Below are 57671 nucleotides of genomic sequence, written 5' to 3' on the forward strand. Positions count from 1 at the left end.
CCCCCCCCCCCCCCCCCCCCCCCCCCCCCCCCCCCCCCCCCCCCCCCCCCCCCCATTTTTTTTTAATGATACGGCGACCACCGAGATCTACACTCGACTAGTCGTCGGCAGCGTCTTTTTTTTATAACACACAGTTAAACAACTCCCACCTCCGCCACCTCGGCGCGCCCGCCCACACGCGGGGCGCTTTTGATTCTGAGGGTTGGTCTGTTAGACTCCTTGGGCGGAAGGAAAGCCCATGCCCGCCGAGAGCGAAGACGGAAGCCGCCATGAAATTCCCGGCCTCGACCGGTTCGAGATGGTGCGGCGTGCGCCCGGCTCTCGGCTCCGCGGCTCCGTCACCGATCTATGCTTCTATCGCGAAACCGCACCGGGCCGCCTCCGCAACGTCGAATACGCATCGCTGACCGTGCCGCTGGTCATCAGCTTTGGCGAGCCCTTCGCCATCGGGCTCGGCAAGGAGCCGGGCGACAATGACCGCTTCGCCAATTTCGCCGCCGGCCTCTATGCCGGTCCGGTGGTGATCGAATCCTTCGGTGGCGCCTGCTGCGTCCAGGTCAATTTCACGCCGCTCGGCGCCCGACGCTTCTTCGGCCTTCCGATGAGCGAACTGACCGACCGCATGGTCGGCCTCGACGATGTGCTTGGCCCCGAAGGGATCGCTCTGCGCGAAAGACTTGGTAATGCGCGCGACTGGACCGCACGCTTTGCCATCGTCGAGGCGTTCGTCGCCGCACGGCTGACCGAGGCCCGGGAAACGCAGGCCGAAATCGCCTGGGCCTATGACCGGATCATAGTCTCGGGCGGCCGCATTCGCGTGTCGTCGCTCGCCGACAGGCTGGGCTGGAGCCGCAAGCATCTCTTGGGAAAATTCTCCAATGCGATCGGCGTCGGCCCCAAGACGCTGTCGCGCATCGTCCGCTTCAACCGGGCGCTCGGCCTGTCAAGGCAGGACAAATCCGATTGGGCTGATATCGCCGCCGATTGCGGCTATGCCGACCAGGCGCATCTGGTGCGCGAATTCCGCGACCTTGCCGGCGAAACGCCGACGACGCTTGCCGCCCGGCCATAGGTTCTGAAACGCCCCTTGCCACGCCCAGTGGGCGCACGGGTAACATTTCTTCAAGACGTGCGAACAGCTTTCGCCCAGACTGGGTTATCGACAATCCAATTGAAGGAGATCGCCATGACCATGTCAGTCGAACCGCCCAGGCTCTATCCCACCTTGCGCTACCGCAATGCCGCGAAAATGATCGACTGGCTGGGTGAAGCCTTCGGCTTTGCCGTTCATGCCCGCTACGGCGAAGGCGACATTGTTCATCACGCCGAACTGACTTTCGGCTCCTCGATGATCATGCTGGGCACTGCACGCGACGACAAGTTTGGCCAGATGATCGGTGCACCGGGCCCGGGTGGCGGCAGGTCGATCTATGTTGCCGTCGACGATGCCGATGCCGCTTATGCCAGAGCCAAAAAGGCCGGCGCCGAAATACTGGAAGAGCTCACCGACCGCGACTATGGCAGCCGCGAGTTCATCTGCCGCGATCCGGAAGGCAATGTCTGGTCGTTCGGCACCTACTGGCCGAAGGCCGGTGAAAAAGACTGAACTGGTAACGCTGCACAGGGAATGTGACGGTTGAGGGCCTGTTGGCGGCCAAGGTTTCATCGTTCGTTTCGGTGGGCTATCACAACATTCGGGGTTGACCGAAGTCTCCCCCAACTTCGTCATCCCTGGGCGAAGCAGGAGCGAAGCTCCGTCGCGGAGACCCTGGGATCCTGCCATGACAACCTCGCAAGGCGCGGTGACCCAGAACCGAGCACCCTCCGTCGAGTTCCTTCGCACCCCCCTCTGTCCCTCCAGCGTTCCGAAAGGTCCCGCACCGCAGGTAACGGCAGGATCCGCCAGGGCATGCGGTTCGTCAACGTAACATCTGACCTGTCAAAACTTCTGCGCCGGGGAGCTAACGCGCCAAACCAAAAATCGCGTCGCAGTCGAGGTGAGTCTCCAGCTCGGCTGCGACCTCGTCCAGTGCCCGTTCGACCTCGGCGCGATAGTCGATGCCGCCGCCCTTAACGCCAAGGTTTTCCAGAAATTTCGCCCGAAAAGCGTCAGCGGAAAACAGCCCGTGCAGATAGGTGCCCGACACCTTGCCGTCGGCCGAGATGGCGCCGTCAGCGGCGCCGTTGATGACGGCGGATGGTCGCAGCGTGTCCGGACCGGTGGTGCGGCCGAGATGAATCTCATAGCCTTCGAGCGGCAGGTCGAACTGGACCGAGCGCGCGCTGACATTGCGCACCGTCTTTTCCGGCTCCATCACCGTTTCGACGTCGAGCAGGCCGAGCCCTGCCGTCTCGGTAACGCTGCCCTCGATGCCGTCGGGATCGCGCACGACACGGCCGAGCATCTGGAAGCCGCCGCAAATGCCGACGACGTGGCCGCCGCGCTTGCGGTGGGCAAGCAGGTCGCGGTCCCAGCCATTCTCGCGGAATCTCAGGAGATCGCCGATCGTCGACTTCGAGCCGGGAATGACCACCAGCCCGGCATCCTCTGGCAAGTGCTGGCCGGGCGGCACGAACACCACCTCGACCTGAGGCTCGGCGTTGAGCGGGTCGAAATCGTCGAAATTGGCGATACGCGAAAGCATCGGCACGGCGACCTTCAGCGCGCGCTTCTCGCCGGACGCCAGGCGTTCGAGCACCACCGAATCTTCCGAGGGCAATCGCGCCGCCGCCTTCAGCCACGGCACGACGCCAAAGCAGCGCCAGCCGGTGAAGCTCTCGATCGCCTTGATGCCGTCATCGAACAGCGAGACATCGCCGCGGAACTTGTTGATGAGATAGCCGACGATCATGCGCCGGTCCTCTTCCGGCAGGATCAGATGCGTGCCGGCGACCGAGGCGATGACGCCACCGCGATCGATGTCGCCGACGAGGATCACCGGCACATTGGCGCGCGTGGCAAAGCCCATATTGGCAATGTCTCGGCTTCTGAGATTGATCTCGGCCGGCGAGCCGGCGCCCTCGACGATGACCAGATCGGCGCCCTCGCCGACCTTGGCCCAGGAGTCCAGCACGGCATCCATCAGCCGGCCCTTCAGCGCCTGGTAGTCGCGCGCCCGCGCCTCGCCGAATACCTTGCCCTGCACCACCACTTGCGCGCCGACATCGGTCTGCGGCTTGAGCAGAACCGGGTTCATGTGGACGGAGGGCACAACGCCACAGGCGATCGCCTGCAGCCATTGGGCGCGGCCAATCTCGCCGCCGGAGCTGTCGCCCGGAATGTCGGCGACGGCGGCGTTGTTCGACATATTCTGCGGCTTGAACGGTCGTACCTTCAGCCCACGGTTCCTCGCCGCGCGGCACAGGCCCGCGACCAGCACTGTCTTGCCGACATCGGAGCCCGTGCCCTGCAGCATGATCGCCTTGGCCATTAATTCCTGCCCTGTGAAATGCTGCCGGTGATAGTGGATTTCGCCGCCAGCGGCCCGCCGCGCCAGATGTAGAGCGCCAGCAGCGGCTCCTTGCCGGTGCGCATGGCGTGACTGATATCAGAGGCATGGTGGATCACCTCACCCGCCTCGCGCCTACGAAATTCGCCTTCGCCCATGCGCCATTCGGTGCCGCCGGTCAACGGAATGTAAATCTCCTCGGCGACGTGGTGGTGGTCGGGATAGACGATATCAGGTCCGAGGATCAGCAGACCGGCCGCGACCTTGTCGTTGACGAAATGGCCACGCGTGCCGAAGACTTCCAGCCAGCCATAGTTGTCGATGAATGTCTTGCCGAAATCCGCCTCGCTGTAGGTCTGCCCCCAGCACAGATCGCGACGCTCCGCAAGCAACTGGACCAGCGACCTGGCGCCTGCCGGAGCAAGCTCGACGATACGGTCGAGCTGGCGCAGGCAAGCAAGCGGATGCGGCTCGAGCGGACGCGCCGGCATGGCCCAGCCGATCCGGGCCACCGCATCGCGCACCAGCGCATCATCGAACCTTTCGAGGTAGGCATGAAAACACTCGAGCAGTTCATCGAAATTTGTGGTCACGCCTTGCTCCGCACACGCATTCGCGCACCGCCGCTCCACAGATGGTTGGATGGAGATGGTCGGCTTGCGCGGCGGCATCATTGGTCTAGATTGGACGGCGCGCAAAGCCAAAAAGCGACAGGCCAGCAAGCCGAAGAACATCAGGGAGCACGCGATGGACGCCGCTGTCGATGCGGGCACCAGCCAGTTCGAACTCAACGAGGACCAGCGCGCCATCCAGGAGATGGCCGAGGCCTTCGCCGCCGACCGCGTCGCGCCGAACGCGCTCGACTGGGACCGCAACAAGCATTTTCCGGCCGACGTGATCCGCGAGACAGGCCCGCTCGGCCTTGGCGGCATCTATGTCCGTGACGATGTCGGCGGCTCGGGGCTCGGCCGGCTGGACGCCGTGCTGATCTTCGAGGCGCTTTCGCGCGCCGATCCGGCCTTTTCATCCTTCATCTCAATCCACAACATGGTGGCTTCGATGATCGACCGCTTCGGCAGCGACGAGCAGCGCCAGCGCTTCCTGCCGAAGCTGACCTCGATGGAATGGCTGGCCAGCTATTGCCTGACCGAGCCGGGTTCGGGATCGGATGCGGCAGCGCTGAAGACGCGCGCGGTGAAGAGCGGCGGTGACTATGTGCTGAACGGCGTCAAACAGTTCATTTCGGGCGCCGGCGACAGCGACATCTACATCGTCATGGCGCGCACCGGCGCCGACGGGCCGAAGGGCATTTCCACCTTCGTCGTGCCGAAGGATGCGCCGGGCCTTTCCTTCGGCGCCAACGAGCACAAGATGGGCTGGCACATGCAGTCAACTCGCCAGGTCGTCTTCGAGGACTGCAAGGTGCCGGCGCAAAACCTGCTCTCGGCCGAAGGCGCCGGCTTCGGCATCGCCATGGCCGGGCTCGACGGCGGCCGGCTCAACATCGCCGCCTGTTCGCTGGGCGGGGCGCAATCGGCGCTCGACAAGGCACTGTCCTACACCGCCGAGCGCAAGGCCTTCGGGTCGAAGATCAACCAGTTCCAGGCGCTGCAGTTCAAGCTCGCCGACATGGAGACGGAGCTGCAAGCAGCACGAATCTTTCTCTACGCCGCCGCCTCGAAGCTCGATCGCAAGGCCGCGGATGCCTCGAAATGGTCGGCGATGGCCAAGCGCTTCGTCACCGACATCGGCTTCAACGTCGCCAACGATGCGCTGCAACTGCATGGCGGCTACGGCTATCTGCACGACTACGGCATCGAGAAGCTGGTCCGGGACCTGCGCGTCCACCAGATCCTCGAAGGCACCAATGAGATCATGCGCGTCATCATCGCACGTGCGCTGCTTGGGCGGCAGTAGGGCAGTAGGGCAGTAGAAATGACCGGCAGGATCAATTCTTACAAGGACCTTACTGTATGGCAGCAGGGGATATATCTGGCGCATGATCAAGCTTATCAGATGCTACCTAGGCATCGGAAAAATGCTTCGCCAACTTATCAGCAACTGGCGCCGAATAGGCTGCCCTACTGCCCTACTGCCCTACTCCCTAACCTAACCACGGAGTGCCATTATGACCACCATCGCCTTCATCGGCCTCGGCAACATGGGCAACCCGATGGCCGCCAATCTCGTCAAGGCGGGATATGCAGTGCACGGCTTCGACCTGATGCCGGAAAATCTCGTCATCGCCAGGGACCATGGCGTCGTCGTCATGGCCAATGCCGTTGCCGCGGTGAAGGAGGCCGATGTGGTCATCACCATGCTGCCGGCCGGCAAACATGTCCTGTCGGTCCACGAGGACATCGCGCCCAAGGCGAAAAAAGGCGCGCTGTTCATCGATTCCTCGACGATCGACGTCGAATCGGCACGAAAAGCCCACGCCATTGCCGCCAAACATAAGCTGCTGTCGATCGACGCGCCGGTTTCCGGCGGCACCGGCGGCGCCGCAGCCGGCACGTTGACCTTCATGGCCGGAGGCTCGAAGGAAGCCTTCGCCAAAGCCGAGCCAATCCTCAAGCCGATGGCCGGCCGTATCGTCCATTGCGGCGACGACGGCGCCGGACAGGCGGCAAAGATCTGCAACAACATGATATTAGGCATTTCGATGATCGGTGTCGCCGAAGCCTTCGTTCTGGCCGAAAAGCTCGGCCTGTCGCATCAGGCGCTGTTCGACGTCGCCTCGACATCCTCCGGCCAATGCTGGTCACTGACCACCTACTGCCCGGTGCCCGGACCGGTGCCGACATCGCCGGCCAACAATGGCTACAGGCCGGGGTTTGCCGCAGCACTGATGCTGAAGGACCTGAAACTGTCGCAGGAAGCCGCGCAAAGCGCCGGTGCGGTGACGCCGCTGGGCGCCGAGGCCGCCCAGCTTTATGCGTTGTTCAATGCCCAGGGCCATGCCGGCGCCGATTTTTCCGGCATCATAAATTTCCTGCGCGGTACCCCGGCCTAATGCATGTCGCTCAAAAGCATGCCCTTGGGCGCGACCCAGGGCTTGACCCGAGGGTGCGCAGCGATTTTGGGACAACGACATGGATAAAAACAAGAACTTAAAGCGCGTCGTATGAGTCCCATCAGACGCGCCGCGCTTTAAGCCTTGAACTCGACTGGGCTTTTCGATTTCCCGGCAAAGAGAAACATCGCAAATTTAGATTTGCTTAAACTCTCGATAACCCCCCGGTAACGATGTGCCTGTAAAACGGAATGCGAGGCGGCATATCGCATCCGCCCGGCGCTCCGGATCAGGTCTCGCGTACCGGAGCCCGTAAGTTTCGCAAGTGTCCTGGTAGCGAAGCGCCATGCGTATCTGGCAAAGCCGCGTTCCCGATGGAGCGCGGTTTTTGCGTTTCGCAATCTTCAAGGACAGTGACGATCGCCCTGGCGCGTCCCCGGATGATCGTCGGCCTCGTGGCGGCGGTCCTGACTTACGACCCACAGGTGGTCGCTCCAATGCTCCCCAGCGCGAGGGTTCGGTGAGCGATCTGAGATTACCTAACTCCCGAAGCTCGTCAGTCCAGTCGACAGGACTATCGACAGCGTCACGAAGTGGCAGCAGATCAAGGAAGACGCCAAGAACGACGCCGACCACATCCGCGCCGACGTAGAGATCAAGCGGCTTGAGCGGACCTCATGAAACCTTCTGATTTCTAAGCCGTTATCGCCGGTATGTCCGGGGCTAAATTCAAGCCGAAATCGGTCTCCAAATCACGCGATGCCGAGAAGTCGCGCCAGGAGAAGCAATCGACTGTCGAAGTCGCGTCTGAGATCGTCGGCGCGGCCCCACCGCCGCTGGACCTGGTCGAACCCGATCCGGAGCTGACCCCTGAGGAGGCCGAGCAGGAGCGCAAGAGATATTTGCTGAGGCGTTTCTGGATCAGCGCGCGCGGTTACTGGGGCCGCGGAGGCGATAGGCTCGCTTGGCCGTACACGATCGGGTTATTGGTCCTGATCGTCATCAATGTCGGCTTCCAGTATGGGATCAATGTCTGGAATCGCGCAATTTTCGACGCCCTTGAGCAACGCAATGCTCGCACCGTCTATGTCCTGAGCGCCGTTTTTGTGCCGCTCGTGCTCGGAAGCGGAAGCCTTGTCGTTGCACAGGTCTTCCTTCGCATGACGATTCAGCGCCGCTGGCGTTCCTGGCTCACCACCGCGGTCATCGCGCGTTGGCTTGCAAGCGGGCGCTACTTTCAGTTGAATCTCGTCGGCGGCGACCACCAGAACCCCGAAGCCCGCATCACGGAGGATTTGCGGATTGCCACCGAATCCCCGGTCGACTTCATCGCCGGTGTCATCAACGCGTTTCTGTCGGCCTCGACCTTCATCGTGGTGCTCTGGACGATCGGCGGGGCCCTGACCCTGACGATCGCGGGTTCGACGGTGACCATTCCCGGCTTTCTCGTCATCACCGCGGTATTGTATGCCGCGATCACATCCACCTCGATGGCGATCATTGGCCGCCATTTCGTCCACCTCTCCGAGGAAAAAAATCAGGCGGAGGCCGAATTCCGCTACACGCTGACGCGCGTGCGGGAAAACGGCGAGAGTATCGCATTGCTCGGCGGCGAGGAGGAGGAGCGTAGCGGCATCGACAAGACGTTCGCCCATGTGCTCAGGCAATGGGCGCTCCTTACAGGTCAGCACATGCGCACAGCGCTGGTATCGCAGGGGGCGAGTCTGTTTGCGCCTGTCGTGCCGGTTTTGCTTTGCGCTCCAAAGTTTCTCGAAGGCAGCATGACACTTGGACAGGTAATGCAGGCTGCCTCTGCCTTTGCCATCGTGCAGGGCGCGTTCGGATGGCTGGTCGACAATTACCCCCGTCTCGCCAATTGGAACGCCTGTGCACGGCGCATCGCCTCGCTGATGACGTCGCTCGACGGGCTCGAGCGCGCGGAACAGAGCAACACTCTGGGACGCATAAAGCGCGACGAAACTGCAGGCGATGCGATGCTCAGCCTGAACAATCTGTCCGTGTCGCTCGACGACGGCACCGCCGTGGTCAAGGAAACCAAGGTCGTAATCGGATTAGGCGAGCGGGTGCTCGTCGCCGGCGAATCCGGCTCAGGCAAGAGTACGCTGGTGCGGGCCGTCGCAGGTCTGTGGCCGTGGGGTGGCGGCAGCGTCAACATCCACGCCGACAGACGGCTGTTCATGTTGCCGCAACGGCCCTATGTCCCCACCGGGACGCTTCGCCGCGCAGTCGCCTATCCAGGCGCCGCCGATCGCTGGGCGCTGGACAAGATCAAGGCTGCCCTCGACAAAGTCGGACTCGATTATCTGAACGACAAGATCGAGGACGACGCGCCATGGGACCAGACCTTGTCGGGTGGCGAAAAGCAGCGGCTCGCCTTCGCGCGTCTTCTGCTGCACAGCCCCGATATCATCGTGCTGGATGAAGCAACGTCAGCACTCGATGAAAAAAGCCAGGACAAGATGATGGAGATGATCGTTCACGAATTGCCGAAGGTCACCATCATGAGCGTGGCGCATCGCGCCGAGTTGGAAGCCTTTCATAGCCGAAAGATCACATTGGAGCGGCGCGAGGGCGGCGCAAAGCTTGTCAGCGATATCGATCTCGTCCAGCGCAAGAGAAGATGGAACTTGCTTGTGCGATTTATGGGGCGCCGGCGCGCCGTACCGAAGCGCAGCACGACCTTGAGCAAAGCGGCACTGCCCGAGACAAAAAAGTAAAGTCCGCCGGTCGGGCCTGGTGACAAAGGCAGCAAGGAAGAGGTCGCGTCGAGCGCACTGTGAACTAAGTGGCCCAAGAAAAAGTTCCTGGGCGTCTCTGCCGGCGCTTAAGCCGATGGCAGTGTCAGCTACGCACGCTCAAATGAAGCATCAGATGATGCTCATAATGGCCGGCGCCATTTCTTACGATGGGGTCCTCTGAGGTTATCGCCTGGATGTTTTGATCATCGGCGATCCTGTAGAGCGACACGCCATAGCCGCCACTCGGATCCATTACGGGGCCGTGTGCGACGATCAGCCCACGATCGAGCAGATCGTCCAAAAAGGCTCCATGCTGCTTCATCCACTCTCGCTCTTCGTCAGTCATGGTCGCGAGAAAGTCGGTGCGCGGCGGAATATACTTGCACAGGTAACACTTCATTTTGAGCTCCGATTTAAATCCATTTGCCTGCTTGCCTTGGCGATCGCGCCGCCGCCGGCCTTCGCATTCATTTTTTTATGGAACGTCGACGAGCGATCAGATACTATCATTTTAGGAGTAAGTAACTATCAAAAAGATATCAACATGAAGGATCTTTCGAACCAACCCTGTCTGATCGCTCGCAGTCTTGCCTTGGTAGGGGATGCATGGAGCATGCTGATCATGCGCGATGCGCATGCCGGGCTCAGTCGTTTCGACGAATTCCGCAAGAGCCTCGGTATAGCCCCGACGATGCTGACCAGCCGGTTGGCAGCCCTGACGGAGGAAGGGCTGCTGGAGAGACGGCGATACTCCGAGCGGCCGCCGCGCGATGAATACGTGTTGACGCAGGCTGGTCAGGATCTGCTTCCAGTGCTGTTCTCACTCGTCGCTTGGGGAGGCAAGCACCGCGGTGGAGGCAATTTCACCCGGTTCTTTGACGCAGAGACAGGATCCGAAATCGACCCGATTAGCATCGACCGTTCGACCGGAGCGCCGATCGGCACCCGTCCCATTCAGATTGTTATGCCCAAGTCCACAACCAACGAGTAAGTAGCGCGGTCTATCGGCCCTTCGGATCACTTGTTGAAGTCGACGAGACACGCCCCGCCGGCACCAGTCGATGTAGACCTTGTCCACGTCCTCGACCATTTGCTCGGCAATCGCTGCCACGATGGCTTCGTAGCGGCCCTTGGTGAGCGGCTCTTCCGGCTGGTACTCGTAGGATAAGGTGTCGACCTGGGGCAGGACCGACACGGCGCGCACCAGATTGATGTGGCCGTCCATGACCATCGAATATTTCAGGGTGCAGGAGACCTGATTGCCGCCCTCACGGCCGATCCTCGCCTGGCGAGCTTCGGCAGAATGCGGCATTCCGGGCGTCCGGTTGCAGGACGCCCCGGCGATCGTTCTATCTTATTGCTTGCGCAAATCCGCTTGCGCCAGATCAAGCGCCTTGGCGATACGGTCGCAGGCCATGTCGATCGTCTCACGCGTCCAGATCAGCGGCGGCGACAGGATCATCGTGTCGCCGGTGGCGCGCAGCATCATGCCTTGGGCAATCGCGTGGTCGCGGACAATCACGGCCGCGCTCCCGGCCGGCAGGAAGCGCTCCTTGGTCGCCTTGTCCCTAACAATCTCGATCGCCCCCATCAGCCCGATCGAGCGCACCTCGCCGACCAGATCGTGACCGCCGATGTGCTCCTGCAGCGCCTTGGCGAAATAGGGTCCGGTGTCGTTCTTGACCCGATCGACCAAAGCTTCCCGCTCGATGATCTCGAGGTTCTTCAGCGCCACGGCGCAGGCCACGGGGTGGCCGGCATAAGTATAGCCGTGATTGAACTCGCCGCCCTTCTCGACCAGCGTCGCGGCGATGCGGTCACCGACCAGCAGCGCCGACAGCGGCTGATAACCGGAGGTCAGCGCCTTGGCGGTTGTGATGGTATCGGGCTCGATGCCGAAGGTCTGAGCCGCGAACCACTCGCCGGTGCGGCCGTAGCCGGTGATGACCTCGTCCAGCATCAGGAGGACATCGTATTTGCGGCAGATGCGCTGCACTTCCGGCCAATAGCTCATCGGCGGTATCTTCACGCCGCCTGCCCCCATCACCGGCTCGCCGATGAAGGCGGCGACCTTGTCGGCGCCGGCTTCGAGGATGGCGTCCTCGACGGCCTTGGCCGCGCGCAGGCCGAAATCATGGTCGCTTTCGCCGGGCAGAGCCAACTCGTAGGCATAAGGCATCATCACATGGACGATGTTGGGAACCGCGCCGTTGAGCTGCTTGTGCATCGGCTCCATGCCGCCCAGCGACGCACCGGCGATGGTCGAGCCGTGATAGGCTGTCTTGCGCGAGATGATGCGGTTCTTCTCCGGCTTGCCTTCCAATGCCCAATAGTGGCGGACAAGGCGCAGCGCCGTGTCGTTGGCCTCCGAACCGGACGAGCCGAAGAACACCTGGTTGACGTGCTTCGGCGCCAGTTCCGCCAGCTTTTTGGCCAGCAGCACCGGCGTCGGGGTCGAGCATTTGAAGAAGGAGTTGTAGTAAGGCAGTTCCTTCATCTGGGCGTAAGCCGCGTCGGCCAGCTCATCGCGGCCGTAACCGATGTTGACGCACCACAGCCCGGCCATACCGTCGAGGATTTCCGTCCCTTCGGAATCGTAGATGAACGGACCGTTGGCGCGGGTGATGATGCGTGAGCCGGCCTCGCGCATCTCCTTGTGGTCGGTAAACGGATGAAGGTGATGCGCAGCATCGATCTGCTGAAGCTGCTTCAGCGAATAATTCTGATAGGTCATGTCTGATCTTTCCTCTTGAACCAATCCGGCAATTGCAGATCAATCCAGCAATTGCAGCGGGGGCGGATTCGTCAGAGGAAGGCGGGCGGCGAATAGCCGATGCGGGCGCAAAGCCGCAAAAGCTCGGCGCGAAGCGTGCGCGGCGACGGCGTCACCGCCACCCCAAATGCGCAACATGTCCTCATCCGAGCCATGGGCTTCACCTTAGGCGGTCTGATGCGATCAGTTCAAGCCGTTCCGTTCAGCGCCCGTTGCAGGAAGACATACTTCATCGCCGCCTGTGCCGCTTGCGGCCGGCGATCGCCGCGCCCGCCATGGCCGCCCTCGGTCTCTTCGAAGAATAGCGTCTTCGTGTGGCCGACAGCCTGCAGCCGCCCGGCCATCTTGCGCGCATGGCCGGGATGGACCCGGTCGTCGGCGGTCGAGGTGGTCAGCAGCACAGGCGGATAGGCAGCATCGGCCTCGACATGCTGATAAGGCGAGTAAGCGGCAAGCCACTCGGCCTCTTCAGGCTTCGCTGGATCGCCATACTCGGCCATCCAGGATGCTCCAGGCGGCAGCTCGGTATAGCGCAGCATGTCGAGCAGCGGCACGTCGATGATCACCGCACCGAAAAGCTCCGGATGCTGGGTCAGCGAAACGCCGGTCAGCAGCCCGCCATTCGAGCCGCCCTGGATGCCGAGCGTGGCCGGCGTGGCGATACCGCGTTTCACCAGGTCTTGCGCGACCGCTATAAAATCGTCGAAGGCATTCTGGCGATTGGACTTGAGCGCGGCCTGGTGCCAGTTCGGGCCGAACTCGCCGCCGCCGCGGATATTGGCCTGCACATAGGCATTGCCTTTTTCCAGCCACAGCCGGCCGCGCACGCCGGCATAGCCGGGCAACAGCGGCACTTCGAAGCCGCCATAGCCGTACAGCAGCGTCGGCACCGGCCCGTTCTGATCGCGCCGTCTGACGACGAAGTAAGGGATCTCTGTGCCGTCTTTCGAGCGTGCCTCGAACTGTTCCGAGACAAGAGACGACGCATCGAAACGCGCCGGCTGCGATTTGACCGTTGTCAGCGTCGCAGCATTGTCATCCGACCAGATGATCGAGCTCGGCGTCAGGAAATCGGTGAAGGAGAAGGAGACGCTGGAGCCGAAACGCTCGGCGTGGCTGATGCCGACATTGCCGTTTTCAGGTAAGGCTACCGGCTCCAGTGACCAGCCGCTGCCGCTGCGGTCGCAGGCGACGACCTTGCCGCGCACATTGTCCATCAGGTTGATGAACAACCGGTCTTGCGTGCGGGCGACGCCGGCGATCGAAACACGATCTGCCGGTTCGAGCACGGTTTCGACAGGTCCCAGCGCATTGGTTTCGATCCAGCGCGCGAAATCCAGCGAATAGAGGCCGTCGGGTCGGCACAGCGTACCATCCGGCGCCGTCCACGAGCTACGCACCACAAAGACAAACTGATCCCTGAACAGCGCCGTGTCGGTGACGTCGTCCGGCAGCGGGATGCGCCTGTTTTCGCCGGAAGGCAGCCGCAGGAAGCTGTGCGAGGCAAAGAAGTCGAGCGTCCGGGTCAGGAACAGATGCCGCTTGTCACCGTCGAATTCGAGGGAACCGCCGGCGGCGAGATCCTGCTTCTGCGCCTCGAAGATCGGCGTCGCATCCTCCAGCCTGGTGCCGCGCTGCCACAGCTTGACCACGCGCGGATAACCGGACTGGGTTTTTTCGTCCTCCTCGAAGGCGGCCGAAACGATAACGGTGTCCTTGTCCAGCCAGCTGAAGCCCGACTTCGAGGCGGGCGCACGAAAGCCGCCCTCGACAAAGGACTTGGTTTCGATGTCGAATTCGCGCACCTCGCTGGCGTCGCCGCCATCCGGCGACAGGCTGAGCAGGCAGCGGCTGAAGTCGGGGTAAAGCCGGCTGGCGCCGCTGAACACCCATTTCACGCCCTCTTTCGCGGACAGACTGTCGAAGTCGATGATCGTCTCCCAATCCGGCTTCTCGGTCTTGTAGGAAGCGACCGTGGTGCGCCGCCAGAGGCCGAGCACATTGGTCTTGTCCTGCCAGAAATTATAGACGTGACCGTTGAGCGCGGACCCGACCGCAATGTTGTCTTCGGCGGTCATCAGGTCGAGTGCGGTTTGGAAGTAGGCCTGGTAGGACGGATCGCCCTGCAATTCACCTGTTGTAGCCTCGTTCTGACGGTGAACCCAGTCGAGCGCTTCCTTGCCTGTCCTGTCCTCCAGCCAGAGAAAGGGATCTTCGGTCTTGCCAACTGGACCCTGCTGCTTCTGTGCGATCGACTTTGTCATGTGGTCTCCGAAAAATTGGTCAAGTTCGGTGCCGCAAACATCGGCATGGCGCTATCAACATTCAATTGGAACACGTAAAAACGACGGATCTCCGCAGTTGCGATAGCCAAGCCTTCAGTGCGGACGGCAAGGGAAACTTCATGCAACGTCTCTACATCGCGAGTGAGAGATTTGGCCCTTCCGATGGTACCGAATGGAGGAACTACATCGAGTGGTCAGGCCTCAGCCAGTTGACCGAGGTCGTCACGCTCGACGGAATGCTGTGCCCGTTCGCGCTCCCAGAGACCAAGGAGAGCCACTGGCCGCATATTGTTCAAGAAGACAATATGCTCAATTTCTTCTTGGACTTGGATTTCCTTCTTTCGGAACTGGCCGATACGGGCGACCTCAACATCCTTGGCGTGATCCGGAGGCCAACGGTCGATGTGCGCTCGCTTGATTGGGACGGGTTTGCCTTCATGGGCTACGAGTTGCTGGACAAGGACGTCAGCATCAGCGCATTGACCAATTGCGGCGGATTCCCCGACGTGTTTGCAAATGCAGAACTTTCCAGTGTCGGGCTGATAGATGACTTTGATCGCGCGGCCGAAATTCGGGATTTGCTGCATGAAATGCACCCCGAAGAACATCATGCCGACTGTGACCTCTGGGCTGTTTTCAGACGGCAAGGCAATTAAGCGACTGCACTGCGCCGATAGATGCCTCACGCCGTCCGCCGACGCAAAACCGTGGCAATCGCCAACGCCAGGCAAATCGCGCCAAGCGTGATCGGCAGGCCGTCCGCACCGAGAATATCCATGGCGCCGCCCGCCAGCGGCGGCACGGCGATGCCGCCGACGCCCCACATCAGCGAGAAGGCGGCGTTGCCGGCGACCAGTGCCGAGCCGGTGAACCGCTCGCCAAGCTCGATGATCGACATCGTGTAGATGCCGTACGAAACCGCACCCCAGATAAAGACGCATGGCCAGATCAGCGGCGTCTCGATGAGAACCGGCAACAGCACGCATCCGAGCAGCGTTAGCGATACACAGGTAAATCGGACCAGACGCGCCGTCAGCCGTTCCGCCAGCAGGCCGAGCGGCACCTGCATGGCGATATTGCCGGCGATCATCATCGACAGCAGCGCCGACATGCGGGTTTCCTCGATGCTGTAATGCGCTCCGAAGACCGGCAGCAGTGCTAGCACCGCCTGTTCGAAACCGGCGGCCACTACAACCGCCGACAACAGCAGCCATGCCATCGGCATGAACCCCATGACCGAAACCCGGTGCCCGGCTTCATCGACCTTCGGCAGCCGTCGCAGCACCAGCGCCAGGCAGGCGCCGCAAAAGACGAATGCGGCGATGCCGACGAGAAACGGCGGCCATCCTTCGGTGCCGACGGCAAGCAGGCACAGCGGGCCGGCGGCGAAACCTGCCGAAATGACTGTGGAATAGATCCCCATCACGCGACCGCGGCGCGCCGGTGGCGCCAGCGCGATCACCCAGATCTCGCTCAGCACGTAGAGCGGATTGGTCACCACGCCGATCAGGAAGCGCAGCGGAAACCATAGATAGACATTTTGCGTCCAGCCGATCAGCGCCAGCATGATAGCGGAAAGTGCCGCGCAGGTGAGTGCCGTGCGCCCTGCCCCGAACCGGCGCGCCAGCGCCGGGATGAGCGGCGACGAGACGATAAAGCCGACCGGCGTCATTGCCGCGGAGAGACCGATCATGGCCGGCGAGACGCCCTGGCGCTGCAGGATGAAGCTCAGCAGCGGATAGCTCAGCCCTTGCGCGATGGCGAACACCGAAACGGTGGCGATCACGCCGGTGATCGCCGCCCACTGCATTGTCTCGTCGCTGTTCTGTTCCGCCAGGTCCATGATCCGCACCAATAAGAACCTGCACGATTAGCGTTTCGGCGGCGTGCCGGGAAGCACCGGCGGCGAAAACCGCTTGCGCCAGCCAGAGCATGACTTGTTCAAGAGTCCCCGGCGCCATTCAGACCACTACGGAAAATACCGGGCAATCGCCCCCTTCCTGCCCTCCGCGTAAGGCTTCAGCCACTTGTCGTCGATGGAGAGCCCATCATTGTCCGACGGTCCTTCTCCAATCGTTCTGCGCCAGGCGCGGAACTTGTAGTGGTCGAACACGTCGAGCATATGCACCGCAAAGGCCGCAGCGAACGTCTTGTCGCCTTCTACAATCACCATGTTCTCGTCGTTTTCATAGGACGCCTTGTAGCCAAGGTTGTGGCTGCCGGCGATGACGGTCGCGTTGTCGGCCATCGGATCGATGATGACGATCTTGTCGTGCACGATCGCATGGCCGACGGTCAGCACTTCCGCCTGGAAATCCCGCGCAACGGAGGCCCCCGTCAGGTTGGCCGCCCTGACGATGGAGACGTTCGGCGCCTCCCAGACCTTCTCAGGAAAGACGAATGGCGATTTGCCGTCCTTGTTCGATTTGTTGGTGACCGGATCCCTGGTCGGGGCAACATAGTTGGGCATGGCGGTGTGATCGCTGATTGCGCCTTGCACGATCAGCTTTGGATTCGCCGTCGCCGCCGCGACCGCCTGATCGACGACCGAATTGTTGCCAAGCCGCGAAGGATTGAACACGAGAAAGAGCACCGCCTCCTTCGCCGCCTTAATCCGTGCGAAAACGTCTTCGAGATCGACAGGCCGCACCGAGATGTCCTTTTTGCTGCGGTCGGGATCGTTTGGCGAGAACCAGATCGTGGTCCTATTGACATGGTTCGGTGTGCGATTCTTCAGGCGAAACGGCTTGCCTTGCTTCTGCGCCACACGTCCGGCGGCGCTATCGCTCGCCGGCGGCGGGAACACGTCGGCCTTCATCCGCTCCCAATAGGCATCGAACACTTTGGCCATGGCAGGGTCGTCGCGGATGAAGGCGTTGTTGGACTGTCCGCAAATGCCCGTCGACGTCCAATTGGTGCTGCCAGTCATCACCGCTTGCGGATTGCCCTGGGCGTCGCGGTAGACGGCAAACTTGTTGTGGCCGATATGGTTGTTGTTGAACAGACGATCGGTCAGCACGACGCCGGCGTCCCGCAGCCGCTTTCTGAAGGGCGCGTTGCCCGCGTCCCACGCCTTCGTTTGTTCATCCCTGCCCGAATTCGAAAGAATGACGTCGACGAGATCCTTGGCGTCGATGATAGTGTCGCACAACTCGTCATCGCCAAGTTCATAGAGGGCAAGCCTGACAGTGCCGCCCTCGGCCTTGGCCCGTTTCATCAGGCTGGTGAGCACATCCGGAACCTCGCCGTGAAGATAGGCGCGTATCTTGCTGCCGGGACGCTGAAGCTCGGCCCTGATCTTATCGCGCTGCCCGACCTTGATGCCGGCATCTTCCAGGGCGCGCGACAACCATTGCGTCGAGAGTACGCCGTTGGTGAAGGCGAGCCTCGCCTTGCCGAACATCGATCCCAGGAAGATGGTCGGGCTGACGGCACCTTGTCCGAGATAGCCGAGCGGCCGAGCCGCTCCGGTATAGGCTTTCTCGGGGCGCACCGGCACCGGATCGAGGCCGGGGCGCATGTCGCCGACCGGACGCACCCGGTAGGCGACCATTTCGCCATCCGGCCTGATTTCAAGGCTGTCACGGCGCCGCCGCACCGTAAGATCGCGCCAGAATGTCTTCTGCACCGGCCAGACGCCGGTATCCTGCGGAATCCAGTCCTTGTTGCGTTGCCCATTGAAAGGCACCCAGGACGCCAGACAGCGTTCCTCGCCGGTGCCGGGATAGATGCGGACGATTTCGAAGCCGAGACAGCCGTCGATCATTCCGTCAATATCCCAGGCAATGAAGGCGACTTCATTGTTGGTCGCAGCACGCACGCTGACAACATCCGACATGGAGACAGTCTCCCTCAGGACCGGTTTCATTCAATGTACTTATTTCATATGACGTGATCGCAACGTGACACGTTTCACAGTTCGGGCCAGACCTGGTTTCGCCTGGTCGTCCGGCTGGCGAACGTCCATGTCGCTTCCCTCGTCCTAGTGGTCGCCGCCTCCGCAATGGCGGGGCGGCCGGCGGTCCATTATGCCGCCGCACTGTCGCAGCGTACGAGGACTATCATGACCGCCGCCCTTCATCCCGCCGAGCCGGCATTGGCAAACGACCGCGCCCGTCGCGGCGGTCGCGCGGGAAAGCGCGCCGGCGGATCGGCGGCGTTCGAGCAGCCGCCTTTCCGTCAGCTGAAAATCCCGCTGACGCCGACCAAGCTGGTCTCCGACGACGAGCTGGAATCGATCCATCTCGCCTCGCTGCGTGTTCTCAGGGAAATCGGCGTCGACGTGTTGCACGACGAGGCAAGGCGCATCATGAAGGCGCATGGCGCGGATGTCCGCGAAGGCAGCGAGCGGGTGCGCTTCGACAGCGACATGATCCTCGAGCTGGTTTCCCGCTGCCCGTCGGAATTCACCATCCATGCTCGTAATCCGGCGCACAATGTCCGCTTCGGCGGCGACAACCTGATCATCTCGATGATGGCGTCGGCGCCCAATTGTTCCGACATCGATCGCGGCCGCCGGCCGGGCAACCAGCAGGACTACCGCAACTTCCTCAAGCTTGCGCAGATGCACAACATCCTCAATTGCACGGGCGGTTATCCGGTCGAGCCGATCGATATCCATCCGTCCGTCCGCCACCTCGAATGCATCCGCGATCTGAGCGTGCTCACCGACAAGGTGTTCCACATCTATTCGCTCGGCAAGGAGCGCAATGTCGACGGCATCGAGATCACCAGGATCGCGCGCGGCATCAGCGACGAACAGCTTCTTGAAGAGCCGTCGGTGTTCACCATCATCAACACCAATTCGCCGCTCAAGCTCGACGTGCCGATGATGGAAGGTATCATCCAGATGTCGAGCAAGGGCCAGGTCGTCATCGTGACGCCGTTCACCCTGTCGGGCGCCATGGCGCCGGTGACCATCGCCGGCGCGCTGGTGCAGCAGAATGCCGAAGCGCTGTCCGGCATTGCCTTCGCCCAGATGGTGCGCAAGGGTGCGCCCGTCGGCTATGGCGGCTTCACTTCCAACGTCGACATGAAGTCCGGCGCGCCGGCCTTCGGCACGCCGGAATACATGAAGGCGCAATTGGTCGGCGGCCAGCTCGCCCGCCGCTACAACATCCCCTACCGCACCTCCAACACCTGCGCCGCCAACACGGTCGACGCGCAGGCGGCCTATGAAAGCGTGTTCTCGCTGTGGGGCGCCATCCAGGGCGGCGGCAATCTGATGATGCATGCGGCCGGCTGGCTGGAAGGCGGCCTGCGCTGCTCCTACGAGAAGACCATCCTGGACATCGATCTGCTGCAGATGGTGGCCGAGTTCCTGACCCCGCTCGACCTCTCCGAGGAGGCCCTCGGCTTCGACGCCATCCAGTCCGTCGGTCCGGGCGGCCACTTCTTCGGCACCCAGCATACCCAGGACCGCTACAAGCACGCTTTCTATTCGCCTATCATCTCCGACTGGCGCAATTTCGAGACCTGGGCGGAAGCCGGATCGCCGACGGCTATCGAAAAAGCCAACCGGGTGTGGAAGGAGCGGCTGGCTACTTATGAAGAGCCCTACATGGACCCGGCTATCCGCGAGGAGATCAACGCCTTCGTCGACAAACGCCGGTCCGAAGGCGGCGCGCCGACCGATTTTTGACCATCTGTATTGGTTTGATGAACAGTCGACCCCCACTCCGTCGAGCTTCGCTCGACACCTTTCCTCCGTTCGACGGGGTAGAGGAAGGGCGTGAGATTATTCCAGCCGGCGCCCTTCTCCGCTTTGTTTTCAGGCCCCGCTCACTCGATTCAATCTCTTCAAAAACGGAACTATCTTCATGAAATCTCATGCAAAAGCGGTTGTCATCGGCGGCGGCGTCGTCGGCTGCTCGGTGCTCTACCATCTGGCCAAGGCCGGCTGGACCGACATCATGCTGATCGAGCGCTCGGAGCTCACCTCCGGCTCGTCCTGGCATGCGGCGGGCGGCTTCCACACGCTCAACGGCGATCCCAACGTCGCCAAGCTGCAGGCCTACACGGTGCAGCTCTATAAGGAGATCGAGGAGCTTTCCGGCCAGTCCTGTTCGCTGCACCTGACCGGCGGCGTGATGATGGCCGACACGCCCGAGCGCATGGACTTCCTGCGCCTTGCCCACGCCAAGGGCCGCTATCTCGGCATGGACACCGAGCTGATCACGCCGTCCGAGGCCAAGGCGATGTTCCCGCTGATGGACGAGACGAATTTCGTCGGCGCCATGTGGGATCCGGTCGAAGGTCATCTCGACCCTTCCGGAACCACCCACGCCTATGCCAAGGCCGCCAGGAAGCTCGGCGCCGAGATCGTGCTGCGCAACCGCGTCGTAGAGCTGACGCAGGAGGTCGACGGCACCTGGAACGTCGTTACCGAGCAGGGCACGGTCAAGGCTGATCACGTCGTCAACTGCGGCGGCCTGTGGGCGCGCGAGATCGGCCGCATGGTCGGGGTCGAGCTGCCGCTGCTTGCCATGGAGCATATGTACCTTTTGACCGAGCCGATGCCGGAGGTCGAGGAATTCAACAAGTCGACCGGCTGCGAAATGATCGGCGTTATGGACTTCAAGGGCGAGATCTACACCCGCCAGGAACGCAACGGCATCCTGCTCGGCACCTATGAAAAAGCCTGCAAGCCGTGGTCTCCGGTCGACACGCCGTGGGATTTCGGCCACGAATTGCTGCAGCCCGACATCGACCGCATCGCGCCGTCGCTGGAGATCGGCTTCAAGCATTTCCCCGGCATCGAGAAGGCCGGCATCAAGCAGATCATCAACGGCCCCTTCACCTTCGCGCTCGACGGCAATCCGCTGGTTGGCCCGGTGCAGGGCCTGACCAATTTCTGGTGCGCCTGCGCCGTCATGGCCGGTTTCTCGCAGGGCGGCGGCGTCGGGCTGGCATTGTCGAACTGGATGGTCCATGGCGATCCCGGCTTCGACGTTTGGGGCATGGACGTCGCCCGCTTCGGCGAATGGGCGACGCTGCGCTACACCAATGCCAAGGTGCGCGAAAACTATTCGCGCCGCTTTTCCATCCGCTTTCCCAACGAGGAATTGCCGGCCGCGCGCCCGGCGCAAACGACGCCACTCTATGACACGATGCTGGCCAACAACGCCGTCATGGGCGATAGCTGGGGCCTCGAAACCCCGCTCTGGTTCGCGCCGAAAGGCGCCGAGCCGAAGGACATCGTTTCCTTCCATCGCTCCAACGATTTCGGGCCGATCGGCGAGGAAGTGCGTGCGACACGCGAGAAGGTCGGCGTCACCGAGATCGCCAACTTCGCCAAATACGAAGTCTCCGGGCCGGGATCGGAAAATTTCCTCAACCGGCTGATGACCAACCGCATGCCGAGGACCGGCCGCATCGTGCTGACCCCGATGCTGAACGAGTTCGGCAGGCTGATCGGCGACTTCACCATCGCCAAGGCGGGTGAAGAGCGCTTCATGATCTGGAGCTCGTCGGCGGCGCAGAAGTATCATATGCGCTGGTTCGAGAAGCACCTGCCGAAGGATGGTAGCGTGCGCATTCACCGCTTTGACCAGACGCTTGTCGGTCTCTCAATCGCCGGGCCGAGATCGCGCGACCTGCTGCAGAAACTGGTCGATGTCGACATTTCGACCAAGGCTTTCCGCTTCATGGATTTCCGCGAGATGGCGGTCGGCGGCGCGCCCTGCATGGTCAATCGCATCACCTATACCGGCGATCTCGGTTACGAGATCTGGATGGCGCCGGCCTACCAGCGTCTGGTCTACAAGGCGATCAAGGACGCCGGCGAAGAGTTTGGCGTCGTCGATTTCGGCATGCGCGCCCTGCTCTCGATGCGCCTGGAAAAGAACTTTCCGACATGGTTCCGCGAACTGCGTCCGATCTACGGGCCGTTCGAAGGCGCGATGGACCGCTTCGTCAAGCTGGAGAAGAACGACTTCATCGGACGCGAAGCGGCGGCCAGAGAGCAGGCGGAAGGGCCAAAACTGCGCCGTGTCTCCTTCATCGTCGATGCCGCGGATGCCGACGTCATGGGCGACGAACCGATCTGGGCCAAGGTCGGCGGCAAGGACTACGGCACGGTGGAAAAGCCGCACGGCTATGGTGCGCCGCGTTTCGATACGGACGGCAAGGAAGTGCGCGGCTCCAGGGCCGCGGAAGGCGCTTCGGCCGTGCGCGGCATCGTCGACGGCGACTGGCGCGTGGTCGGCTGGGTCACCTCCGGCGGCTATGCCCATTACGTCCGGAAATCGATGGCGCAAGGCTATGTGCCGGCGGCCTTGGCCGGGGACGAGAGCGCCGGACTGTTCGAGATCGAAATCCTCGGAAGCCGACGCCCGGCCCGCATCAATGTCGAGCCGCCTTTCGACCCGAGCGGCGAGAAGATGCGGACTTAGAGCACCGGACCCAAATGCCAGCCCTCGCGCTTGACCCGGGGGTGGGACCGATTTGGGGAAATCCGATGCTAGAACAAAGATGCTAGAACAAAAGTGAGAGCGACGGTGCGATTCGACTTGCCTGCCCGCCGCTCCGGCAGCGATCAGGGCTGCCACATTGTGCGGGGCATGGTCTTCATGCTAGCGGAGCCGGCGGCAACTGGCACGAGCGATGAGAACTCGTTGAAGTATTCTATGAAATGGGACGAATGGCTTGCCGAGAGCAGGATCGGCCCCTTCCCGGCGGCGATCGTCATGGTCGCTGCTTACTTGGCCTTGCAAACCGTCATATTGTCTGTGCTGGCCACTTGGGCAGGAACTGGCGTCGGCGTCGATGACGCGGAGCAACTGATTTATCTTCCATATCTTTGGGCTGGATATGGCGGCTCGCAACCGCCTCTATACACATGGATCAACTGGCTGGCCGCGCAAATTTTCGGCACCAATATTTTCACGCTGAAGCTCGTCAAGTACTCCGTGCTGTTCCTCGCCGCCTGCAGTGTGTTCGCCGCCATGCGGCGGTTCGGCTACACGAAAGCGACGGCAGCGGCGGCCATGCTCGGACTTTTCACAATCCCGCAAATCGCCTGGGAATCACAGCGGGCCTTGTCGCATTCGGTCGCCGTTGTCGGCTTCTGCGCGCTGCTCCTGCTCGCGATGGCTAATCTGATCGAGCGGCGAAGCGTAATCGCCTATGCGGTGTTTGGCTTGGCAACGGCTGCGGCAATTCTTGCCAAATACAACGACGTATTCCTGGTGGCAGCGCTTGTTGCGGCGGTGTTGTCGCTGCGCGAGCTGCGCGGCGCGATCCTCGATCCGAAATTCGCAATCAGTGTTGCCGTCGCGATATTGGTGCTGGCGCCAACCACATATTGGAGCCTCATGCATCCTGCCGATTTGCTGGCGAGAGGCGAGAAGTTCGGAATAGACCTACAGCAGGGGCGCATGATGGCCGCGGTCACCGGCGCCGGCAAGTTTATCACGGGGACCTTCAATTTCGCTGTCCTGCCGGGGCTCGTTTGCGCGCTGGCTTTGGCGCTGACGGGGTTTCGTTTCTCCGAGCGTCACCCCAAAGCTCCGGCCAGGGAAGTTCTCTTGTGGCGTACCTTGGCGCTCGGCTTGGCCATGCTGGCGATACTTGTGCTGGCCACCGGCGTGACCGAGGTCAAGGCCCGTTGGCTGGTGCCGGTCCTGGTCATCTTGCCGCTGGCGATGGCCGCCTATATGGAACGGCTCTTACCACGCGGCAGGGACGCCCAGCTCCTGGTGATCGCGGCCGGAGCGATCATCGCCGTTCTGCTCGCGCCCGCCACTTGGTACTTCCAGATAAACGGGACCAGTGGTCTCTCGCGGATGATCCGGGTGGATTACGCGGCCCTCTATCGCCAGCTGACTGCAGACGGGCCGGTGAAAACCGCAATATCCGACGGTGCATGGGTCGGAAATCTGCGGTTGGTCGACGAAAAATTGGTCGCGCTTGACCAGGAAGTGCCGAATTTCGACAGGCTGGTGCAAGAGCCGGCCGCACTCGTCTGGCTTGACCGCGACGATCCGCGGCCGGTGATTTTGGAGCAGCTCAAAAAAGCCGGCTATGAGCCGGACGGCCAACCAAGGCAAATCATGGTTCCGCTATTGCCTAGCACCGACAAGTCTGCCCGGCCCGGCGCGTATATAAGATTGAAGCGAACGGCTGCGGAAAAATCCACAGCGCCCGAGGAAGGCGTCAGCAAAGGAGCCGAGGGTGGACAGGAACCCGACTGATCGGCCTCCTCGTCACCGCAGGATCATGCCGTTCGAGCCGGACGAAGCGGGCTCCATCGATGCGTTGCGCCTGAAGTCGCGGCGGAAGGCCGCTGAGCTCAACCAGCATGTGCTTGGCTATGGCGCACTGGCGGAAGCCGAGTGGAAGGCCGCCGGCATTGCTGCTCCCAACCTGCCCGCCATGCGTCAGTACCGGCTCGACCGCATCCGCACCGAACTGAAGCGCCGCGGCTATGCGGGAGCCCTGCTCTACGATCCGATCAACATCCGCTACGCGACCGACTCGACCAATATGCAGCTCTGGGTCGCGCACAATCCGACAAGGCATTGTTTCGTTGCCACCGAAGGCCCGGTGGTGCTGTTCGACTATTTTTCCTGCGAGCACCTTTCCGACCATTCCGGCGTCATCGATGAGGTGCGGCCGGCAGTGTCGTGGACGTATCTCTACAGCGGCGAACTGACCGAGCAAAAAGTCCGCCGCTGGGCGGCCGGCATCGCCGATCTGGTGAGGGAGCATGGCGGCGGTATCAGCCGCATCGCCGTCGACCACATCAATCCCGAGGGCGTCGAAGAACTCGCCCGCCTCGGCATTTCGATCGGCAATGGCGAAGCGCTGATGGAAAATGCACGTCTGATCAAATCGCCCGACGAAATCCTGGCCATGCGCCGGTCGATCGTCGCTTGCCAGGCGGCGATGGGCGAGATGGAAGCAGCATTGAGGCCAGGCATTTCCGAAAACGAACTGTGGGCCGAACTCCACCGCGGCAACATCGCGCGTGGCGGCGAATGGGTCGAAACCCGGCTCCTGACGTCCGGCCCGCGCACCAATCCCTGGTTCCAGGAATGCTCGTCGCGAACGATCGAAGCCGGCGATCTCGTCGCTTTCGATACCGACCTGATCGGCCCCTACGGTTTCTGCGCCGACCTGTCGCGCACCTGGCTCTGCGGCGACACCGAGCCGTCCAACGAGCAACGCGACCTGTTTCGCATCGCCGCCGACCAGATCGCCCACAACATCTGCCTGATGCAGCCGGGCATGTCCTTCCGCGACCTTGTCGAACGCTCGGCGGTGCCGCCTGGAGATTGTTTCCCGGCGCGCTACGGCGTGCTCTATCACGGCGTCGGCCTGGCCGACGAATACCCGACGCTGCCGCATGCGATCGACTGGACTGAAGACACGCCCGACGGCGTGCTTGTGTCAGGCATGGTGCTTTGCGTCGAAAGCTATATCGGCCGGCTTGGCGGACGCGAGGGTGTCAAGATCGAGGAACAGATCCTGATCACCGAAACCGGCAACGAGCAGCTTTCGACCTATCCGCTCGACGAGCGGCTGCTCGGCGGCTGACTGTTTTTATGCGATCGCCGCGACTGCCTCACGCAGCGCCACCACGATCTTTTCCGGTGTCGCTCTGGCAGTGATGAACGGCAGGCCCTTGCGCCGCCTTGTCCAGCCAACGGCCGCTACCTTCTGTGCCGCAGGCTCGAAGCGCCGCGCCAGCGCCCAGCTCTGGCAGTCGATGGCCGCGACATCGGCCTTGCCCTCGGCAATGGCGACGATCGAGGCGCGGTGGCCACCGCTTTCGCTGCGCTCAGAGAAGATGTTCAGGCTTTCGCCCAGCGCCTCCAGGTCACGCGTCAGCCCGACGAAGCCCGACATCGAATCGGAGTGGTTGAAGGTGAAGCGCATGTTGCGCAGCAGGTCGAGAGAAACAAGAGGGCTGCCGTCATCAGGTGCTCGAACAGACGGCGAGCCGTCCGCGCGCATCACGATGGCGCTCGAATAGAGTTCGCCCTGCCCGCCCTCGTATGCGTCGTAGCTCGGCTGGCCGACCACCTGGACATGCTCCGACAGGCCGAGTTCCATCGGCCCCCAGCAGGTCTGTGCGAACAGCAGCGCCGGATGCAGCCAAAGCCCGTGAAAATCCAGTTCGTCCGGCGGCAGCGTCGCCGGATCGGGCGCGATCACCTTTCCGGCGTCACGGATGCCGCCGTCTACAGGCCACAGATCGGCATTGACGCGAGCGATGGTCTGCGGCGCGTCGATGCCTCTTTGCCGGAAGGCATCACGCAGCCGTGCCCATTGGGCATCGACCTCGCTCCGCATTTCGGGCCAGTCATACATCGGCAAGGCGGCAACGAAATTGCTCATGCCAGGATTTTGGTCGTTACGCTGAGAGACTGACGAGACCATTGACGCGTACCTAGGCATCGCCGCCGGCGATGCCGCAAAATTTCATTCTTTCGGCGGCTCGGCGGGCACCGGCGCACTGCCAAGCCCATTGAGGCTGCGCGCCCTGACGCGCGGCTTGAACGCCCGGCCCGGTTCCGGCGTGCGCCGCAGCACCGGGTGGACGACCGGCTCCTTCGCCTTGAACGCATAAGCCTTGAGCAGCGCGAAATAGTTTGGATAGGCGTAGCCATTGTTCATCCGTAGCCACTCGTCCCGGCGCTCGCGAAACAACTTCGGCAGCCGGTACCAAGCCACCGTCGGGCTCTTGTGATGCACGAAATGCAAATTGTTGTTGAGGAACAGCAACGACAGCGGCGAACGCTCGACAATCACCGTGCGGCCTTCCGGATGCTCCGACCATTGATGCTCGGCGAAGGTACGGATCGAGATCAGCGACTGGCCGAGCCACACCGGCACTAGCACGTAGAGCCACAGCGGGATGCCGAAGCCGAACTGCACGACCGGCAGCACCACGGCGAGGCCGATGGCGTGCAGCAGCCATGCCTTGCGGATCACCTTGTCGCCGGCAAGCATCTGCTTGGCATCGTCGATGAAGAAGCCGGTGCACGACAGCCACGGGCCGAGAATAAGGCGGCCGATCATGGTGTTGTTGATTTTCAGCAGGAACTTCATCGCCGGCGGCAATTCGTCATGGTGCCACAGCGCCTTGTAGTAGCTTTCAGGATCGTCAAGCGGATCGGTCAACCGTTCGTCGGCATGGTGGCGCAGATGAATGGTCTTGAACCGGCGGAACGGCCAGACGAGGCCGATCGGCAGGAAGACGATAGCTTCGTTGAGCTGCGCATTGCGGGTCGGATGGCCGTGCAGGACTTCGTGCGCCAGCGAGGATTGCAGCGCAGCCATCAAGGCCAGAACGACGAGCGCCAGCAGCGGATAGGACGGCCACACGAACAGGCCGGCCGCGAGCCATGTGCCGTAACAGCAGAACGCGAGAAACACGGTCGGCCATTCGATGGCCGGTGCATTGCGTCGTCTGTTATTCATGCTCGTCATGGATCGACCACTGCCCTTCCAGTCGCCGGAACCGTTTTTGATTCCTGACAGTATTGTGTCAGGAGCGTTGACATGCTGCAACGCGACAAAGCGCACAAAATGTTGCGATTGCGCATTTTCAGCCGCATATGTTATTTATTGTAAACGAGCTGGCGGATTCATTTACGCCTGAGGTGCCACTTTGGCGAACTCGGCGGAATTTTTTCCTCCCAATGGCCGGAATGACGATATGGACAAACGCGACCTGTCGACGATCTTTCGGGAGCGCCTGAAAATGCTCCTGACACGATCCGACTTGAACCAATCCGCCTTCGCGACGGCGGTGGGCATCGATCGCTCGGCGCTTTCGCAGCTGCTGTCCGGCGCCTCGACACGCCTTCCCCGCGCCGAAACGCTGCTCAACATCGCCGCCGAATTCAAGGTGTCGCTCGACTGGCTGCTTGGCCTCAGCCAGGACGAAGGCGTCACCGGTGAAATCCGCGAGAGCCTGGAGATCGAGGAAGCGCCCGACGGCTTCGACCGCACGCTGCTGGCCAGGTGGCATGCCGAGGCTGCGGGCACGAAGATCCGTTACGTGCCCGCCGGCATTCCCGATCTTCTGCGCACCGAGGCGCTTGTCGACTACGAGGCTGGTATTGCCAACAAGAGCCGCGAGGCGCAGGCCGGTGAGACGCAGTACCGCATCGACTACAACCGGCGGCCGGAAACCGACATGGAAGTCTGCATGCCGCGCCACACGCTGGAGATCTTTGCGCGCGGACTGGGCGTCTGGGACCGTTTCCCTGAGGCCGACCGCCACCAGCAGCTTCTTCACATGGCGACGCTGCTCGACGACCTTTATCCCACCTTCCGCCTGTTTCTCTATGACGGCCGGATGCGCTACTCGATCCCCTACACTATCTTTGGGCCTTATCGCGCCGCCATCTATGTCGGCGACATGTATCTGGTGCTGAACGCGACCCAGCCGGTCCGCACGCTGACCAGCCATTTCGACAATCTGATCCGCGCCGCCGACATCAACGCACATGAGGCGGCCAGCTTCACGCAAAGGCTGGCGGAAATGCGATTTTAACGGCTTGTTTACCGCGCCGACATTGACGCCATATAAAGATTTCTTTATATCCTTATCTTGGCCAGCAGGTTCCGCAAAAGTGCCTCGCGGTTTTGCGACGAGAACCTGCGGCAATACAAAAACCTAAGCAGACGCAGCGGACGAGCGAAGTCTGCTTGGAATTCCCGGAAGGCGTATTTCCAATGACCAATCCAATTGACGCGCTGCTTGCCGAAAAGGGCGTTCTGCTTGCCGATGGCGCCACCGGTACCAATCTGTTCGCCATGGGGCTCGAGGCCGGCGAGGCTCCAGAGTTGCTGAACGAGACGGCTCCCGACACCATCACCAGTCTGCACCAGAACTTCGTCGACGCCGGCGCCGACATCATTCTCACCAACTCCTTCGGCGGCACCCGCCACCGGCTGAAGCTGCACCATGCGCAGGACCGCGTGCACGCGCTGAACAAGCGCGCCGCCGAGATCGCCCGCGCTGTCGCCGATAAAGCCGGCCGCAAGGTCATCGTGGCGGGCTCGGTCGGCCCGACCGGCGAGTTGCTGGTGCCGCTCGGCGCCATGACCTATGACGAGGCGGTCGAGGCGTTTGCCGAACAGATCGAGGGCCTGAAGACCGGCGGCGCCGAAGTCGCCTGGATCGAGACCATGTCGGCGCCGGACGAAATCCGCGCCGCAGCCGAAGCCGCGATCCGCGTCGGCCTGCCCTACACCTATACCGGCTCCTTCGACACCGCTGGCCGCACCATGATGGGGCTGTTGCCGAAGGACATCCATGGCGTCGCCGATGGGCTGCCGCAGGCGCCGCTCGGTGTCGGCGCCAATTGCGGTGTCGGCGCCTCCGACATCCTCGCTTCGCTGCTCGACATGACCGAGGCGAAGCCGGAGGCGACGGTGATCGTCAAGGGCAATTGCGGCATTCCGGAATTCCGCGGCGCCGAAATCCATTATTCCGGCACCCCCGAACTGATGGCCGACTATGTCAGGCTGGCCGTCGATGCCGGCGCAAAGATCGTCGGTGGCTGCTGCGGCACCTCGTTTGCCCACCTGGCCGCCATGCGCAAGGCGCTCGATGCGCACACCAAATCGGATCGCCCGACCGTCGAGAAAATCGTCGAGCGCATCGGCCCGATGCGCAACAAGCAGGCGACAGTCAACACCGTCGAGACCAGCGAAGCCCGCCGCGAGCGCCGGCGTAGCCGCGCCTGACAAATGTTGAAAAAGGCCGGCAAGGTTTTCCTTGCCGGCCTGTCTCACCCGCCCGTGTGTCGGTTTCCCGTATCAGGACGATTCCATCTGAGGAAACCGGCCGTCATCACCATTACCGGTTACCGCCGAGCGCCGAGGCAAGGCGCACCAGCGAGAGGAACTCGGACCGGTACCCAAACGGGTCGGCTCCCCGGGCGGCAGTGGCAATCTCCAGGATCTTGTCGTAACCGAACTTCGCGGTTGCATCCTCGTCGCGCAGCTTCTGGCTGAAGGCCGCGACGGCAACGGAGAAACGCTGGTCGGTGCTGGCCTGGTCGAAATCAGCCACTTCATTGGCCGATGTCACCGGCGTGGTGATCAGCTTCGAGGCATCCTCATTCGGCAACTTGTAGCGGATCTTCACGAACGCATATTCGTCGGCATTGGCGACGCCGCCATTGTTCACTGCAGCCTGGCCGTAGCGCAGCGGATCGATTTGCTCGCCGCCGTTGCCTTTCGGCGTGATCTCGTAGATCGCAGTGACCGAATGGCCGGAGCCGATCTCGCCGGCATCGACGCGGTCGTTGTTGAAATCCTCGCGATTCAAGGCGCGGGTCTCGTAGCCGATCAGCCGGTATTCCGAGACTTTTTGCGGGTTGAACTCGACCTGGATCTTCACGTCCTTGGCGATGGTGAACAGCGTCGAAGACGCATCCTCGACCAGCACCTTCTCCGCCTCGGCCAAAGTGTCGATATAGGCGGCGGTGCCGTTGCCGTTCTGGGCGATGGTCTGCATCATCTGATCGTTCAGATTGCCGCGACCGAAACCGAACACCGACAGGAACACGCCGGTCTTACGCTCCTTTTCGATCAATCGCTTCAGATCGTCGTCGTCGGTCTGGCCGACATTGAAGTCGCCGTCCGTGGCGAGCATCACGCGATTGATCCCGTCGTTGACAAAGGATTTCTGCGCCAGCCTGTAGGCTTCCTTGATACCCGCCTCGCCGGCCGTGCTGCCGCCGGGCGCCAGCGTGTCGATGGCATTGAGAATCTTGTCCTTCTCCGAAACCTTCGTCGGCTCCAGGACAGTGCCGGCATCGCCCGCATAGGTGACGATCGAAACCGTGTCGTCGGGCTTTAATTTGTTGACCAGAAGCCGGAAGGCGGACTGCAAGAGCGGCAACTTATCCTGCTCGTTCATCGAACCCGACACGTCGATCAGGAAGACCAGATTGGCCTTGGGCTGCTCGGCCGGCTTCGCGTCGAAACCTTTGATGGCGACGTGCATCAGCCTGGTGTGCCCGTTCCACGGCGTCGGCATGACGCTGACGGTTGAATTGAACGGCGTCGAGGCAACGTCCGGATCTTTCCAGTCATAGGGGAAGTAGTTGATCATCTCCTCGACGCGGACCGTGTCGGGCTGCGGCACGACACCTTCCCTGAGCGAACGCCGCACGAAGGAATAGGAGGCCGTATCGACATCGATCGAGAAGGTCGAGACCGGGTCTTCGAGCGCGGCGCGCACCGGATTGCTCTTGAAATCCTCGATGCGGTCGCGGTTTTGCTCCGGCAGCGGCATCTGGTCAGCCGGGGCGGTCGAAGGCTGAGCCATCAACTTGGCCACAGTACCGGGCACACCGCCAACCCGCGCGGCGCCATCGGCTGCAGGAGCCGCGGTACTCGAACCGCCAGCCAGCGCCTCGCGAGGCGAGGGCTCGGGCGCATTGCGAGCCAGCATATCCTGCTGCACCAGGCCACCCATCGCGTTCGATTCTGACTTCGGCGGCGATGCCGGCGCAAGCGCCTCGGCTGCGACGCGGCTTTCGGCGTCGACATCGGCTTTCTTCTGCTTGTCGGCCTCGGCTACGGTGAGCGGCCTCACCGTTGGCGGCGCATTAGCCGCTGGTTTATCGGCCAGCGTTTCGGTGATCTTCTCGTCCCCACCGGAAGGGAATGGCTGCTCCTGCAGCATGTAGATCGTAGCGTATCCGGCGATCGGCAGGGCGACGAGCCCGGCAATGGCCGGGGTGGCGAAGAGTTTCTTTTGCATGATTTCGCTCCAGAGCTTTTGTGCTCGCTCTGTGAGACGAAGCCCGTTCGCTGATCCTTGGGCGGCGGGTGAAGTTTTTTCGTCCAGGTCGTAGGCCCGCATGGCGGCCTCGAAGGCACGCGTCTTCGCGTCTGTGCCCGGTGCCGGCGTTGCAATGTCGCGCAGCCTGTTGAGTTCGTTGTCGTCGACCATGATCACACTTCCCCGGCTGAAAGCAGGAGCGTCTTCAACCGTTTCTTCGCTTCGTGGATGTGCCAGGAAACCGTCGTCTCCGAGATGCCCATCGCCTCGGCCGCGGCTGCGTGGCTCAGCCCTTCGCCATAGACGAGCAGCACCGCGTCGCGCTGCTTGTCCGGCAGCATCCGCACCGCCGCCCAAAGCGCCGCGGCCGGATCTTCGGGCTCGACCGGAGCTTCTCCCGAGATCCGCTCGTAAGCGCCGTAGGCTTCGGTCTTGGTCGTCTCGCGGACGGTCTTGCGCATCATGTCGCGCGCTGCATTCAGCGTCATGGCGTAGAGCCAGGTGGTGAAGGCGCCGTTGCCATGATAATCGCGGATCGCCCGGCCAAGCCGGACGCAGACTTCTTGGGCGATATCCTCGGCGTCGGCCTTTTTCCCGCACCAGCGATAGGCGGCGCGATAGACGAAATCATAGTGCCTTTCGAGCAATGTGCCGAAAGCCCCCCTGTCTCCGCCCTTCGCCCGCCCGATCAACTCGGCGTCGGAGGCTTCGCTTTCATCCAGCATCAGCGCCATCATTTGCCTGTTGGACGAAGGCTAATGGCGATTCCTTGGGATGATGGAAAGAATTTTCTGTCAGCCGTCAGACGACGACCACGGTCGCGCGACATCCACGCAGGCCACCAGGGCAAGTCGCAATGAGGCAGCTTCATTGCAAGACTTCGTGCGGCATTCGGCGGTGCTACACACCCGCGAAAGCGGCCATGTGGAAGGCCTGAACCTGTGGCGGATAGCGATAGGCCGCGCCGTAGGGACAGGCGTTGCGGTCGAGGCAGCCGCCGGTTCGGCAAGGCGCGCCGTTTTGCCCACGCACATGTGCCAGACAGGTTTTGTGCGCGAAACCATCCGCAGAATAAGCGTCGACCGGACAGGATTTCAGGCAGGGTTTCTCCAGACATGCATCACAAGGGTGAATCACGTCGCGGGGTTCTGGAAACGCAATCTCGTCCTCGAACAGCAGCGCGCCGCGATAGGCGTGCCAGAGCCCATATTGCGGATGCATGAGGATGCCGAGCGGCGACGGCCGCAAGCCCTCCGCCCGCATCGCCCATTGCTGGAACGGCAGATACGGCCTGTCAGAAGGCGAAACCGCCCGCGCCCCGAATGTCTCAGCCACTGCGCCGATTACTTCTCGCGACCATGTGTCCAGCGGATTGGCGATGGTCCCCGATTGGCTTTCTTTCCAGCGCAGGAAATGCGGCCATGGCGCGGCGCCCGCCTGCCCGGCCAGCAACACGGATCTGGCGGCAGCGCCGGAGAGACCGGAAGGGGCTTGCTCACCGTCTGCGAAATTGAAGCCACCGCGGGGGGTAAGCCCGTGAGCGGTCAAGGCCTTGTCAACGCCTTCATAACGAGGTCGGGACTCGTGCGATGGCAACCAAAAAGACGTCACATCAGACATGGTGGCCTTATAAAACTCGTAAGCTGCGTGACTCTCGTTTCGGATCGTGAGGGCGGGAACACCCCCAGACCACATGGCTCCAACCTTTCCCCCGATCATCGACAATCGTCAGCGAGCACCTAAAACCGTTTTCGTCATCCGAGCAGGTAGGGGTCCGAGGCAGATCAAATTCTAACTCAATGGAACAAGTTTGAAGTTTCAAACCGCGAGCCGCGGCCTGGGCCTCAATCATGGAACGATACCGTCCTATCATCGAAGCGAAGCCTGGCAATATCGCAGAAGACTGTTCTGAGAGGTCCATTCGAATTTTGGACGTCGAACTGTTTCGTGCCAATGAGTGGAGTTTGCCAACGCCCCAGTAGCCATCAACCTCGTTGTTACGTCTCACGAACGATCTGGCGATATCGATCGCGACACCCTTGAATACCTTCCTTCGAGCCATTCCTGTCTCCGGGCAAGCGATGTCCGAAGACATCGGACGGGCGGACGCAAATCACCCCTTCTTGTCCGGCTCGGAGAAGGCGCTCCGCCAGACTTCCTCGTGGATGATGTTGGCGACTTTAGCCCCGCCTGACTCGGGCTCCTTTCAGGTGAAGGCGTCGGCCATCGATGCCTTCTTGCTGGCGATGAACTCCTTCAGCCCATCGTCGATGCCCTGATCGAGATGCGGCGCCTCATAGCTTTCCAGCCAGCGGCGGGCGAGTTCGTTGGCGCGCTGCGGTGCGGTTTTTTCGCCCTCGGCCAGCCACTGCTCGTAGGAATTGTTGTCGGCAATATTGGAACGGTAGAAGGCGGTCTGGAAATTGGCCTGGGTGTGGTCGCAGCCGAGATAATGGCTGCCCGGACCGACCTGGCGGATGGCGTCCATCGCCTGGCCGTTTTCCGACAGGTCGACGCCTTCGGAGAACTTCTGCGTCATGCCGAGCTGGTCGATGTCCATCATGAATTTTTCGTAGCAGGAGGCGAGCCCGCCCTCGAGCCAGCCGGCCGAGTGCAGCACGAAGTTGGTGCCGGCGAGGATCGTCGAGTTCAGTGTGTTGGCGCTCTCATAAGCCGCCTGCGCGTCCGGTATCTTCGAAGCACACAGCGAGCCGCCGGTGCGGAACGGCAGGCCAAGCCGGCGGGCGAGTTGCGCCGCACCATAAGAGACGAGCGACGGCTCCGGCGTGCCGAAGGTCGGCGCGCCCGACTGCATCGAAATCGACGAGGCGAAGGTGCCGAACAGCACCGGCGCGCCCGGCCGGATCAGCTGCGTGAACGACGCGCCGGCCAGCACTTCGGCCAGAACCTGGGTCAGCGTGCCGGCGACCGTCACCGGGCTCATTGCGCCGGCGAGAATGAACGGCGTGACGATACAAGCCTGGTTGTGGCGCGAATAGACTTTCAGCGCGCCCAGCATGGTCTCGTCGAACACCATCGGCGAGTTGGCGTTGATCAGGCTAGTCAGCACCGTGTTGTTCTCGACGAAATCGTCGCCGAACACGATCTTGGCCATAGCAACCGTGTCTTCGGCGCGCTCCGGCGCGGTGACCGAGCCCATAAACGGCTTATCCGAATATTTGATGTGGCTGTAGATCATGTCGAGATGGCGCTTGTTGACCGGCACGTCGACCGGCTCGCACACCGTGCCGCCCGAATGGTGGATCGACGGCGCCATAAAGGCGAGCTTCACGAAATTCTGGAAATCCTCGATCGTCGCATAGCGCCTGACGCCATCGAGGTCGCGCACGAAGGGCGGGCCGTAGACCGGCGCGAAGACCGTGGCGTTGCCGCCGATCTGCACCGAACGTTCTGCATTGCGGGCATGCTGGGTATAGACGGACGGCGCGGTTTTCAAAAGTGAGCGGCAGAGCCCCTTCGGGAAATGCACGCGCTCGCCCTTGACGTCGGCGCCGGCTTCTTTCCACAGTTGCAGCGCCTCGGCGTCGTCGCGAAAGATGATGCCGATCTCCTCGAGCACCGTGTCGGTGTTCTTCTCGATCAGCGCCAGCCCTTCCTCGTCCAGCACCTCATAGACGTTGATCTTGCGCTTGATGTAGGTGAGCTGGGTGCCGGGGCCGCCACCCGAGCGCGCCGCCCGCCGGGCAGCGGCGCCACCGCTGGCGGCGCGTCCGCGCCGCGCGTTTGACGCTTCCTGGTCGACCGCCGTGTTCTCACTCATGATCGTTCTTCCCTGACTTTGTTCTGGCGCAATTGTTACGGCCGCATATCGCGGCTTCTGGCCGGATCGTAGTCATGCACCCTATTCGAAACGGCCCGCCAGCGCCAACGCCTGTCGCAAAATCGACAAGAATTCCAATAGATTTGCAGTCGCTTTCCTTTTGCGGGAAGTCGCAAATCAGCTATGGACGCAAGCCTGTAGCGGGTTAGGTATTGACGTGATATTTGAGGCCCCGCAACTGTATCCGTGCGGCAAGGAGCTGGATTAAAAATGGCCGACGACGAGATCATCCTTTCCGAGCTTTCCGACGACGAGCTCGTGCAGCAGATGCACGACGATCTTTATGACGGGCTGAAGGAAGAGATCGAGGAAGGCACCAACATCCTCCTCGAGCGCGGCTGGGCGCCTTACAAGGTGCTGACCGAGGCGCTGGTCGAAGGCATGCGCATCGTCGGCGAGGATTTTCGCGACGGCATCCTGTTCGTGCCGGAAGTGCTGTTGTCGGCCAACGCGATGAAGGCGGGCATGTTCATCCTGCGTCCGCTGCTCGTCGCCACCGGCGCGCCAAAACAGGGCAAGATGGTGATCGGCACCGTCAAGGGCGACATCCACGACATCGGCAAGAACCTTGTCGGCATGATGATGGAGGGCGCCGGCTTCGACGTCATCGACCTCGGCATCAACAATGCGGTGGAAAAATATCTCGATGCCATTGAGCAGCACCAGCCCGACATCATCGGCATGTCGGCGCTGCTGACGACGACCATGCCTTACATGAAGGTGGTCATCGATACGATGAAGGAAAAGGGCATCCGTGACGACTATGTCGTGCTGGTCGGCGGCGCGCCGCTCAACGAGGAGTTCGGCAAGGCAGTCGGCGCCGACGCCTATTGCCGCGACGCTGCCGTGGCGGTCGAGACCGCCAAGGACTTCATGAAACGGAAGCACAACGTCCGCGCTTCGGCCTGAGCTTTTAGCCAATTCCCCGCAGGGACTGGCCCGGTGCCGTCGGCCCCGGGCCCAATCGCCACTGGATTTCTCGATCGGCATAGGCATTCCCGTCGGCATGGCGCTGGCCGGCTAACTCTTGGAAACGCGGTACTTCCGCGATCACGCCATACACACGGACCTAACCTCTGGTAGCTTATTCGTGCGGCGGACCCCAACGCCGCCCGGCCGGCGCCCTACAAGGCACTCTACCCCAACGCCCCCCAAAGCGGCGCCGGCCACCCCTTATCTGCATCGCACTGACAAGGAGAAGCCCGCGCTCCTCCTCTGAGCGCGGGCCGATCGGGCTGCGGCCCGATCTGCAGTGGGGGCTAAGCGGGGGAATAGGCCCACTGCTCCCAGACAACTGTTAGAAACCCCTAATGTTCCGCTTGATCAGCACCGCAAAACGGAGGCGGGATGCCGGTCACTCTTCCTCCCGTTAGGCACCAAATTGACTCTAGGCTCATCCGGTTTGATGACTAAGGGAACGGATCATGACCATTTTACTAAATTAGAAATGTTGCATGAAATGACTATAGTTCGGCCCAACCGGCGAACGGACCCAATTGCCCGCTGGCTAGGCCCGGCGGCCAGCTTGTCGCCCCCGATTGGCTGTCGGGCCGTCTATCAAACGCACGGTAGCGACCAAACGTAAGACGAGATCGAATCAACACCCCGCAACCAGCAGGCAAGCGCCACGGGACGCCTGCCAACGACGAGGAAAGCTACCTCGAGTTCTACCCCGTTTGTGGCCCAAACGTTCGACAAGCGGAATCTTGCCGAGGTGCTGCATCTCCCCGACCGTGAGCCGCTGCCGACCGAACAATAGCTTCCCCCAGCCTCTCGACATGCGGGCAAAATGCGGCTCCTCATAGTCCGCTGGCCTGGCTTGCCCTTCGGATGTCCAGCATCAGGAACATGCTGACGAACAGTGTTCGTTCGAATGATGTTATTCCGTTGCCTTGAGCGTAAGTTTTTGGTCAGCCAGCACAGCGCCTCCTCTTAAGCTAGCTGGTCAAGGCCCAGCGGCCTCCAGCTGCCAGTCCCCCTCGCAACCAAGCCGCTGGGCCGTTCCCGCTAGAGCGAAGCGCGTTGTCTCGTATATCAGCAACTTCTTGACGTGGTGGCGATCACAGCCACAGTGCGAAGGCGGTTAAGCGAGGGACGGTGTAAGCGTCTCCATCCCCTCCTACGGATTCCCGCATTCCATCCGCGATTCTACAAAGGTCAAGCGCGGCCAGCATATTGGGCTGGTTACGGTGGGTTTGGATAAGGTCAGGCGGGTGGAGAAATACCGGCCGCAGGAGCGCAAGAGGCCGCTGCGTGACATGGTGCGCTAGCATGGAAGTCCAACAGAACATCCGCAGCGCCGGGGCCGCCCCTCAGACTGGTTCGTATGGCTATTGAACAGACCTGCCGGCCCGGCTTGCTTCCGAGCGCGGAAGCAGTTTTGTTGCTATTCGGTTCCGAGCCTGTCCATGAAGGCGAAGCCCTTGCCAAAGCCATCATTGAGACGGTTGAAAGGCTGGCCCGATGATTCGCCTTGAATCAGTGCCGCGACGAGGAGCGAGCAATCGAGCTCCTCCGGAAACGAAACATTCAAGTCACTCTGAGTTGCCATGCGAAGCGATTTCAATCTTGCCGTCTTTGCGGCGCGTTCGGCGCGCTCAGCCTCAGCGATTACCTTCGCGGAGCGCCTAACTGTGCTATTTCCCAGCCAACACATCTATTCGATCCAACAGAATTCCGATGCGCCGGTCATGCCCTGACTCTTTGAGATTGTCGCCGTTCATTGTGATGAAGTCGGTTTCGATCGGTGAGGTTAAAACCTGCACTCCCGCCATGCGCGGGCCGATCGCCTTGGAAATAGCCGTTGGCTTGGCGCGCGCCGCCTAAAGCCGACCCTTGGGCGCGCGTCTGACTCCAATCGGCAACAAACGCATTGTTGACTCTGGGACTGGGAGGAGTGGAAAAATCGCGCTACGATAATCGGTCTGGCAAGTGGCGAAAGCGCGCTAAACACCGCCGACACTGGCGACCTTCGCGCGATGCGACTTGGTGGGCGTCGATTGCTGCGGCAAGCGCAATCCTGATCGGCCTGATCGCCCTCAAAGGCGGATCTCCCTAGGCGCACTGCAAACGTTCATTTTGCCATCACGCTAGGTGCCATAGCCACCACGCCAGCACCATCGCGATGGCAGATGTAACGCCAATGATCGCGACAAAACGAGCGCGCTGCACTGAAGCTGTAGGGTGGCGCCTTTTAGTTCCTTCATAGGCGCTGTAAATGCGGCGACCATCCTCTTCAATGCGGTCGCTGTTTGGGTACGCCCTCTTGGGCTTTTGTCGCGGTCGAAGTATTCCCATAGCACCAGCCCCTCCCTCGAGCCGATACTATCCTGTTGCTGCTTGCTCGTCACGGCGTTGCAAGAAATAGCCGTTGGAATGCCAGGATATTTAGATATTTCGCCCGCGCGGCTGGGGATGGCAGACCAAGGAGGAGACCATAGCATAAGTACGACGGCCCGTACTTATGCTATGCCAGGCCAAGGCGGCGCGCGACGCTGGCATGTCTTGACATCAACAAGCAACAGCGCCCCGCAGCGAACATACCCGGTGAAACTTTGGACGGGAAGTTGAGCGCGGCAAGCCTCGCTCGGAGCGTTCGGGCGGGTTGAAGCGCCTATTCTGACTCTTTCGCCTCTTCCTTTTTCAGGATCGGCGTTTCGGCAGTTGTCGGCGTATTCGCGACGCTTGCGACTTTGGTCTGCTGATCTACGCTTGCAGCTTTGGTTTGCGGATCTACGGAAGCCGTCGTTTTAGTGTGGCCAACACATTCCGCTGCGGCGCCGGACACCGAAAGGCCCAGAGCGGCGACAACTAAGAGAGCGGTCTTCATCCTATGGCTCCTAGCTTCGTTGTTGAGGGTATCAGAAAAGATTAACGGCATATCCCCCGCTCGAAAAGTCAACTTTTCGTGGCCGCCGGATCCGCGCCTTGCAGCACGACTTTCTTGTTCCCAGATGTTACAAGGACTTAATGCGCATCGCTTGAACTATCTTGAGAGCAATGCGCTTGGCGAGACTGCGGATCAGGGGTTCTCGACCGTGTCCTCAACCGCGTTGGCTGTCGATTTGACGTCCCTGCCGACGCCACGGATGGTGTTGGCGCACGCCGAAAGTGCCAGGGCGCAAGCGAGAATGGCGATCGGTGCAATGCGTAGCGGTTTCATGAATGGTATCTCCCTCAACAGATAGATTCGTGGGACAGCAAGGAAAATCGGTTAGACTGGTTCTATGAGCATTGCGCGAAAGCTACAACCCGACCAAGGCGACAGGCTGCTTGTCATCGCCTGCGGGATGATTGCGCGCGAAGTTCTGGCCGTCAAGGAGCAGCTGGGGCTCGACCATCTCGACCTGACCTGCCTGCCGGCGGAGTTCCATTTCTACCCGGACCGCATCGCGCCGGCCATGGACAAGGCAATTGAGAAGGCCAAGGCGGACGGCTATAGAAACATCTTCGTCGGCTATGCCGATTGCGGCACCGGCGGCCTGCTTGACCGCGTCTGCGAGAAGCACGGCGTCGAGCGCATGGCCGGTCCGCACTGCTTTGCCTTCTACCAAGGCATGGACGCCTATGCGAAGGTCGCCGACGACGACATGATGTCGTTCTACATGACCGATTTCCTGTGCCGGCAGTTCGACGCCTTCTTCATGAAGCCGCTCGGCCTCGACAGGCATCCCGAGCTGATCAAGGACTATTTCGGCAATTACGAGAAGCTGGTCTATATCGCCCAGACCGACGACCCGGAACTCGACAAGGTCGCCGAGAAAGCCGCAAGAATGCTCGGCCTCGCCTATGAGCGCCGCTCGACCGGCTATGGCGACCTGACGACGGAGCTGGCCAGCGCCGCGGCACACGGCTGACCGTTCGATCAGGCGGCGCCATCTTCCGCTGCAAGTCCGGCGAGCACAGCGGCAAAGCTCGTCTTGCAGACGAAGCCCAGCCTGTCCCGCGCCCGCGAGGCGTCGTAGACACGGTCGATCGAGGAAAACATCGTCCAGCCCTTTCGCGCATAGAGCGCCGGAAATTCCGGAAAATGGCGGGCGACGACGGGCGGCGCGTCAGCGATCAATGCCTCGCAATCATCAGGCCGGAACGGCGTTGGCGCCGAGATGATGAAGATGTCGAAGCCTAGTTGTCGCGCCTTCTCCAGCGCCGCGACATGAGCCTCGGCGGCATCTTCCACGGTCAGCCGGCGGAACAACAGTTCATTGGCCTTGGTGTTGGCGTCCGACTGCTCGATCGCATGCGCCATGTCGTCTGCTTCGGGAAAGAACCGGGCAGTGCGCAGCACGATCACCGGCAGTCCGGACTGGATGTGATAGAGGCGGCAAAGATGCTCGGCCGAAAGCTTGGTGACGCCGTAGATGTTGCGCGGCTCGGGCGACATGTCTTCCGTCAGCCAGGCGGCCTTGCGCGTACCGCCGGTCAAGCCGGCGCGTATGGCTTTCGAGATCATCAGCGAGGTCGTCGACGTGAAGATGAAGCGCTGAACGCCTGATACCACCGCCGCGTCGAGCAGGTTGAGCGTGCCGCGCACATTCGTCTCGATGAAATCCTCATTACGTTGGTGTTCGATGTCAGGCTTGTGCAGCGCGCCGCTGTGGATGATCGCCTCGATGCGGTTTTCCCTGACCGTCCGCATGACCAGATCACGGTCGGCGACCGAGCCGATCACCTGCGTTTGCGCCGACGGGGCGGGATCGAGGCCGATGACGCCATGGCCAAGAGCCCGCAGGCGCGGCGCTAGCGCGCTGCTCAGCCAGCCTGACGATCCCGTAAGCAAGATCCGCATCGGCGAAACCACGATTTCTAAGCTGTTCGCTGTTAAGCACGGATGACAGGTCGCCGCGAACGGATAAGTTGTATGCCAAACGAGAAAACAGGCTGTTCCAGCTTTCGACCAGGAAACGCACCGATGATCGCTCGCCTCCTGATTGCCGCAGGCGTTGTCTGCTTCGCCCTGCCCGCGCTCGCCGATGGCGAGGTGCAGAAGCTGATCACGCCCGCCGACAAGGTGCGGCTCGACAAATATGACGAGACGCGCAAGGCAGCCCTTGACGAAGCCAGGGCTGGCGACGCCGCCGATGTCAAGCAGCTCGACGCCTTGCTGGCAAAGCCGCTGGTCGCGTTTTCCGACAAGGACCTGATCGGCAACTGGCAGTGCCGCACCATCAAGGCCGGCGGGCTGAGCCCGCTCGTCATCTATGGCTGGTTCAAGTGCAAGGTGAGCGACGATGGTTCGGGCTGGATGCTGGAAAAACTCACCGGTTCGCAGCGCACCAAGGGCCGTATCTTCGACGACGGCGACAAGCGCTCGATCTATCTCGGCTCCCTTTCTGTCAACGACGATCCTGCAAAACCCTATGGCGGCGGCCCACAAAGCGATCAGGTCGGCTATACCTTTCGCAACAGCGCCAACGAATGGCGCATCGAGTTCCCGGCGCCCTATTATGAATCGAAGCTCGACATCCTTGAATTCAAGCGCTGAGCCCGCGATCCCTGGCTTGCGGCGTGCTGCGGCAGGTGTGCGGCAAGCCTGAGGCAGGCGATACGATTTCAAGCTACGCGCTGCGGCAGGCGGCATTCTCACGCGATAGCATCGAGGCGGTCAGGGATGCGCAGCCGGCAAGTTTGCCACATCATATCCCGGCCTGCCCTCGAAACAGTGGTCATCCGACGATCTGGTTCTATTTCTGGACCGGCGTAAAAACCGGCGTCTGTACACCGATTTACCGGACAGCGCCCCGGCGATAAGCTTGGCCCCCATGAGCGAAATCGACCACCGCACCATCATCGCCAGCCTTTCGGCCGAGGATCGTCGCGACCTCACCGTTAAACTGGACAGGCCCGGTATTGTCCGGTTGGCCGTTCACGGCGGGCTGGTTGTGGTGCTGGGTGCGCTGATCGCGGCCAGCATTCCGTTCTGGCCGATTCTCATGCTGCCGCAGGGGATCCTGATCGTCTTTTTCTTCATGCTGTTGCATGAGACCATCCACGAAACGGCATTCAGGACGCCATGGCTCAATCGCGCCATCGCCGCCGTGACCGGCTTCCTGATCCTGCTGCCGCCGGCATGGTTCCGCTATTTCCATTTCGCACACCACCGTCACACGCACGATCCGAACAATGATCCCGAACTGATGGCTCCGAAACCGGAGACCATCGGCCAGTATGTGCGCTATCTCTCCGGGATCCCCTATTGGAGCGGCATGGCGCGCGTGATCGTCGTCAACGCCGCCGGCCGCAACCGCGACGGCTTCGTGCCTGACAAGGGCCGCGACAAGGTGATTTCGCAAGCACGTTGTTTTCTGATCGCCTATGCGGTGCTGCTGGCGGCCTCGCTGGCCGTGCAGTCGGCGCTGCTGCTGTGGGTCTGGATTGTGCCGGTGCTGGTCGGCCAGCCGTTTTTGCGGGCCTATCTGTTGGCCGAGCACGCGCTCTGCCCGCATGTCGCCAACATGCTCGAAAACACCCGCACCACCTTTACCACACGGCTGGTACGCTTCGTGGCGTGGAACATGCCTTACCACTCCGAGCACCATTCCTATCCGGCCGTTCCCTTTCACCGCCTGCCGCGTTTCCACCAGATTGTCGCTGAACATCTGCGCACGACCGAGCGAGGCTATATCCGCTTCCACAGGAAGCTTGTCGGCAGCTTCGATCGTCGCGCCGGCTGATCCATACCAAGCCAAATACCGAAAACTTTCATCTTTCCCTTGCGGCCTCCAATTGCGTCGCTTTTGAATGCGCGCGCGTCGTCCCATAACAAGCAGCCCAACAGCGCTTCCGGCAATGCTCGGAACCACTGCATCGGCCCGAAGATCGATCTCCGGAAAGCACGATGCAGTTGCGTCAAAGTGGTAGAGCGTCCTTTGTCCATCCGATTGGACGGACGGCGCTCTACGGGAGCAGGAATTCATGGCCGATCTGATCGTCGTCTACTGGCGCGACATCCCCGCCCAGGTCATCGTCAAGAAAGGCCGGCAGAACGCCAAGCGCGAACTGCCGCTGCGCTTTACCGAGGCGATCGACATGTGCGCGATGCGCACCGGCGCCGGCGGCACCGACGACTACCTGGCCGAATGGCGCAAGGCCGACCCCGTGCCGGTCAGCGACGATCTTGAAGGCGAGGCTGAAAAAGCCTTTCAGGACATCGACGCGAAATACGACCGCGAGCGGCTGGTCGCTCTGGTCAAGGCGGGCGGAAAAGAAGATGTCTGAAACGACCCCGGCGATTACCCAGGCCACTCTGGTCAAGAAAGCAGCGCCGAAATCCGACTACAAGCCGGCCGACGTGTCGCCGCAGCGGCGCGTGCAGCGCTCCTTCGCTGTCCGGCTGTGGTCCGTCCGCCACTCGCGACTGCTCGAATGGTTCTACGCCAGGTTCTCCGACATGTTTTTGCTCCTCCATCCGCTGTGGAAGGGCATCGGTTACGGCCGCGTCGAAGGTCCGATCAAATTCGTCGAAAAACGCGTCAAGGGTTTTATGTTCGACTGCCGCATGTGCGGCCAGTGCATCCTTTCTTCTACCGGCATGTCGTGCCCGATGAATTGCCCCAAGCAATTGCGCAATGGCCCTTGCGGCGGTGTGCGCGCCAACGGCAATTGCGAAGTCGAGCCTGATATGCCGTGCGTCTGGGTCAAGGCCTGGGAAGGTTCGCGAAATATGGTGCATGGCGACAAGATCCTCGACGTGCAGAAGCCGGTCGACCAGTCGCTGCGCGAGACCTCGGCATGGCTGCGGGTGACCGCACAGGCCGCCGCCGCGCGCGAGGCCGCGCGCAACGCTCCGAACACCGGGGCACCGGCATGATCGGCCGCCAGCCCGACGAGAACCCGGCCGGCATCCATCTGCCGCTCGATCCGCTGCCCGGCCACACCTCGCGCGGCCGGCTGGAGCGCGTCCTGAGGCGCGGCGAGTTCGCCGTGACGACCGAGCTCAACCCGCCCGACAGCGCCGATCCGGAAGACGTCTACAACCGCGCCAAAATCTTCGACGGCTGGGTTGACGCCATCAACGCCGTCGACGCGTCGGGCGCCAACTGCCACATGTCGTCGGTCGGCATCTGTGCGCTGCTGACCCGCATGGGTTATGCCCCGATCATGCAGATCGCCTGCCGCGACAGGAATCGCATCGCCATCCAGGGCGACGTGCTGGGCGGGGCGGCGATGGGCGTCGCCAACATGCTGTGCCTGACCGGCGACGGCGTGCAGGCCGGCGACCAGCCAGGCGCCAAGCCGGTATTCGATCTCGACTGCATGTCGCTCCTGGAAACCTGCCGCATCATGCGCGACAACGGCAAGTTCCTCTCCGGCCGCAAGCTGACGACGCCGCCTCAGCTTTTCCTCGGTGCGGCGGTCAACCCTTTCGCGCCGCCGATCGATTTCCGCCCCTACCGGCTGGGCAAGAAGATCGCCGCCGGCGCACAGTTCGTGCAGAGCCAGTACTGCTTCGACGTGCCGATGTTCCGCACCTACATGCAGCAGGTCCGCGATCTCGGTTTCACGGAAAAATGCTTCATCCTGTGTGGCGTCGGGCCGCTGGCCTCGGCCAAGACGGCCAAATGGATCCGCTCCAACGTGCCGGGCATTCATATCCCCGATTCGATCGTCAAGCGGCTGGAAGGCGCCCAGGACCAGAAGAAGGAAGGCAAGCAGCTCTGCATCGACATCATCAACGAGGTGAAAGAGATTCCCGGCGTCTCCGGCGTCCATGTCATGGCCTATCGCCAGGAGGAGTACGTCGCCGAGATCGTCGATGAATCGGGCGTCCTGAAGGGCCGCCAGCCCTGGAAACGCGAAATCCGCCGCGACGACCAGCTCGTCGCCGAGCGGCTCGACCACATATTGCACGACGAGATCACCGAAACGCAGGTCGACATGGTCAAGACCGCGCATTGACGGCGCGGACGGTCACCATTCGCTTGATCGAAATCAGAAACGATATAAAGAAGTCTTTATATCACGAGGGAGAGATTTCATGACCCGGACGATCGTCGCCTCGGCGACACGAGAAATCATTATCGGCTTCGACCAGCCCTTCTGCGTGATCGGTGAGCGCATCAATCCAACCGGGCGCAAGAAGCTCGCGGCCGAGATGATCACAGGCAATTTCGATACCGTCATCAGGGACGCGCTGGAACAGGCCGCCTGCGGCGCGACCATGCTCGACGTCAATGCCGGCGTCACCTCGGTCAATCCGAACGAGACCGAACCCGGCCTGCTGGTGCAGACGCTGGAGATCGTGCAGGGCCTGGTCGACCTGCCGCTGTCGATCGACAGTTCGGTGACCGCGGCGATCGAGGCGGCGCTCAAGGTCGCCAAGGGCCGGCCGCTGGTCAATTCCGTCACCGGCGAGGAAGAGAAGCTCGAAGCCATCCTGCCGCTGGTCAAGAAATACAATGTTCCGGTGGTTGCCATCTCCAATGACGAGACAGGCATTTCGATGGATCCGGACGTGCGTTTCGCCGTCGCCAAGAAGATCGTCGAGCGCTGCGCCGATTTCGGCATTCCGGCGCATGATGTGGTCGTCGACCCGCTGGTCATGCCGATCGGCGCGCTGGGCGACGCCGGCCGCCAGGTCTTTGCCCTCCTGCGCCGGCTGCGTGAGGAGCTCAAGGTCAATACCACCTGCGGCCTGTCAAACATCTCGTTCGGCCTGCCGCATCGCCACGGCATTAATGCCGCCTTCATCCCGATGGTGATCGGCGCCGGCATGACCTCGGCGATCATGAACCCGGTGCGGCCGCAAGAGATGGAGGCGGTGCGCGGCGCCAACGTGCTGAACGGCACCGACGAGAACTGCACCAACTGGATCAGGACCTACAAGGACTACAAGTCGGCCGAAGGCGGCCAGGCGATCGCGGCGCCCACACAAGTCAATGCGCCGGGCGAAGGCAATGGCAATGGCGGCCGCCGTCGCGGTGGCCGTGAAGCCCGTATGGCCCGAGGATAAGCGCGCAATCGTGAACTCTCCTGCCAACATCACCGATCCGCTCGTGCTGTTCATGCCGTCCGGCAAGCGCGGGCGGTTTCCGGTCGGCACGCCGGTGCTCGATGCGGCACGCCAGCTCGGCGTCTATGTCGAGAGCGTGTGCGGCGGACGCGCCACTTGCGGGCGCTGCCAGGTCGAGGTGCAGGAAGGCAATTTCGCCAAGCACAAGATCGTCTCCTCCAACGACCACATCTCGCCCAAAGGCGCCAAGGAAGAGCGCTACGAACGCGTGCGCGGCCTTCCCGAACGGCGCCGCCTGTCCTGCTCGGCGCAGATCCTCGGCGACCTTGTCGTCGACGTGCCGCAGGATACGGTCATCAACGCACAGACCATCCGCAAGGACGCCGACACCAGGGTCATCGCCCGCGATTCGGCAATCCACATGTGCTATGTCGAGATCGAAGAGCCCGACATGCACAATCCATCAGGCGATCTCGATCGCCTGAAGATCGCGCTGATGAAGGACTGGGGGCTCAAGAGCCTCGATTTCGATTTCCATCTTCTGCCACAGGTGCAAGGCATCTTGCGCAAAGGCAACTGGACCGCGACCGCCGCCATCCACAAGGATGCCGAAAGCGAGACCGCGCGGGTCATCTCCTTGTGGCCCGGTCTCAAGAACGAGGCTTACGGGCTTGCCTGCGATATCGGCTCGACTACCATCGCCATGCATCTGGTGTCGCTGCTGTCGGGCCGCGTCGCCGCCTCGTCGGGCACGTCGAACCCGCAGATCCGCTTCGGCGAGGATCTGATGAGCCGCGTTTCCTATGTGATGATGAACCCCGACGGTCGCGAGGGCATGACAGTCGCGGTGCGCGAGGCGATCTCTGGTCTCGTCGACAAGGTCTGCGCAGAAGGCAACGTCCAGCGCAACGACATCCTGGATTCCGTCTTCGTCGGCAATCCGATCATGCACCACCTGTTCCTCGGCATCGATCCGACCGAACTCGGCGGCGCGCCTTTCGCGCTGGCCGTCTCGGGTGCCGTGCACATCAAGGCGTCGGATATCGGCCTCAAGCTCAACCAGGGCGCCAGGCTCTATATGCTGCCTTGCATCGCCGGCCATGTCGGCGCCGACGCGGCTGCGGTGACGCTGTCGGAAGGCCCGCACCGCCAGGACGAGATGATGCTGATCGTCGATGTCGGCACCAATGCGGAGATCGTGCTCGGCAATCGTCAGCGGGTCGTGGCGGCCTCCTCGCCCACTGGCCCGGCCTTTGAGGGCGCGGAAATCTCGGGCGGCCAGCGCGCCGCTCCCGGCGCCATCGAGCGCGTCCGCATCGATCCCGACACGCTGGAACCGAAATTCCGCGTCATCGGCTCGGAACTGTGGTCCGACGAACCCGGCTTCCTCGACAGCGTGCAGGCAACCGGCGTCACCGGTATCTGCGGCTCCGGCATCATCGAGGTGGTCGCCGAAATGTATCTGGCCGGCATCATCTCCGAGGACGGTGTCGTCGATGGCGGGCTCTCCGCCCGCTCGCCGCGGGTCACCGCGAATGGCCGCACCTTCTCTTACGTGCTGAAGGAGGGTGAACCCAGGATCACCATCACCCAGACCGATGTGCGCGCCATCCAGCTCGCCAAGGCGGCCCTCTACGCCGGCACCAAGCTGTTGATGGAAAAGCAGCATACTGATCACGTCGATCGCATCCACTTCGCCGGCGCCTTTGGCTCCTTCATCGATCCGAAATACGCAATGGTGCTGGGACTGATCCCCGACTGCGATCTCGACAAGGTCTCGGCCGTCGGCAACGCCGCCGGTGCCGGCGCGCGCATGGCACTCTTGAACCGCGGCTATCGCCGCGAGATCGAGGAAACGGTGAGCCGGATCGAGAAGATCGAGACCGCGCTGGAGCCGAGATTCCAGGAGCATTTCGTCTATGCCATGGCGCTGCCGAACAAGGTCGACCCGTTCCCGAAACTATCGGCGGCGGTGAAACTGCCACCGCGCAAGACCGTCAGCGAGGACGGCATTGCCGGCGATGCCGCCCCGCGGCGGCGTTCGCGCGAAGGCCACGCGGCCCGGCGCGGCCGGGGGTAGCATCCCGCTGCTAAAAGCTGCACTTCGCCCTCATTCTCGTTTGCATGCAAATGTTTCCGGATCAGCCCAAACTGAAACAAGGCGCTGTTTTCGTGAAATCCACCAGAAACATGCACGGCGCATTTAACCGGCATCGAACGGCAGGCAGGAAATAACTTTCAGCCGCCGCAGCACTCCAAGGGAGATGAAGATGTCGATGTTCGAAAGCCTCGGCCGCTATGGTCTGGCCATCAAGCATGCACACAACAGGAACAGCTCCGTCCGGGCCATGAACAGCCTGCCGCCCGAAATTCAGAGGGACATCGGCTGGCCCGTGTCGCCGCGCAACGACCCGCAGGCCACCTTGTCGGCCCTGCTTCTCGGTTCAGCGCGCTGATGACCTTCGCTGACAAATTTAAGCGACTGGCCAAGCGCCGAAGCCGTCATGCGGCTCCGGCAGCAAGCGACAGTCGGCTGCGCGCTGCACTGCTGCCTCCGCGATGAGCGCTGCGGCGGCACATGGGCAATGACCACCGCCGGTCTTGCTTATGGCTGAATCACACAACCGTGTTGAAACCGTGCAAATCTTGACATTCTGGGCGAAGGCACGATCTTCGATAGCGAGGGGTTCTCTTAGTCGGCTCAGCCGAAGTCCGTGTGTCCGCATGCCCAGTATCAAAAGCCACGTCGTTTCCTTCGTGCTCAGGTATAGCCGCAAGAAAGCCTTTTCCAGCCCGGAAAACCTGCAGCGCTGGATCGCCTATGCGCGCAAGACGGAGAACCACCAGCCGCCCGCCTCGCTGCGATCACGTTTCGAGATCACGACGCGCAGCGTTGACGGCTTTCCCGTCTACGAAATCGCGCCCAAGGCCGGCGAGCGAAAGCGTATCCTCTACCTGCATGGCGGCGCCTATGTCTTTCAAATCACGTCCTATCACTGGGGGCTGATCGCCGATATGGCCGACCGGCTGGGCTTCGGCATCACCGTGCCGATCTACCCCATTGCTCCCGAACACGATTTCCACGCCATGTTCGGCATGGTCGGCGAGGTCTACCGCCAGATGCTCGACGAGGCTGAAGCGCAGGACATCGTCTTCATGGGCGATTCCGCCGGCGGCAACATGGCCGTGGTGCTGACCATGATGGCCGCGGAAGAAGCCCTGCCCTTGCCGTCGCGCCATGTGCTGATTTCGCCAGGCCTCGACATGTCGCTCGCCAACCCCGAAGTGTTCGAGGCGGAACGCAATGATCCCTGGCTGGGCATTCCGGGTGGCCTCGAGGCAATCCGACTTTACAGCGCCGGCATAAATCCCAGCGACTGGCGCATCAGTCCGCTTTACGGTGACCTCTCGGTGTTGCCGAAAACGCTGCTTCTGACCGGTTCGCGCGATATGCTAACCCCTGACAATCTGATCTTCGCGCAAAAGGCCGGTGCCGCCGGTGTCGATATAGAGGTCGTCTACGAGGAAGGCATGTTCCATGTCTGGCCGCTGATCGACATGCCAGAAGCGCGTCGCGCGCGAGACAGCATCGTGGCGTTTTTAACCAGCAAAACCGAGAGCTATCACGCCAAAGCCGGCGAATTGGCGCTGCAAAGGACAGATCGCGACGTCACCGCTCACAACCTGGCTGCGCCGTTGAGGTCCTGAATCAAAATTTCCCGGTTTCCCTGAACACTTCGAAGGTCGCACGGATGTGGTCGGCGACCGCCTTCACCGGCGCGCTGGCGTCCGGCGCCACGACCATGGCCAGATTGTAGGTGCCGATATCCGGCATGCCGTCCTTCGGGCAAAGCTCGACCATGTCGCTGCCGAGGAACGATTTCGGCAGCGGCGCCACCGCGAGGTCGGACATGATTGCGGCGCGCTGGCCGGCCGTGTGCGCGCTCATATAGGCGACGCGATAGTTGCGGCCCTCGCGGCCGAGCGCTTCGAGCGCCCCGGCCCGCCAGGCGCAGCCCTCTTCCCACAAGGACACCGGCAGCGGTTCGCGCAGATGCGCGCAGCCACCCTTGGCGCCGGCCCAGACGATCGGTTCGGTGAGCAGCACTTCGGCGCCGAGCGCGCTGGTCTTGTAGGAATTGGTGAGCAGCGTGATATCGAGCGCCCGGTCGTCCATGCGCCGGCGCAGATTGCTGCTCTGGTCGATGGTGACGTCGACCGCGATCGAAGGATGCGACTGTGCAAAACGCTTCAGCACATGCGGCAGCACGCGCTCGCCATAATCGTCCGGCGAGCCGAGCCGCACCACTCCGACGATATCGGGGATGATGAACTTCGATACCACCTCGCGGTTGATCGACAACAGCCGGCGGGCGTAGCCGAGCAGCATCTCGCCATCCGTGGTCAGCGTCACCGAGCGCGCATCGCGCGCGAACACGGAGCGGCCAAGAATGTCCTCCAGCTTTTTGATCTGCATGGAAACAGCCGACGGCGTGCGGAAGACGGCATTGGCCGCGGTGGTGAAACTGCCGGTTTCGGCGATAGCCACGAAGGTGCGCAAGACGTCGAGATCGAGCAGCGGCAACGGATGATTGAGTGGGGCGTTCATTGGGATCGACCTTCAATTTTTCTGATGCAAACTATCATTCCATTTCGTTTGATTGAACATCACTTTGGGAGGATAGTCAACTCCATCGAAGGCAGACGTATCGAAAGCGCCTTGAAATGGCCCATGACACGGATCTGCAATCGACACGAAATGAAGCTGAAACAAACCTGAAGTAGCGCTTCGTATGCGGAGCGACCGGCAAACTCCCGGCTCAACGTAAAGGAGAATGAAAATGTCCATCCTGTCATCCATCGGCCGCATCGCGACCGAATTCAGCGCGGCTCGCGCCCGCTACCAGACCGAACGCGCCATCCGCTCTCTGCCGATCGAACTGCAGAAGGATATCGGCTGGCCCGAAGCCGCCGACACCAAGACCGGCACTCGCCATGGCGTTGGATCCTGGGCTGGTGGAGCAAAATAGATCGTGTGTATTCAAAACTGAAGGCCTGCCGCGCAGATCATGTCCGGCAGGCCTTTTTATTTGTAATCAAATGTTTTTTGGAGCCATGTCACCGCCGCATGGCGCATATGAACAGGCTGCATAGAGCCCACATTTCGAGCTAACGCCTTATAAGTAATCACAAATCTTGCCAGTTGCCAAAATTTGTCGCATTCCGTGTCGCTTTTCATATCAAGTGGTTCGCTTTTGCGATTTAGTTTCCCCGCACGTAAGCCTATATCAGCGCCAGCCAACGAGCTGCCCCACTCCATCAAGCGAAGGCGACCCGTCTGAGCAACCGAATGGAGATGATGATGAAGCTTTTTGCCCGCCTTTTTGCTCGCCGTGAAATGAACCTGACGACCGCGCTCGAGCGCCAGCGCCTTGCCAACACCATGCCTGGCCAGACCGGCGCCGTGGCCGCCGCGCGGCTCGGCTTCGTCGCCTGATCTGACAAGCTCGCAAGCGGCGCTCCCTGCTGCTGCTTCGAAGTTGATCACAGCGCCGCTTCGGTTTTGCCGAGGCGGCGTTTTTTTGTCATGCGCCGACCACATGCCGCATATTTTGCTCAATCCGGCGGCATGTTGGGACCGTCAACGCATAGCGATTGCCCATTTGCGACCCGTGTCGCAAATAAAGTCTTTCCGTCGCCGCCTAGCCAATTGACAGGAAAGGTTTTTCCTGATGTCGCTATGCTGATCGCGACATCCTGTTCGCGCCATTGCAGCGTGAGGGCTACCCTGTGAACGTCGTAAATCATCCGGTCAGGCGATCGTTTGTATTCTTCCTGGTCCCCGATTTCACCATGATCGCATTTGCGACGGCGCTCGATCCGTTGCGCTCGGCCAACCGGATGCTCGGCTACGAGGCCTACCGCTGGCGGCTCGCCAGCATCGACGGCAAGCCGGTGCGAGCCTCGAACGGCGTCGAATGCGCCGTCAACACTTCGCTGGAGGACGAACGCAAGAAGATGTCCGGCCCCGAACGGCCGAACATGGCGGTCGTCTGCAGCGGCATCAATGTCGAGCGCTACCAGAACAGATCGGCCTTTGCCTGGCTGCGCGAGGAATACAACCGCGGCGTCGCCATCGGCGGCCTGTGCACTGGCGCGCATATACTGGCTTCCGCCGGCCTGTTGTCCAACAAGCGCTGCGCCATTCATTGGGAAAACCTGCCGGGCTTTTCCGAGGCGTTCCCGAAGGCCAATGTCTTTGCCGACCTCTTCGAGATCGACCAGAACATCTATACCTGCGCCGGCGGCACCGCGGCGCTCGATATGATGCTGAAGCTGATCGGCGACGATTTCGACGACAACCTCGTCAACCGGGTCTGCGAGCAGGTTTTGACTGACCGCGTACGCAGCCCGACCGATCGCCAGCGCCTGCCGCTGCGCGCACGCCTTGGCGTACAGAACTCCAAGGTGCTGACCATCATAGAATTGATGGAGGCAAACCTGTCCGAGCCGCTGTCGCTGATCGAGATCGCCGATCACGTTGACCTGTCGCGCCGGCAGATCGAGCGCCTGTTCCGCACCGAGATGGGACGATCCCCTGCCCGCTATTATCTGGAAATCCGCGTCGACCGGGCCCGGCACTTGCTGATCCAGTCATCGATGCCGGTGGTCGAAGTGGCGGTCGCCTGCGGCTTCGTCTCCGCCTCGCATTTCTCCAAATGCTACCGCGAGCTCTATGCGCGCTCGCCGCAGCAGGAGCGCGTCGATCGCAAGCAGTTGCTGGTCGCGTAGACGCCATGCCTCCCGGCGAGGAGTGCTCGCCAAGTCTAGAGGGTCCGATACTCTAGCGACTGTCGAACATCCAGCTTCGGTCGCGCCACATTTTCTCGCCGACCAGGCAGTCGGTGGCCGGCTTGTCTTGCGCCAGCACGACCGGCGGATGCGCCGCTTCTTCCGCCGCCCATCGCGGTGAGTCAGGCCCGGCAAGCTCGAGCACCAGCTTGCGGCGGATCGCTTCGGGAAACTGCGTCCACTCATTGACCGGGATCATGAACGCGCCGGGCCCACCGATGACGCAGTCGGTGTAGTAGCGGTCGAGATAGTTGACGTCGTAGACGCTGGTGAAGCCGCTCCGGGTCATCAGCGGCAGGCCATTGATGGTGATGCCTTGCTTGACCAGCCCGTCGCGGGTGATGTCGACGGGAGCACCTTGATTGTTGGGGCCATCGCCCGAAATGTCGATGACGCGCTTGACGCCTTGAAAGCCGCTTTCGGCGAAGAGATCGCTGCCGAATTGCAAGGCACCGGAAATCGAGGTGCGCCGGGCGCTGTTGGGCATATGGGCGGAGAGTTGCTCGACCACCCGCTCGGCGTCGGCACGATTGGCGATTACCGTCCACGGCACGATGACATGCTGCCAGGTCGTGCCGGCCCATTCGACATAGGTGACGGCAATCTTGCCATAGGCGCCATCGGCGATGGCCTGCAAGACCGTGTCGTGCGTCAGCGCCGCGACATAGCCGCGACGCTGGATTTCGAGTTCGGCCGGCGACATCGAAAGCGAAACGTCGACGGCTAGAACCAGCTCGATGTCGACAGGCTCGGCGGCGCGGGATTCCGGCGTCAGCCAAGGCACCAGCGCAAGCGCGGCGGTAGCAGAGAGGAGATGTCTTGCGTGGGGAAAAGCAGACATGCGGTAAGGTAAGCGAGAATCGTCGTGTCATAAAGCGAAAAGCCCGGCGCCGGGCTAGGTCTTTGCGTTCACGTTTTTGCGAACCCGCCCCTTACCCTCCTGCGGGAGGACCCGTAGACAGTCAACGCTTAGCTGCGTGGATTGAGGTTCTCCGGATCGTAGAGCGGTCTGTAGCCGACGGCGGCCACTTCGACCGGGTATTTCTCGCCGAAATATTCGACAGTCAGCTTGCGGCCCTCCTGGCAATACGCCCAGGGCAGATAGGCGAGCGCAATGTTCTTGCCGATGGTCGGGCCGTAGGCGATCGAGGTTGTGAAAGACCGGCGGCCGAGTTCGTCGACCAGCGTCTCACCCGTTTGCGGGTCCATCACCGGCATCGTGCCGACGGGATGACGGGCAACGCCCCTGGAATCGATATTATCCGTCATGACAAGCGTGCAAAGCATGGCCGGCTGATGCGCGCGGGCGCGATATTCCAGATGCTTTGCCTTGCCGCTGAAATCAGCCTCCTTCACCTTCGGGCGGGCAAGATCGGCCTCCAGCAGATTGTACTCGGTCAGAAGGTCGGCATTCTGCAGGCGCAGGCTCTTCTCCATGCGGCGGCTGTTGGCATAGGTCTCGACGCCAAAGGCCATTACGCCGGTCGAACGCAACGCGTCCCATACGGCCAGGCCGTCTTCGTATCGCATATGCAGTTCCCAGCCCCGCTCGCCGACATAGGAGATGCGGAAAGCGGTCACGTCCTTTCCGGCGATCCTGACAGGCTTGATTGCCGCAAAGGCAAAGTTCTCCGGCGTCAGGCCATCCGGGTCCTCGACGACCTTCTGCAAAGTCGAGCGCGCGTTCGGACCCCAGATGCCGATGGTCACGTATTTTTCGGTCACGTCGGTGACGGTGACGTCGAACCCTTTGCCTTCTGCCGTCCGCCGCATGTACTGGAAGTCGCGCGGGCCGGCATCTGCGCCGTCGATGACCCGGCAGCGGTCGGCCATGCGGATGACCGTCAGGTCGGCGCGCACCATGCCGTGATCGTCGAGGAAATGGGTGTAGATGCCTTTGCCGATATTGCCGTCGCCGCCGATCTTGGCCGCGCACAGCCATTCCATCAGCGCGACATGATCCGGGCCTTCCACATCGTACATCGCGAAGTGCGACAGGTTGACAATGCCGCAATCCTCGCTCATCGCGAGATGCTCGGCATTGGAGACGCGCCAGAAATGGCGGTTGTCCCACTCGTTTTCGCGCACCGGCACCCGGTTGCCGTATTTCTCGAGCAGGTGCTCGTTGGCGGCATAGCCATGGGCGCGCTCCCAGCCGCCGAGCTCCATGAAATAGCCGCCGAGTTCCTTTTCGCGCTCCCAGAAAGGCGAGCGGCGCACGTCGCGGGCCTTGGAGAAGGGCTCGCGCGGATGCACCGCCGGATTGTAGACCTTCATTGCCGTTTCGGTGCAGCGGTCCCAGATGAACTGCTCTTGCGTCTGGTGCGGATAGAAGCGCGAATAGTCGATGGCATGATGGTCAATCGACGTCCGGCCGTCCGTCATCCAGTCGGCGATGAGCTTGCCCATGCCGGGGCCGTCCTTGACCCAGATCGCGACGGCATACCAGAGGCCCCGCACCTTCTGGCTCTCGCCCATGGAGGGGCCGCCGTCTGCCGTCACCTGCAGAAGCCCGTTGAAGGAATGACTCTCATTGTAGCCCAGTTCGCCCAGGATCGGCGTCAGTTCCATGGCCCGCTCGAGCGGGGCGAGGATCTGTTCCATGTCGAGGTCGCGCTGCGAGGGCGAAAGACGGGCCTGGTCCTTCTCCAGAAGGTCGCGCGGATGGCAAAGGCGCGGATTGGTCTCTTCGTAGTAGCCCCACTCGATCTGCCCGCCTTCGGCGGTCTTGGGATCGCCGGTGTCGCGCATGTAAGCCGAGTTGCCTTGGTCGCGCAGCAGCGGCCAGCCGATCTCCTTGCCGGTGCCGGCGAACTCGGTGTACGGCCCGAAGAAGGTGAGCGGATGGTCGATCGGCATCACCGGCAGGTCCTCGCCCACCATTTCCGCGATCAACCGGCCCCAGATACCCGCGCAAACAATCACATAGTCGGCTTCGATGGTGCCGCGATCGGTCACCACGCCCTTGATGCGACCGTTCTCGACGATAAGCGACCTGGCCGGTGTGTTGGCGAAGGATTTGAGTTTGCCGGAGGCTTCCGCCTGGTCGACCAGCTTGCCGGCGACCGTTTGCGAGCGCGGGATGACGAGACCGGCATCGGGATCCCAGAGGCCGCCCTGCACCATCTCTTCTTCGATCAGCGGGAACTTCTGCTTGATCTCGGCCGGTTCGATCAGGCGGGCACGCGTGCCGAAAGCCTTTGCCGAGGCGATCTTGCGCTTGATCTCCTCCATGCGATCATCGTCGCCGACGCGGGCGACCTCAAGGCCACCGATGCGGGCGTAATGGCCCATCCTTTCGTAGAAATCGATGGAGTAGAGCGTCGTCCAGCAGGACAGGAAATCATGGCTGGTCGTGTAGCAGAAGTCGGAGGCGTGCGCCGTCGAGCCGATATCGGTCGGGATGCCCGATTTGTCGATGCCGACGATGTCGTCCCATCCGCGCTCGATCAGGTGGTGGGCGACCGATGCACCGACAATGCCGCCCAGCCCGACGATGACGACCTTCGCCTTTTCCGGAAACCCTGCCATTGCCCGCGACTCCAAAAGTGCTGCTGCGGGCGCCCGCGCCCGCTTGATCGGCGCACAATATGCAGGCGACGGCCCTCGTGCTACCGCCTGTTTGCGACACGCTGCAGGTGCGGCGCGACCCCGGCGCATAACCCGAAAAATCGGTACCGATTTCCACTGGGATTATGCGCAGAAAAAACTCTACGGCGTCCTGTGCGCGTCCAAAAGGACGCGTGGCACTGGTGTTGAGAGATCAGCTGCTTCAAGGGAAAATGATGCGCGCCAGGCTGGAGGCGGAACTCATGATCCATTTTTTGGAACGACGTGCAACACTGCGGCGCGACGCCCTTTGATGCTCGCCCACAGCGCCTTGAAGGGACCGGCGAGCAGCAGGAACGGCGGGATCAGATTGGGAAAGTAGATGCGGGTGTCGTGGGCCAGCACCCCGAGCACCAATGCCGTAAACAGGACGCCGGCGGA

49 protein-coding genes are annotated in these 57671 nt (G+C 61.8%); 26 read left to right on the top strand and 23 right to left on the bottom strand.

Annotation, left to right across the window (positions count from 1 at the left end):
* Positions 1–238 precede the first annotated feature (238 nt).
* Together AC0L3N_RS21590 and AC0L3N_RS21595 are read left to right on the top strand one after the other, a co-directional pair.
* Positions 239–1072 carry a helix-turn-helix domain-containing protein gene (locus AC0L3N_RS21590; protein WP_473549428.1) on the top strand — a complete coding sequence of 278 codons (834 nt, stop codon included), beginning with the start codon at positions 239–241 and terminating at the stop codon, positions 1070–1072.
* A gap of 114 nt (positions 1073–1186) precedes the next feature.
* Entirely contained in the window at positions 1187–1606 is a 420-nt protein-coding gene (locus tag AC0L3N_RS21595) for a VOC family protein (RefSeq protein WP_473549429.1), read from the top strand.
* A 355-nt stretch (positions 1607–1961) separates the two neighbouring features.
* Here AC0L3N_RS21595 and AC0L3N_RS21600 read toward each other — a convergent pair whose 3' ends face one another.
* Both AC0L3N_RS21600 and AC0L3N_RS21605 read right to left on the bottom strand, forming a co-directional pair.
* Positions 1962–3431 (bottom strand): cobyric acid synthase, encoded by a 1470-nt coding sequence (locus AC0L3N_RS21600; protein WP_473549430.1) that lies wholly within the window; start codon positions 3429–3431, stop codon positions 1962–1964.
* Positions 3431–4042 (bottom strand): dimethylsulfonioproprionate lyase family protein, encoded by a 612-nt coding sequence (locus AC0L3N_RS21605; RefSeq protein WP_473549431.1) that lies wholly within the window; start codon positions 4040–4042, stop codon positions 3431–3433. Before AC0L3N_RS21605 ends, AC0L3N_RS21600 begins: the two co-directional genes overlap by 1 nt.
* Positions 4043–4196: 154 nt before the next feature.
* On the opposite strand from AC0L3N_RS21605, the gene AC0L3N_RS21610 reads away from it, so the two are divergent.
* The 3 genes from AC0L3N_RS21610 to AC0L3N_RS21620 all read left to right on the top strand — a co-directional run bounded on the left by AC0L3N_RS21610 (position 4197) and on the right by AC0L3N_RS21620 (position 9200).
* Positions 4197–5366, top strand: coding sequence for an isobutyryl-CoA dehydrogenase (locus AC0L3N_RS21610; RefSeq protein ID WP_473549493.1), 1170 nt, complete (start codon positions 4197–4199; stop codon positions 5364–5366).
* Positions 5367–5577: 211 nt separating this feature from the next.
* Positions 5578–6462, top strand: coding sequence for a 3-hydroxyisobutyrate dehydrogenase (gene mmsB / locus AC0L3N_RS21615; RefSeq protein WP_473486574.1), 885 nt, complete (start codon positions 5578–5580; stop codon positions 6460–6462).
* Between the two features lie 713 nt (positions 6463–7175).
* Entirely contained in the window at positions 7176–9200 is a 2025-nt protein-coding gene (locus AC0L3N_RS21620) for an ABC transporter ATP-binding protein/permease (protein ID WP_473549432.1), read from the top strand.
* A 124-nt stretch (positions 9201–9324) separates the two neighbouring features.
* Here AC0L3N_RS21620 and AC0L3N_RS21625 read toward each other — a convergent pair whose 3' ends face one another.
* Positions 9325–9621 carry a YciI family protein gene (locus AC0L3N_RS21625; RefSeq protein ID WP_473549434.1) on the bottom strand — a complete coding sequence of 99 codons (297 nt, stop codon included), beginning with the start codon at positions 9619–9621 and terminating at the stop codon, positions 9325–9327.
* A gap of 144 nt (positions 9622–9765) precedes the next feature.
* Between AC0L3N_RS21625 and AC0L3N_RS21630 the strand changes: the two genes are divergently transcribed.
* Positions 9766–10212, top strand: coding sequence for a winged helix-turn-helix transcriptional regulator (locus AC0L3N_RS21630; RefSeq protein ID WP_095494557.1), 447 nt, complete (start codon positions 9766–9768; stop codon positions 10210–10212).
* A gap of 363 nt (positions 10213–10575) precedes the next feature.
* Here the strand turns inward: AC0L3N_RS21630 and AC0L3N_RS21635 are convergent, their stop codons facing one another.
* The 3 genes from AC0L3N_RS21635 to AC0L3N_RS21645 form a co-directional block, all read right to left on the bottom strand.
* Positions 10576–11955 carry an aspartate aminotransferase family protein gene (locus tag AC0L3N_RS21635; protein ID WP_473549435.1) on the bottom strand — a complete coding sequence of 460 codons (1380 nt, stop codon included), beginning with the start codon at positions 11953–11955 and terminating at the stop codon, positions 10576–10578.
* Positions 11956–12026: 71 nt separating this feature from the next.
* Positions 12027–12149: a capsid protein gene (locus AC0L3N_RS21640; RefSeq protein WP_473549436.1), complete on the bottom strand. Its 123-nt coding sequence runs from the start codon at positions 12147–12149 to the stop codon at positions 12027–12029.
* A 33-nt stretch (positions 12150–12182) separates the two neighbouring features.
* Positions 12183–14258 carry a prolyl oligopeptidase family serine peptidase gene (locus AC0L3N_RS21645; protein WP_473549437.1) on the bottom strand — a complete coding sequence of 692 codons (2076 nt, stop codon included), beginning with the start codon at positions 14256–14258 and terminating at the stop codon, positions 12183–12185.
* 140 nt (positions 14259–14398) lie between these two features.
* On the opposite strand from AC0L3N_RS21645, the gene AC0L3N_RS21650 reads away from it, so the two are divergent.
* The gene (locus AC0L3N_RS21650; RefSeq protein WP_473549438.1) at positions 14399–14935 is read left to right on the top strand and encodes a hypothetical protein; all 537 of its coding nucleotides are present in this window, start codon (positions 14399–14401) and stop codon (positions 14933–14935) included.
* Between the two features lie 26 nt (positions 14936–14961).
* Here AC0L3N_RS21650 and AC0L3N_RS21655 read toward each other — a convergent pair whose 3' ends face one another.
* Positions 14962–16122 carry an MFS transporter gene (locus AC0L3N_RS21655; protein ID WP_473549439.1) on the bottom strand — a complete coding sequence of 387 codons (1161 nt, stop codon included), beginning with the start codon at positions 16120–16122 and terminating at the stop codon, positions 14962–14964.
* Positions 16123–16248: 126 nt separating this feature from the next.
* The gene (locus AC0L3N_RS21660) at positions 16249–18117 is read right to left on the bottom strand and encodes a phospholipase D-like domain-containing protein (protein WP_473549440.1); all 1869 of its coding nucleotides are present in this window, start codon (positions 18115–18117) and stop codon (positions 16249–16251) included.
* 225 nt (positions 18118–18342) lie between these two features.
* Between AC0L3N_RS21660 and AC0L3N_RS21665 the strand changes: the two genes are divergently transcribed.
* The 4 genes from AC0L3N_RS21665 (at position 18343) to AC0L3N_RS21680 (ending at position 25817) form a co-directional block, all read left to right on the top strand.
* The gene (locus tag AC0L3N_RS21665; RefSeq protein WP_473549441.1) at positions 18343–19920 is read left to right on the top strand and encodes a trimethylamine methyltransferase family protein; all 1578 of its coding nucleotides are present in this window, start codon (positions 18343–18345) and stop codon (positions 19918–19920) included.
* A gap of 178 nt (positions 19921–20098) precedes the next feature.
* On the top strand, positions 20099–22672 hold the full coding sequence (locus tag AC0L3N_RS21670) for a GcvT family protein (protein WP_473549442.1): 2574 nt from the start codon (positions 20099–20101) through the stop codon (positions 22670–22672).
* Positions 22673–22894: 222 nt separating this feature from the next.
* A complete protein-coding gene (locus AC0L3N_RS21675) occupies positions 22895–24472 on the top strand; it encodes an ArnT family glycosyltransferase (RefSeq protein WP_473549443.1) in 1578 nt (525 codons plus the stop codon).
* Positions 24473–24497: 25 nt separating this feature from the next.
* On the top strand, positions 24498–25817 hold the full coding sequence (locus AC0L3N_RS21680; protein WP_473549494.1) for a M24 family metallopeptidase: 1320 nt from the start codon (positions 24498–24500) through the stop codon (positions 25815–25817).
* A 6-nt stretch (positions 25818–25823) separates the two neighbouring features.
* On the opposite strand, the gene AC0L3N_RS21685 is transcribed toward AC0L3N_RS21680, so the two are convergent.
* Positions 25824–26621: a phosphate/phosphite/phosphonate ABC transporter substrate-binding protein gene (locus AC0L3N_RS21685; RefSeq protein ID WP_473549444.1), complete on the bottom strand. Its 798-nt coding sequence runs from the start codon at positions 26619–26621 to the stop codon at positions 25824–25826.
* 84 nt (positions 26622–26705) lie between these two features.
* Positions 26706–27707 carry a fatty acid desaturase gene (locus AC0L3N_RS21690; RefSeq protein WP_473549445.1) on the bottom strand — a complete coding sequence of 334 codons (1002 nt, stop codon included), beginning with the start codon at positions 27705–27707 and terminating at the stop codon, positions 26706–26708.
* A 238-nt stretch (positions 27708–27945) separates the two neighbouring features.
* Between AC0L3N_RS21690 and AC0L3N_RS21695 the strand changes: the two genes are divergently transcribed.
* Positions 27946–28788 (top strand): helix-turn-helix domain-containing protein, encoded by an 843-nt coding sequence (locus AC0L3N_RS21695; protein WP_029351899.1) that lies wholly within the window; start codon positions 27946–27948, stop codon positions 28786–28788.
* A 182-nt stretch (positions 28789–28970) separates the two neighbouring features.
* On the top strand, positions 28971–29987 hold the full coding sequence (gene bmt / locus AC0L3N_RS21700) for a betaine--homocysteine S-methyltransferase (protein ID WP_473549446.1): 1017 nt from the start codon (positions 28971–28973) through the stop codon (positions 29985–29987).
* 112 nt (positions 29988–30099) lie between these two features.
* On the opposite strand, the gene AC0L3N_RS21705 is transcribed toward bmt, so the two are convergent.
* The 4 genes from AC0L3N_RS21705 to AC0L3N_RS21720 form a co-directional block, all read right to left on the bottom strand.
* Entirely contained in the window at positions 30100–32208 is a 2109-nt protein-coding gene (locus tag AC0L3N_RS21705; protein ID WP_473549447.1) for a vWA domain-containing protein, read from the bottom strand.
* Between the two features lie 2 nt (positions 32209–32210).
* Positions 32211–32771 (bottom strand): RNA polymerase sigma factor, encoded by a 561-nt coding sequence (locus AC0L3N_RS21710; protein WP_473549448.1) that lies wholly within the window; start codon positions 32769–32771, stop codon positions 32211–32213.
* A gap of 166 nt (positions 32772–32937) precedes the next feature.
* Positions 32938–33756 (bottom strand): hypothetical protein, encoded by an 819-nt coding sequence (locus AC0L3N_RS21715; protein WP_473549449.1) that lies wholly within the window; start codon positions 33754–33756, stop codon positions 32938–32940.
* A gap of 487 nt (positions 33757–34243) precedes the next feature.
* Positions 34244–35818 carry a trimethylamine methyltransferase family protein gene (locus tag AC0L3N_RS21720; RefSeq protein ID WP_473549451.1) on the bottom strand — a complete coding sequence of 525 codons (1575 nt, stop codon included), beginning with the start codon at positions 35816–35818 and terminating at the stop codon, positions 34244–34246.
* Between the two features lie 270 nt (positions 35819–36088).
* On the opposite strand from AC0L3N_RS21720, the gene AC0L3N_RS21725 reads away from it, so the two are divergent.
* Positions 36089–36787, top strand: a complete 699-nt coding sequence (locus AC0L3N_RS21725; RefSeq protein ID WP_095494578.1) for a corrinoid protein — start codon at positions 36089–36091, stop codon at positions 36785–36787.
* Positions 36788–38264: 1477 nt separating this feature from the next.
* Here AC0L3N_RS21725 and AC0L3N_RS21730 read toward each other — a convergent pair.
* The 3 genes from AC0L3N_RS21730 to AC0L3N_RS21740 form a co-directional block, all read right to left on the bottom strand.
* A complete protein-coding gene (locus AC0L3N_RS21730; RefSeq protein ID WP_473549452.1) occupies positions 38265–38444 on the bottom strand; it encodes a hypothetical protein in 180 nt (59 codons plus the stop codon).
* A 1047-nt stretch (positions 38445–39491) separates the two neighbouring features.
* Positions 39492–39707 carry a hypothetical protein gene (locus AC0L3N_RS21735; protein WP_473549453.1) on the bottom strand — a complete coding sequence of 72 codons (216 nt, stop codon included), beginning with the start codon at positions 39705–39707 and terminating at the stop codon, positions 39492–39494.
* A gap of 192 nt (positions 39708–39899) precedes the next feature.
* A complete protein-coding gene (locus AC0L3N_RS21740; RefSeq protein ID WP_473486595.1) occupies positions 39900–40040 on the bottom strand; it encodes an EncA/B family entericidin in 141 nt (46 codons plus the stop codon).
* A gap of 64 nt (positions 40041–40104) precedes the next feature.
* Between AC0L3N_RS21740 and AC0L3N_RS21745 the strand changes: the two genes are divergently transcribed.
* A complete protein-coding gene (locus tag AC0L3N_RS21745; RefSeq protein WP_473549455.1) occupies positions 40105–40734 on the top strand; it encodes a DUF1638 domain-containing protein in 630 nt (209 codons plus the stop codon).
* 8 nt (positions 40735–40742) lie between these two features.
* Here the strand turns inward: AC0L3N_RS21745 and AC0L3N_RS21750 are convergent, their stop codons facing one another.
* Positions 40743–41666: an NAD-dependent epimerase/dehydratase family protein gene (locus AC0L3N_RS21750; protein WP_473549456.1), complete on the bottom strand. Its 924-nt coding sequence runs from the start codon at positions 41664–41666 to the stop codon at positions 40743–40745.
* Between the two features lie 123 nt (positions 41667–41789).
* On the opposite strand from AC0L3N_RS21750, the gene AC0L3N_RS21755 reads away from it, so the two are divergent.
* From AC0L3N_RS21755 to AC0L3N_RS21795, 9 genes are all read left to right on the top strand, one after another.
* A complete protein-coding gene (locus AC0L3N_RS21755) occupies positions 41790–42362 on the top strand; it encodes a DUF4893 domain-containing protein (protein ID WP_473549457.1) in 573 nt (190 codons plus the stop codon).
* A gap of 277 nt (positions 42363–42639) precedes the next feature.
* Positions 42640–43551 carry a fatty acid desaturase gene (locus AC0L3N_RS21760; protein ID WP_473549458.1) on the top strand — a complete coding sequence of 304 codons (912 nt, stop codon included), beginning with the start codon at positions 42640–42642 and terminating at the stop codon, positions 43549–43551.
* A 241-nt stretch (positions 43552–43792) separates the two neighbouring features.
* Entirely contained in the window at positions 43793–44095 is a 303-nt protein-coding gene (locus tag AC0L3N_RS21765) for a virulence factor (protein ID WP_095494585.1), read from the top strand.
* The gene (locus AC0L3N_RS21770) at positions 44088–44687 is read left to right on the top strand and encodes a methylenetetrahydrofolate reductase C-terminal domain-containing protein (RefSeq protein WP_095494586.1); all 600 of its coding nucleotides are present in this window, start codon (positions 44088–44090) and stop codon (positions 44685–44687) included. The genes AC0L3N_RS21765 and AC0L3N_RS21770 overlap by 8 nt, the downstream gene beginning before the upstream one ends.
* A complete protein-coding gene (locus AC0L3N_RS21775) occupies positions 44684–45775 on the top strand; it encodes a methylenetetrahydrofolate reductase (RefSeq protein ID WP_473549459.1) in 1092 nt (363 codons plus the stop codon). The genes AC0L3N_RS21770 and AC0L3N_RS21775 overlap by 4 nt, the downstream gene beginning before the upstream one ends.
* A 79-nt stretch (positions 45776–45854) precedes the next feature.
* A complete protein-coding gene (locus AC0L3N_RS21780; RefSeq protein WP_473549460.1) occupies positions 45855–46829 on the top strand; it encodes a methyltetrahydrofolate cobalamin methyltransferase in 975 nt (324 codons plus the stop codon).
* Positions 46780–48909 carry an ASKHA domain-containing protein gene (locus AC0L3N_RS21785; RefSeq protein ID WP_473549461.1) on the top strand — a complete coding sequence of 710 codons (2130 nt, stop codon included), beginning with the start codon at positions 46780–46782 and terminating at the stop codon, positions 48907–48909. The genes AC0L3N_RS21780 and AC0L3N_RS21785 overlap by 50 nt, the downstream gene beginning before the upstream one ends.
* Before the next feature lie 190 nt (positions 48910–49099).
* Positions 49100–49285 (top strand): hypothetical protein, encoded by a 186-nt coding sequence (locus AC0L3N_RS21790; protein ID WP_473549462.1) that lies wholly within the window; start codon positions 49100–49102, stop codon positions 49283–49285.
* A 268-nt stretch (positions 49286–49553) separates the two neighbouring features.
* Positions 49554–50537, top strand: a complete 984-nt coding sequence (locus AC0L3N_RS21795) for an alpha/beta hydrolase (RefSeq protein WP_473549463.1) — start codon at positions 49554–49556, stop codon at positions 50535–50537.
* 1 nt (position 50538) lies between these two features.
* Here AC0L3N_RS21795 and AC0L3N_RS21800 read toward each other — a convergent pair whose 3' ends face one another.
* Positions 50539–51438: a LysR substrate-binding domain-containing protein gene (locus AC0L3N_RS21800; RefSeq protein WP_029351948.1), complete on the bottom strand. Its 900-nt coding sequence runs from the start codon at positions 51436–51438 to the stop codon at positions 50539–50541.
* Positions 51439–51670: 232 nt separating this feature from the next.
* On the opposite strand from AC0L3N_RS21800, the gene AC0L3N_RS21805 reads away from it, so the two are divergent.
* Complete coding sequence (locus AC0L3N_RS21805; RefSeq protein ID WP_077383673.1) at positions 51671–51859, top strand: hypothetical protein; 189 nt, start codon at positions 51671–51673, stop codon at positions 51857–51859.
* 56 nt (positions 51860–51915) lie between these two features.
* On the opposite strand, the gene AC0L3N_RS21810 is transcribed toward AC0L3N_RS21805, so the two are convergent.
* A complete protein-coding gene (locus tag AC0L3N_RS21810; RefSeq protein WP_473549497.1) occupies positions 51916–52377 on the bottom strand; it encodes a hypothetical protein in 462 nt (153 codons plus the stop codon).
* Positions 52378–52619: 242 nt separating this feature from the next.
* Here AC0L3N_RS21810 and AC0L3N_RS21815 point away from each other — a divergent pair, with 242 nt between their 5' ends.
* On the top strand, positions 52620–53621 hold the full coding sequence (locus AC0L3N_RS21815; RefSeq protein WP_473549464.1) for a GlxA family transcriptional regulator: 1002 nt from the start codon (positions 52620–52622) through the stop codon (positions 53619–53621).
* Between the two features lie 52 nt (positions 53622–53673).
* On the opposite strand, the gene AC0L3N_RS21820 is transcribed toward AC0L3N_RS21815, so the two are convergent.
* The 3 genes from AC0L3N_RS21820 to AC0L3N_RS21830 form a co-directional block, all read right to left on the bottom strand.
* Positions 53674–54522, bottom strand: a complete 849-nt coding sequence (locus AC0L3N_RS21820; protein WP_473549465.1) for a DUF1194 domain-containing protein — start codon at positions 54520–54522, stop codon at positions 53674–53676.
* 128 nt (positions 54523–54650) lie between these two features.
* Positions 54651–57212 carry a GcvT family protein gene (locus AC0L3N_RS21825; protein ID WP_473549466.1) on the bottom strand — a complete coding sequence of 854 codons (2562 nt, stop codon included), beginning with the start codon at positions 57210–57212 and terminating at the stop codon, positions 54651–54653.
* A 279-nt stretch (positions 57213–57491) separates the two neighbouring features.
* Entirely contained in the window at positions 57492–57635 is a 144-nt protein-coding gene (locus tag AC0L3N_RS21830; RefSeq protein ID WP_473529104.1) for a hypothetical protein, read from the bottom strand.
* Positions 57636–57671 lie beyond the last annotated feature (36 nt).

It is taken from the genome of Mesorhizobium sp. WSM4807 (assembly GCF_055811615.1).

Excerpts from the sequence above, each read along its gene's own strand:
- AC0L3N_RS21795 (WP_473549463.1), top strand. The coding sequence starts at position 49,554 with ATGCCCAGTATCAAAAGCCACGTCGTTTCCTTCGTGCTCAGGTATAGC.
- AC0L3N_RS21690 (WP_473549445.1), bottom strand. The coding sequence starts at position 27,707 with ATGAATAACAGACGACGCAATGCACCGGCCATCGAATGGCCGACCGTG.
- AC0L3N_RS21720 (WP_473549451.1), bottom strand. The coding sequence starts at position 35,818 with ATGAGTGAGAACACGGCGGTCGACCAGGAAGCGTCAAACGCGCGGCGC.
- AC0L3N_RS21645 (WP_473549437.1), bottom strand. The coding sequence starts at position 14,258 with ATGACAAAGTCGATCGCACAGAAGCAGCAGGGTCCAGTTGGCAAGACC.
- AC0L3N_RS21590 (WP_473549428.1), top strand. The coding sequence starts at position 239 with ATGCCCGCCGAGAGCGAAGACGGAAGCCGCCATGAAATTCCCGGCCTC.
- AC0L3N_RS21780 (WP_473549460.1), top strand. The coding sequence starts at position 45,855 with ATGACCCGGACGATCGTCGCCTCGGCGACACGAGAAATCATTATCGGC.
- AC0L3N_RS21765 (WP_095494585.1), top strand. The coding sequence starts at position 43,793 with ATGGCCGATCTGATCGTCGTCTACTGGCGCGACATCCCCGCCCAGGTC.
- AC0L3N_RS21705 (WP_473549447.1), bottom strand. The coding sequence starts at position 32,208 with ATGGTCGACGACAACGAACTCAACAGGCTGCGCGACATTGCAACGCCG.
- AC0L3N_RS21770 (WP_095494586.1), top strand. The coding sequence starts at position 44,088 with ATGTCTGAAACGACCCCGGCGATTACCCAGGCCACTCTGGTCAAGAAA.
- mmsB (WP_473486574.1), top strand. The coding sequence starts at position 5,578 with ATGACCACCATCGCCTTCATCGGCCTCGGCAACATGGGCAACCCGATG.
- AC0L3N_RS21600 (WP_473549430.1), bottom strand. The coding sequence starts at position 3,431 with ATGGCCAAGGCGATCATGCTGCAGGGCACGGGCTCCGATGTCGGCAAG.
- AC0L3N_RS21640 (WP_473549436.1), bottom strand. The coding sequence starts at position 12,149 with ATGGCTCGGATGAGGACATGTTGCGCATTTGGGGTGGCGGTGACGCCG.
- AC0L3N_RS21805 (WP_077383673.1), top strand. The coding sequence starts at position 51,671 with ATGTCCATCCTGTCATCCATCGGCCGCATCGCGACCGAATTCAGCGCG.
- AC0L3N_RS21655 (WP_473549439.1), bottom strand. The coding sequence starts at position 16,122 with ATGGACCTGGCGGAACAGAACAGCGACGAGACAATGCAGTGGGCGGCG.
- AC0L3N_RS21650 (WP_473549438.1), top strand. The coding sequence starts at position 14,399 with ATGCAACGTCTCTACATCGCGAGTGAGAGATTTGGCCCTTCCGATGGT.
- AC0L3N_RS21625 (WP_473549434.1), bottom strand. The coding sequence starts at position 9,621 with ATGAAGTGTTACCTGTGCAAGTATATTCCGCCGCGCACCGACTTTCTC.
- AC0L3N_RS21735 (WP_473549453.1), bottom strand. The coding sequence starts at position 39,707 with ATGAAGACCGCTCTCTTAGTTGTCGCCGCTCTGGGCCTTTCGGTGTCC.
- AC0L3N_RS21745 (WP_473549455.1), top strand. The coding sequence starts at position 40,105 with ATGAGCATTGCGCGAAAGCTACAACCCGACCAAGGCGACAGGCTGCTT.
- AC0L3N_RS21790 (WP_473549462.1), top strand. The coding sequence starts at position 49,100 with ATGTCGATGTTCGAAAGCCTCGGCCGCTATGGTCTGGCCATCAAGCAT.
- AC0L3N_RS21750 (WP_473549456.1), bottom strand. The coding sequence starts at position 41,666 with ATGCGGATCTTGCTTACGGGATCGTCAGGCTGGCTGAGCAGCGCGCTA.
- bmt (WP_473549446.1), top strand. The coding sequence starts at position 28,971 with ATGACCAATCCAATTGACGCGCTGCTTGCCGAAAAGGGCGTTCTGCTT.
- AC0L3N_RS21725 (WP_095494578.1), top strand. The coding sequence starts at position 36,089 with ATGGCCGACGACGAGATCATCCTTTCCGAGCTTTCCGACGACGAGCTC.
- AC0L3N_RS21710 (WP_473549448.1), bottom strand. The coding sequence starts at position 32,771 with ATGGCGCTGATGCTGGATGAAAGCGAAGCCTCCGACGCCGAGTTGATC.
- AC0L3N_RS21635 (WP_473549435.1), bottom strand. The coding sequence starts at position 11,955 with ATGACCTATCAGAATTATTCGCTGAAGCAGCTTCAGCAGATCGATGCT.
- AC0L3N_RS21775 (WP_473549459.1), top strand. The coding sequence starts at position 44,684 with ATGATCGGCCGCCAGCCCGACGAGAACCCGGCCGGCATCCATCTGCCG.
- AC0L3N_RS21755 (WP_473549457.1), top strand. The coding sequence starts at position 41,790 with ATGATCGCTCGCCTCCTGATTGCCGCAGGCGTTGTCTGCTTCGCCCTG.
- AC0L3N_RS21715 (WP_473549449.1), bottom strand. The coding sequence starts at position 33,756 with ATGATCGGGGGAAAGGTTGGAGCCATGTGGTCTGGGGGTGTTCCCGCC.
- AC0L3N_RS21820 (WP_473549465.1), bottom strand. The coding sequence starts at position 54,522 with ATGTCTGCTTTTCCCCACGCAAGACATCTCCTCTCTGCTACCGCCGCG.
- AC0L3N_RS21825 (WP_473549466.1), bottom strand. The coding sequence starts at position 57,212 with ATGGCAGGGTTTCCGGAAAAGGCGAAGGTCGTCATCGTCGGGCTGGGC.
- AC0L3N_RS21670 (WP_473549442.1), top strand. The coding sequence starts at position 20,099 with ATGAAATCTCATGCAAAAGCGGTTGTCATCGGCGGCGGCGTCGTCGGC.
- AC0L3N_RS21620 (WP_473549432.1), top strand. The coding sequence starts at position 7,176 with ATGTCCGGGGCTAAATTCAAGCCGAAATCGGTCTCCAAATCACGCGAT.
- AC0L3N_RS21800 (WP_029351948.1), bottom strand. The coding sequence starts at position 51,438 with ATGAACGCCCCACTCAATCATCCGTTGCCGCTGCTCGATCTCGACGTC.
- AC0L3N_RS21595 (WP_473549429.1), top strand. The coding sequence starts at position 1,187 with ATGACCATGTCAGTCGAACCGCCCAGGCTCTATCCCACCTTGCGCTAC.
- AC0L3N_RS21630 (WP_095494557.1), top strand. The coding sequence starts at position 9,766 with ATGAAGGATCTTTCGAACCAACCCTGTCTGATCGCTCGCAGTCTTGCC.
- AC0L3N_RS21610 (WP_473549493.1), top strand. The coding sequence starts at position 4,197 with ATGGACGCCGCTGTCGATGCGGGCACCAGCCAGTTCGAACTCAACGAG.
- AC0L3N_RS21665 (WP_473549441.1), top strand. The coding sequence starts at position 18,343 with ATGACCGCCGCCCTTCATCCCGCCGAGCCGGCATTGGCAAACGACCGC.
- AC0L3N_RS21760 (WP_473549458.1), top strand. The coding sequence starts at position 42,640 with ATGAGCGAAATCGACCACCGCACCATCATCGCCAGCCTTTCGGCCGAG.
- AC0L3N_RS21660 (WP_473549440.1), bottom strand. The coding sequence starts at position 18,117 with ATGTCGGATGTTGTCAGCGTGCGTGCTGCGACCAACAATGAAGTCGCC.
- AC0L3N_RS21785 (WP_473549461.1), top strand. The coding sequence starts at position 46,780 with ATGGCGGCCGCCGTCGCGGTGGCCGTGAAGCCCGTATGGCCCGAGGAT.
- AC0L3N_RS21740 (WP_473486595.1), bottom strand. The coding sequence starts at position 40,040 with ATGAAACCGCTACGCATTGCACCGATCGCCATTCTCGCTTGCGCCCTG.
- AC0L3N_RS21680 (WP_473549494.1), top strand. The coding sequence starts at position 24,498 with ATGCCGTTCGAGCCGGACGAAGCGGGCTCCATCGATGCGTTGCGCCTG.
- AC0L3N_RS21685 (WP_473549444.1), bottom strand. The coding sequence starts at position 26,621 with ATGAGCAATTTCGTTGCCGCCTTGCCGATGTATGACTGGCCCGAAATG.
- AC0L3N_RS21695 (WP_029351899.1), top strand. The coding sequence starts at position 27,946 with ATGGACAAACGCGACCTGTCGACGATCTTTCGGGAGCGCCTGAAAATG.